Below are 45,914 nucleotides of genomic sequence, written 5' to 3'. Positions count from 1 at the left end.
CGCGGTGAGTCCTCGTGGCCCAGGGACGTCTTCTGCTGCGGTCGCGGTGAGTCCTCGTGGCCCAGGGACGTCTTCTGCTGCGGTCGCGGTGAGTCCTCGTGGCCCAGGGACGTCTTCTGCTGCGGTCGCGGTGAGTCCTCCTGACCCAGGGGACGTCTTCTGCTACGGTCGCGCGGAGTCCTCCTGACCCAGGGGACGTCTTCTGCTGCGGTCGCGCGGAGTCCTCCTGACCCAGGGGACGTCTTCCGCTCCGGTCACGTGGCGTCCCCCTGGCCCAGGGGACCCCTCCCGCTCCGGTCTGGCCCAGCTCACCGCTCCCGCCCCGACCGCGGTGGGAACTGTGTCGCGATCACCGCGGCCTGGATACGTCGCTCCACCCCCAGCTTGGCCAGCAGCCGCGAGATCCCGTTCTTCACCGTCTTCTCGGAGAGGTACAGCCGCTCGCCGATCTGCCGGTTGGTGAGCCCCTCGCCGATGAGGCCGAGGATGTCCCGCTCGCGCTCGGAGAGCCCGGCCAGTCGTGCGTCCTCCTCCTGGTGGGCGGCCCCCTCGCCCTGAGGGCCCCGCAGGGTGCTCATCAGCCGTGCGGTCGTCGCCGGATCGAGCATCGACTGGCCGGAGGCGACCGTGCGGACCGCCGAGATCAGATCCGAGCCCCTGATCTGCTTGAGCACATAGCCGGACGCCCCCGCCATGATCGCATCCAGCAAGGCATCGTCGTCGTCGAACGACGTGAGCATCAGACATGCCAACCCCGGTATCCGCGACCGCAGTTCACGACAGACGGTGATCCCGTCGCTGTCCGGGAGCCGGACGTCGAGGACTGCCACGTCCGGCCGCAACGCCGGTCCACGGACCAGCGCCTGCTCGCTCGTTCCGGCCTCCCCGACGACCTCCATGTCCGGTTCGGCGTCGATGAGGTCGTGCAGTCCCCGGCGGACCACCTCGTGGTCGTCGAGGAGGAACACCCTGACGGGCGGCGTGTGCGGCGCGTGCGCTGCTTCGTCCATGTCCACAGTTCCCCGGACGGTGGGCCCCGGAGGCAGGGGGCCCACGATCGATCGTCGCGTACGACGGCATACGTCGACAGGGCCGAACGGTCCCTTCATTGGGTTGCACCGCTGCCATAGGGGGAGTGCGCCGCGCGTGTCACGCCGTGCGTCGCCTCCACTCCGGTTCGGCGCGCGCCCAGTCGCGCCCCCGGCCGGAGGCGTGCGGCGACCCGGCGGCCCGTTCGCCCGTGATGTGGGCCGAACGGCCCCCGCAAGAGGCCGGTTCGCCTCTCCCGGCGTACCGCGTACGGCTGTCAGCGTCCACAGGGACCCGCACCGATTCCAGCGCCGTACGACTGAACCGCGACCGCCGTGGAACCTGAACCGCGACCGCCTTGGAACCCAAGCGCCACTCCGCGCAGCGAACGGCAGCCCTGGACCGGCTGACCGCCGAACTCCCGGAAGGCAGGAGCCATGACCCCCGGCACCCGGACCATCACCGTAGGAATCGACGGCTCGCGCGCCAGTCTGGACGCCGCCGACTGGGCCGCCCGCGAGGCCCGACGCCGCCGTCTCCCGCTGCGGCTGCTGCACGCGGGGCCGAGCCCCGTCGTGCCCGCACGGATCCCGGACGTCGACGTGCCCGCCGGGCGTACCCGCTCCGCACTCGACCGTGCCGCGATCCAACTGTCGTACGCCTACCCGGCCTTGGACATCATCGCCCGCAGCACCGACGCGCCCGCCGTCCCGACGCTGCTCGCGGCGGCCGCCGAGGCCGAGACCCTGGTGCTCGGCTCACGCGGTTTCACCGGGTTCGCCGGCTTCCCGGTCGGCTCGGTCGCCCTCGCCGTCGCGGCCCGCGCCGAACGCCCGGTCGTCGTCGTGCGCGCGGGCGAACTCCCCGAGGACGAGCGGATGCCCGCCGTCGACGGCACACCACCGAGCGCCGCCCCCTACCTACCAGTGGTCCTCGGCCTCGACCTTGACCACCCGGCCGACGACCTCATCCACTACGCCTTCGACACGGCCGCCGTCCGCTCGGCGCCGCTGCACGTGGTGCACACCTGGACGCTGCCCCCGCTGCCCGGCTACGCGCCCGGCGCGCCCGTGCCCGGCGACACGGCCGAGCGGGAGGACGGCAAGCGGCAGGTGATGACCAGCACGTTGCAGCCGTGGCGCCACAAGTTCCCCGAGACACCCGTCTCCGAGCAGGTCGTCTACGGCCACCCCGGACACCATTTGCAGAAGGCGTCCACGGGCGCCGGTCTCCTGGTCATCGGGCGCCGGGCGGGCGAGGGCCTGGGCCGCGCCGCGCGCTCGCTCGTCCACCACGCCACGTGTCCCGTGGCGGTGGTGCCGCACAACTGACGGCGGGTCCCGGGCCCGCGGAATCGCCTCAGCCGAAGCGCTCGATACGAATTCGGTCCACTGGCTGCCCTGCCTCCACCAGCAATCGCGAGGCGTGCTCCGCGAACCCGTTGGAGCCGCACACATATGCCTCCCAGCCACCGGGAGGCTGCTCGGCCAGGAGCGGTGCCACATGTGCGGCCGCCATACGTCCTACCGGCACACCGTCCGGCGCGCTGCGCGTGAAGACGGGCGTGGTCTCCGCGCCGTACTCCCGCGCGTAGATGAGCTCTTCGGGGCCGCGCGCCGAGACGAGCAGCCGCAGCGGCACGTCCAGACCCCGCGCACGGTGGTGCCGCACCATCGACATCAGCGGTACGACGCCGGAGCCGGCGCCGATGAGCAGCGCGGGCCGGTCGCCGGGCCAGGCGAAGAAGCCGCTGAGCGGGCCGCGCACCTCGACCGAGTCGCCGGGTCTGGCCACGGTGTGGAACCAGCCGGAGACCTCGCCGCCCTCGACATGGTCAAGGGTCAGCTCGATATGACCGGCGTCGTCGGGCGGTGACGCGAGGGAGTAGTGGCGCTGCGCCACATACCCGTCCTCGGCGGTCAGCCGCAGCATCAGATGCTGCCCGGGCAGATGCCCCATCCACTGCGGAACCGTGAACCGGAAGGTGGCCGCGTGCGGCGTCTCCCGGCGGATCTCGGTGAGCGTGGCCGTCTGCCACGTCCCCGCGGCGCGGTTGTTCACGGCGATCCGGCCGGGCACCGCGAAGCGCGTCGGCGGCACGAAAGCCTCGGTCGTCGTCTCTGTCACCGGAGTTGTCCCTGTCACGCGAGGTGTCACTGCCACCGGAGTCGTCGCAGTAACCGGAGTCGTCTCAGTCACCGGAGTAGCGCTGCTCTTCCCAGGGGTTGCCGCGCGCGTGATAGCCGTTCTGCTCCCAGAAGCCCGGCTCGTCGTGGTCGAGGACGGTGAGGCCCGCGATCCACTTGGCGCTCTTCCAGAAGTACAGGTGCGGCACGATCAGCCGCGCCGGGCCACCGTGTTCGGCGGGCAGTGGCTTCCCGTCGTACTCCCACACGATCCAGGCACGGCCGCCGGTGAGGTCGGCGAGCGGAAGGTTCGTGGTGTAGCCGGTGTGCGCGTACGCCACCGCGTGGGTGGCGCTCGCGTCGGGACGCACGACGTCCAGGAACGCGTCCAGGGACACGCCCCCGAAGCGCACTCCGAACTTCGACCAGCTCGTCACGCAGTGGATGTCGCCCTCGTACGCCGAAGCGGGCAGCGCGTGTGCCTCGTCCCAGTCCCAGGCGCGCGGCTCGGCCACCAGACCGTCGATCCGGAAGGTCCAGTCGGCGGGCGCCAGGTCGGGGGTGACCTCGGCGGACAGCACGGGCCAGTCGTCGCCCGCGTCGTACTGGCCCGGCGGGAGCCCGGCGTTCCGGACGCGTGGGCGTCCGGTGAAGCCTCGCGTGACGTTCATGGGGTGGTGCCTCCAGGCCGTCCGGGACGGCGGCCCGCGGATCGAGCGTGATCAGTGTTTACGCATTCAACCGTACGCGGCCGCGGACGGTGCTCCGGGCCGGGGCACCGGTCACTGCGGACGGCGGGGCCCCGATCATTGCGGACATATGAACTCTGCCTGGGCCGGGGAATAGCCGCGCCGTGATCTTCCTTGCCGCTAGTGCCGGATCCGGTGGCCCCTACAACCGGAAACGCTGGCCCTTGCGACCGGTGACAGCGAAGGAGAGTGAGGGAGCAGATGCCCAAGGCGTACGTCTTCACGCGGTACGGCGGCCCGGAGACCGAGGCCCTGGTGGAGCAGGACCGGCCGAGCCCCGGCCCCGGCCAACTCCTCGTCGCGGTGCGCGCGGCCGGCGTGAACCCCGTCGACTGGAAGCAACGCACGGGCTACCGCCGCCCCGGCGGCCCCGCGCGCGAGCTGCCCGCGGTGTTCGGCAACGAGGTCGCGGGAGTCGTCGAGGAGGTCGGCACCGACGTGACCGGCTTCGCGGCGGGGGACGAGGTCTTCGGCAACCCGGTGGCCGGCGGATATGCCGAGTACGCGCTCCTGCCCGTCACTGTCACCGCGCACAAGCCCGCCCAGCTGTCGTTCACGGATGCCGCGACCCTGCCCGTCGCGGCGGCGACCGCGTACGACGGAATCCGCCAGCTCGACCTGCCCTCCGGCACGACCGTGCTGATCAGCGGCGCGGGCGGCGGGGTGGGTGTGGCCGCCACGCAGATCGCGCGCGCCTTCGGGCAGCGCGTCGTAGGGGTCGCGAGCGACGGCAAGAAGGACTTCGTCGAGTCGCTCGGAGCCGTGCACGTCCCCTCGGGTCCCGACCTCGCGGAGCGCGTGCGCGCGGCGGCGCCGGACGGGGTGGACGCCGTGTTCGACCTCGTCGGGGGCGAGGTCCTGGAAGCCGCGGCGACGCTGCTGACCGACCGCACGAAGCTGATCACCGGCGCCGACCGGGACACTGTCGCGCGGCTCGGAGGCGTGCCCGTCGCCCGGGCCCGCACCGCCGCCGTACTCGACGAGGTGGCGAAGCTCGCGGTCGACGGAACGCTGCGACCGTTCGTGACGCGGACCTTCCCGCTCGACCGAGCCGCCGAAGCACTGCGCACCGTCGAGGACGGTCACGCACGCGGCAAGATCGTGATCGAGGTGCCCGCGTGAGCGCGCACCCGCTGGACAACCTGGGGTTGGGGGCGTCGGCCGGCTCGCGCCCGGTGGATGCTTCGGAGTTGGGTGCGTCGGCCGGCCTGCCCGCGGTGGATGCTCCGGGGCTCGGTTTGCCGCCCGGCCCGCGCCCGCTGGACCCTCCGGGGCTCGGTTTGCCGCCCGACCCCCGCCCGCTGGACCCACCGAGGCTCGGCGCACCCGTCGGCCCGCACCCGCTGGACAACCCTGCCCTCGGCTCCCTGACGGGCCCGCACGCTCGCTTCGCCGAGCGGCGCGGGCGCGTCCTGCGCTACCCCGTGGACGTATCGCCGTGGCTGGCGCTGCCGGACGAGCCGGAGGCAGACGACTGGGCGGACCTGGCAGCCCTGGTGGGCCCCGGCGGCGAGGCCCCGCTGGCCGGTTTCACCGGGCAGACTCCGGACGGCTGGGAGGTGACCTTCAGTGTGGAGGGCGTCCAGCTGGTCGACGACGGGATCGGCGCGGTCCCGGACGCGGAGGCCGTGCGGCTGGGCGCCGCCGACGTTCCCGAGATGCTTGACCTGGTCGAACGGACCAGACCCGGCCCCTTCCTGCCGCGCACCGTCGAGCTCGGCACCTATCTCGGGATACGCCGCAACGGCGCCCTGATCGCCATGGCGGGGGAGCGGCTGCACCCGCCGGGCTGGACCGAGATCAGCGCGGTCTGCACCGACCCCGGCTTCCGCGGCGAGGGCCTGGCCACCCGGCTGATCCTGGCCGTCGCCCACGGCATCCGCGAGCGCGGCGAGACCCTCTTCCTGCACACCGCGGCGGGCAACACCAACGCCATTCGCCTCTACGAATCCCTGGGCTTCCGACTGCGCCGCACCACCCGGTTCATGGCGGCGCGGGTGCCCGAACACCTGGCGGACGGGCAGACCGTGGGCGCCAGATGACGACGATGACGGCGGGCCTCGCGGGTGGAGCTCCTCAGCCCGCGGCCGCCTTTCTGACGGGCGGTTCCGATGCCGCGTTGTAGTGCACGAGATACGCGGCGAACCGTTCCAGATCCTCCTCCGGCCAGCCCTCCAGCCGCTCACGGAACGCGATACGGCGACTCTCGGTGACCTGGGCGAGGATGCGGGCGCCCGCCTCCGTCAGATGCAGCACCTGCACCCGGTGGTCCTCGGGGTCGAGCCGTCGCTCGATGAGCCCGGCCCGCTCCAGCGCGGCCACCTGACGGCTCACGGTGGACTTGTCCAGCGCGTAGTGCGAGGCCAGGTCGGTGGCGCGGCAGCCGCCGCTCTCCTCCAGATGACCGAGCAGGGTGTACGAGACCAGGGACAGCTCGGGATGCATGCGTCCCGCCGAGGCCCGGGCCCGCCGGGCGAAGGCGGTCATCTCGCGCTGAATGGTCTCGACGGCCGCCTCGACGGCCGATGCGCCGGTGACGACGGCTGACGTGCCGGTCGTGACACCGGTCTCATCGAACTCTTCGGATGCCTTCACGGGACCTCCCTCCGCTCTTTTGTTGCATAGTGCAACTTGAATTTTTGAGTTGTGTTTGCCAACCGTCTGGGTGCAGCGGAGGACAAGCTCGACGTCCGCACCGTCCCGAGCCGCACCGAGGCGGTCGACCTGCTCAAGTCCCGTGACATCACGGGCGCTTACGTGCTGAGCGCGAAGACGCCGGAGCTGGTCGTCGCCACCGCCGCGTCCGACATGGGCGCCACGGCCGTCGAGAAGGTCTTCACACCGGTCGCCGCCCAGCAGGGCGCGGCACTGAAGGTCACCGTCGTCGACCCTCCGGTCGACGACGACCCCACAGGCCAGGGCCTGTTCTTCCTGCTGATCGCGCTGAGTATCGGCTCGTACGCCTCCGTCGCATTTCGACCGCGACGGCCTGTCCGGCAACGTGGGGACGCTGGCCGCCTGGCTGGTGATCGGCCTGCTGGTCACGGCCGTCGCCGGTGCCGTCGAGCGGGCGCGCGTCCGTGGCGCCGTACGGGAAGAGCCCGTTCCCGAAGCCGAGAAGGTCCAGGAGAGGCAAGAGGAGCTGGAGGAGTCGGTCGCCGTCTGACGGTTCCTGTAGGGTGATCGTCCCGGCTGTGGACCGTCCCGGCCGAGGAGTTGGCGAGGAGGTGAGACCCATTACCGCTGTGTCAGGTCGGGTGCTCTCACCTCAAGGCAACCGGCTCACCGCCTGTAGGTGACCGCGAGAGCGCCCTTCGGATCGTCGAAAGGCTCTCGGCTTCCATGCCCCCTCTTTCTCCTGATTCCCTTTCCCTCGACTCCGTCGTCGCCGCGCTCCGCTCCGCGGGCTGTGTCTTCGCCGAGGACGAGGCGGAGTTGATCCTCTCCACCGCTCGCACGCTGGACGAGGCCGCCGCCATGGTGGACCGGCGCGTGGCGGGACTGCCCCTCGAACACGTCCTCGGCTGGGCCGAGTTCCACGGACTGCGCATCAGGGTGGAACCCGGCGTCTTCGTGCCGCGCCGCCGCACCGAGTTCCTCGTCGAACAGGCCGTCGCCCTGGCGCGGGACGCGTCCCTCGTCGTGGACCTGTGCTGCGGCTCGGGCGCGGTGGGCGCCGCCCTGGCCGCGTCCCTCGGCGGACCCGAGCTGCACGCTGCCGACATCGACCCGGCCGCGGTGCGCTGCGCCCGCCGCAACGTCGCGCCGTTCGCCGGTCGCGTCCACCAGGGCGACCTCTTCGCGGCCCTGCCCGACACCCTGTGCGGCCGCGTCGACGTCCTGGCCGCCAATGTGCCGTACGTCCCGACCGAGGAGGTGGGCCTGCTGCCCCCGGAGGCCCGCGACCACGAACCCCTGGTCGCCCTCGACGGCGGCGCGGACGGCCTCGACATCCTGCGCCGGGTCGCCGCCGAGGCCCCTCGGTGGCTGGCCCCCGGCGGCTGCCTCCTCGTCGAGACGAGCGGACACCAGGCGCCCCTGGCCGTCGAGGCCTTCGCCCGCGGCGGTCTGGTCGCCCGGCTGGCCGTCTGTGCGGAGAGGTACGCCAACGTCGTGATCGGCGTCAGGCCGTAGCCGCGCGGCCCGGCACATCCGACATGCCGCGTTCGGTCCCGGATCGTCGGGTCGCCCTGGTTCGCCAGCCACACTGTGGCTGATCGTGACGGGTGACGGAGGTGCGAACGTGAGCAGTCCCGAGGAGTTCCGTGCGTGGGACATCCGCGAGTCCGGGCCCGCCGATGCGCACAAGAAGGTGCTGCTGCTTCCCGGCGGAATGTGCGGCACGGCGTTCTACGACGACCTCATGGCCGCACCGGCGGTCGCCTCCGCGCCGGTGCGGCTGGTGGCCGCGACGGTGCCGGGCCATGCGGGCACTGCGCCCCCACGGGATCTGAGCATGGAGAACTACGCGGCGCTGGCCGGCGCGCTTGCCGCGGAGCACGGCTGCGAGGTCGTGGTCGGCCACAGCCTCGGTGCCAATGTCGCCCTGGAGATGGCGGCCGGCGGGCACTTCGCCGGCCCGCTCGTCCTGCTGTCCCCGACCTTCTCGGCGCCCGACGAGCCCAAGGCGCTCGCCGTCGCCGACCGCCTCGGACGGCTGCCCGGCATCGGGGCCCTGATCTGGTCCGCCCTGTCGAAGGTGGCGCCCCGCGCCATGGCGAGCGGCCTTCCCCCGGCCCGCCGGGCCGCGCTGGTCGCCGAGTTCAAGAAGAACGACCCGGCGTTCTGCCGCCAGGCGACCCGGCACTACTTCGACTACCTCGACCGGCATGGATCACTGGTCGCCCGGCTCCACGACTCGGGCGTACCGGCCTGGGTCGTACGCGGCGACCACGACGAGATCGGGCTGACCCACATGGAGCGCACCGCACTCGACGCGAGCCCGAACGTCACGATGGTCACCGTTCCCGACGCGGGCCACCTGGTGATGGTCGACCAGCCCGGCCCGGTCGCCGAACTCATCGCCCGGGTGGCACTCGGCTGAGTGGGCCGAGTGTGCGCTCCGTCATTGTGCAACTAGTTGCATAAAGCGTGGCCCGTCGTCTACAACAGACACACGACACCGCGCACGGAGGGCCCGATGAGCCGTTACCCGCACCTGCTGAACCCGCTCGACCTCGGCTTCACCACCCTGCCCAACCGCGTACTCATGGGCTCCATGCACGTGGGCCTGGAGGAGGCCGAGCGCGGCTTCGAGCGCATGGCGGAGTTCTACGCCACCCGCGCGCGCGGCGGCGTCGGCCTCATCGTCACCGGCGGCATCGCACCCAACGAGGCGGGACGGCCGTACGAGGGCGGTGCCAAGCTCACCACCGAGGCGGAGGCCGACCAGCACGCGGAGATCACCGCCGCGGTGCACCGCGAGGGCGGGAAGATCGCGATGCAGATCCTGCACTTCGGGCGGTATGCCTACCACCCTGACCTGGTCGCTCCGAGCGCCCTGCAGGCACCGATCAGCCCCTTCCCGCCGCACGCGCTCACCGACGCCGAGGTCGAGCAGACCATCGACGACTACGCGCGCGCCGCCCGCCTGGCGAAGCGTGCCGGGTACGACGGCGTCGAGATCATGGGCTCCGAGGGCTATCTCATCAACGAGTTCATCGCCGCCCAGACCAACCGGCGCGAGGACCGCTGGGGCGGCTCGTACGAGAACCGGATGCGTTTCCCCGTCGAGATCGTCCGGCGCGTACGTGAGGCGGTCGGCGAGGACTTCATCATCATCTACCGTCTGTCGATGCTCGACCTGGTGCCCGGCGGCTCCTCCCTCACCGAGGTCATCACGCTCGCGAAGGCCGTCGAGGCCGCCGGAGCGACGATCATCAACACCGGCATCGGCTGGCACGAGGCCCGTATCCCCACCATCGCGACCTCGGTGCCGCGCGGGGCGTACGCGTGGGTGACCAAGAAGGTCATGGGCGCCGTCTCCATCCCGCTGGTGACGACCAACCGCATCAACACCCCCGAGATCGCAGAGCAGTTGCTCGCCGAGGGCCACGCCGACATGGTGTCGCTGGCCCGCCCGATGCTCGCCGACCCCGACTTCGTCGCCAAGGCGCAAGCCGGGCGGCCCGAGGCCATCAACACCTGCATCGGCTGCAACCAGGCCTGCCTCGACCACACCTTCAGCGGCAAGATCACCTCCTGCCTGGTCAACCCGCGCGCCTGCCACGAGACGGAGCTCGTCCTCTCACCGACCCGGCTGCGCAAGCGCGTCGCCGTCGTCGGCGCCGGTCCCGCCGGACTCGCCTGCGCGGTCAACGCGGCCGAGCGCGGCCACGACGTCACCCTCTACGACGCCGCGCACGAGATCGGCGGCCAGCTCAACGTGGCCCGCAAGGTCCCCGGCAAGCAGGAGTTCGACGAGACCATCCGCTACTTCCGTACGCAGCTCGAACAGCACGGCGTGGACGTGCGGTTGAACACCCGCGTCACCGCCGGCGGACTGGACGACTACGACGAGGTGGTCGTCGCGACGGGCGTCAGCCCCCGCACCCCGGAGATCCCCGGCGTCGACCACCCCAGCGTCGTCGGCTACCTCGACGTCCTGCGCGACGGCGCCGCCGTCGGTGACCGCGTCGCGATCCTCGGCGCCGGCGGCATCGGCTTCGACGTCGCCGAGTACCTCACCGACAGCGGCGACAAAGCGAGCGAGGACCCGGCGACGTACTTCCGGAACTGGGGCGTCGACATGGACTACCGGGCGCCCGGCGGCCTCGCCGCGCCCGAGCGGCCCGCCCCGCCGCGCACCGTCCACCTCCTGCAGCGCAAGACCTCCAAGGTCGGCGCCGGACTCGGCAAGACCACCGGCTGGATCCACCGCACCGAGCTCAAACACCGGGGCGTCACCATGGTCCCCGGTGTCCAGTACGACCGGATCGACGACGCCGGGTTGCACGTCACCGTCGAGGGGCACAGCCAGGTCCTGGAGGTCGACACGATCGTGCTGTGCACCGGGCAGGAGCCGCGCCGCGACCTGTACGAGGAGCTGCTCGCCGCCGGTCGCAGCGTGCACCTCATCGGCGGCGCGGACGTGGCCGCCGAGCTGGACGCCAAGCGCGCCATCAAGCAGGGCACGGAGCTGGCGGCGGCGCTGTAGCCGGCCGATCGTCCCCCGGGACCGGGTCCCGGGGGCGTCCCTAGGATGACCCCATGTCACTCCCGCACGCGATCCTCACCGCTTTGCTCGAGAAGCCGTCGTCGGGCCTCGAACTGACCCGGCGGTTCGACAAGTCGATCGGCTACTTCTGGTCGGCGACGCATCAGCAGATCTATCGCGAGCTGGGAAAACTGGAGGCCGAGGGCTATATCCGCGCCCTGCCCTCCGAGCAGCCGGCCCGGGGGCAGAAGAAGAGCTACGAAGTCCTGCCCGCCGGTCGCGCCGAACTCGCCCGCTGGACCGCCGCCTCCCAGGACCCAAAGCCCCTGCGCGACACGATGCTGCTGCGGCTGCGCGCCTCGGCCGTCGTCGGCACCGCGGGCGTCGAGGCCGACCTGCGCCGCCATCTCGTCCTGCACCAGCGGCAGTTGGCGGAGTACGAGGAGATCCAGGAGCGCGACTTCCCGCCGGGCAAGGACACCCCCCAGGACCGCCTGCGGCACCTCGTGCTGCGCGCAGGAATCGACCTGGAGACCTTCTGGACCCAGTGGCTGACCCACGCGCTGGAGGAGTTCCAGCACGTCGGGGACGGGGACCAGGCGGCCGCACACGAATAGGCGGCCGTCCCTCCGACCGGAGTCGGGTGGACGGCCGCCGGTGTGACGAACCCCTGCATCAGAGCCGGTGGGGCTTGGACCGACGGCGCAGGAACCAGGCCGCCGCCACGGTGCCGGTGGCGACCAGCACCGCGCCGCCCACGAGGGTGACCGTGCCGTAATCCTTGACTGCTCCGCCGACACCGCCCAGGACACCGCGCGTTGGTGAGGCCGTCGCGGAGATCGTGGGGGTCGAGACGATGACGGACTGGGTGCCCGCCGTCGACCCGTTCGCGCAGACCACGATGACGGTATAGGTGCCCGGACTCACGCCCGACCAGGACGCGGACTGACTAGTGCTCGTCCCTGTCAACGAGGCTTGGCGCCCTTGGGAGAAGTTCGCCTGTCCACTGGAGAGCAACGAGGCGTTTCCAAAACTGCTGCCGTTGCTCGGACACGCGCCGGTGGTGACCGAAACGGTGGAACCGGTGGTGCTCACCGAGATTCCGGAACCGACCGCGACGGCCGATGGAGCAGCCAGGGTGAGCGGCAGCGCAGCGGCGGCGGCCACCGTCAGGCCGGAGCGGAGAAGTATCTGAGTAGTACGCATAAGACTGCCCTCCAGCGGCACGGTTGGCGGTACTTCCCATGCGCCGCCGAGGATTGGAAAGGCCCGTGCTGCCTCAGGGCGAGCCAACGTGCCCCGGGCCCGGCCCGCATGCGGACGGGGACCGGGCAGGTGACGAATTCCTTCGTCCGGCGGACTGCTGAGGGCTTGTTACGGCAGGGGGCCGTCCGTCACCAGGTGCGGCCCGCCTGCAGCAGCCGCTCCCGGACGAGTGTCACATGGGGGTTGTCCGAGGCGCCGGGTCGCTGGGTGAGATACCCGGTGTTGATCGGCGGGTCCTCGGGCGTCAGCAGGGGTACCAGGGCACCGGAGGCCAGCTCGTCGAGGCACAGATAGCGGGGGAGCACCGTGATCCCGGCGCCGGCGACGACCGCCGCGAGGACACCCCGCAGATCGGGCACCGTGATCGCGGCCTGACCGGTCAGTCGTATCCCGAAGACATGCCGCCAGTAGCGGCGGGCGATGGGCAGATCCTCGGCGTACGTCACCAGGGGCACCCCGTGCAGCGCGGCCGGCCCCTCGGCGGCCACCTTGTCCGGACCGATGCGCTCGGCCCACTCCCGGGAGGCGACGAGCACGAACTCCTCGTCCGAGAGCGGCACCGAGGTCAGCGTGCGGCCGCGCGGCCGGGTCGTGGCGATCACCAGGTCGAATCGGCCGCCGCGCAGCCCCTCCAGGAGGTCGTCGGTCAGCCCGGTGCTGATCCGCAGCCGTACGCCCTGCCGGGTCAGCGGCGCCAGCGCGGGCAGCGCCTTCGTGCACAGCAGCTCGGCCGGTCCCGCCACGTGGACGGGGTCCGGCGGCTGGTCGGCGCCGAAGCCGCCGCGGTCCGCGACCGCCGCCAGCGCGTCCAGCGGCACCGCGACCTGCGCGGCCAGCTCGTCCGCCACCGTCGTGGGCACCACACCCCGCGGCCCCCGCTCGAACAGCTCCCGCCCCAACTGCTCCTCCAGCGACCGCATCTGCGTCGTCACCGTCGGCTGGGAGAGGCCCAGCAGCCGTGCGGCCGCCGTGAACGAACCGGCCCGGTGCACCGCGAGGAAGGTGCGCAGCAGGGAGAGATCGAGAGATGCGGCGGCGGCATTGGGTTCCCTATGGGCCATACGAGTCACTCTATGGCGTGACTATCGCTGGTTGCCCGTCGTCCCCGTCGTCCCCGTCGTCACCGTGCGCTCCGCGGAGAACCCGCCCCACGTGCCGTCCGGCAGCTTCGCCCTGATCCGCACCCGGTGCGTGACCCCGGCGTCCCGGCCCACGTAGAAGCTGTACCGGGACGTGCCGCGCGGCGGGGTGCCGCCCCACACGAGCGAGGTCACCGCACGCCCGTCGAGATGGATCCGATACTCCGTGATCACCCCGTCCACCTCCGGCGCGACCCACGACAGATCGATGTAGTACGCCCTGTCCGCGCGGTGGGTCCTCGCGCGAAAGCCGGTCGGCGCCGTGCCCTGGCCGTCGTCCGCACCCGGTGCGGTGGTGAGCCGGACGGCGTCACTCCCGGGCGAGAGGTTGTCCGCCGCGTCGCGCGCCCGCACGGTGAAGGAGTAGCGGGTCCCGGGCCGCAGTCCGGTGACCACTGTCGCCGTCTGCGCGCCGCCGACGCTGTGGATCTTCGAGGCGCCCTGATAGATGTCGTACGAGGCCACGGCACGGTCGTCCGTCGACTTCTCCCAGGACAGCTGGGCCGCCCGGCTCCCCACCGCCTTGCCGTGCGGCCGGCCGGGGCGGGTGGGGGCCGTGCGATCGGCCGCGACCGCCGCCGGCGTGGTGGCGCGCACCTGCTTACTGGGCGGTCCCAGGTCCCCGGCGGCGCTCCGGGCCCGGACGGTGAAGACGTACGTGGTGGACGGTGTGAGCCTGGTGATGTCCACCATGTGCTCCGCACCGGGCACGTCCTTGACCTTTGTGGTGCCGCGAAATACCTCGTAGCGGGTGACCTGCGGATCCCCGGAAGCCAGGTTCCACATGACGTGCACGCTGGTCGCGCTGCCCGCCGCGGCGGTGACGCCAAGCGGCGCCGAGGGCAGTCGTTCACCCCGGCCGTCGTCGTGCGCGCCCCACCCGCAGGCCGCCAGCACGAGCAGAGCGGCGCCCGTCGACGCACGCGTCACGACGCGCATCGACGCGCGCATCACAGCAGGGGGAACACGTCGCACGGGCCTGCCCTCCCTCGACGGGATTGGTCTGTACCTATAAGACACGGCTGACGCGGTCACATCAAGGGGATGGGCGGCCATTGGTCGGACTGTCGTACGGGTACGTATGCTGATCCTGACGCGGCGTGAACTCGCCCTTGTCTCAGGGAAGTTCATGCCGACGGCGCGGACCGCTGTCGTCGCTGATCCCGCGCCGGCGAGGGCGGTCGAGTGGCCGGAGCCGACTGCGGCTCGAGCCACTCGACCGCACGGCGCCCACCGGAGCGCCTGCGCGCCGTCCGGCCCCCTCTCAGTGGACGCTCCGTCAGATGCGCACCAGATTTAGCCAAATGACCCTCAATATCACCCAGGAGAGGGTCACTTATCGTGCGTGTCCAGTCGCTGACGCTGGTCGCGGCCGGCGCCGCCCTGCTCGCTGCCGCACCGCTGGCGCCCGCCACCGTCGCACTGCCGAGCCGACCCGTGGCGGCGGTGAGTGAGGGAAGGGTCCGGGCCGCCGACCTGCTCGCGAAGGTGCGCGGCTGTGACCCCGTCTCGCACGGGCGCTACCGCAGCGACGAAGACGCCCGCGCCGACACCCCCGTCTGCGGCACGCGGGGCACCGTGTTCTGGAAGGCCGACAGGTTGGTCACGTACGACGCCGACGCCTTCGGGTCGTGCTTGACGAACAGGTGCACATGGTCCGGCATCACCTCCAGCGCCACGATCTCCCACCCCCGCTCGTCGGCCCTGGCGCCAATCAGTTCCGTTCCTCCAGGCGTGCCGCGACCCGGCCGCCGAGGACGCGGTACTTCGGGCACCACACCACGTGCAGCCCGAGGTCATACACGCCGCCGGAGAACCGGCGAACCTTCCTGGTCACAGCCACATACCCACCCTCCGCGCGGCGTGTGACTAACAGAGCACGGACTGTGGTCGATGTTCACAACGAGCTGCTGCGCCGCTCCGCAGCGCCGGATTCGATTCCCCCACCGGCCAAAGCCGGTGGTCCCCTCGAAAGGAATCTGATCGAGCGTGCGATGGGGAGTTCGCGCCTCAGACCTTTCGGTACGTGTACGCCTCCACGGCTGCCGCCTCCACCGCCGCGAGGTCGGCTCCCGTCGACGCCGTGACCACCGCGGCCAGCGCGCCCTCGACGAACGGCGCGTCCACCAGGCGGGTGTTGTCCGGGAGTTCGTCGCCCTCGGCGAGCAGTGCCTTCACGGTGAGGACCGCGCTGCCGAGGTCGGCGAGGACGGCGACCCCGGCCCCTCGGTCCACGGCGGCGGCCGCGGCGGCGACCAGCTCCGAGCTCGTGCCGAGTCCGCCGTCCACGGTGCCGCCCGCCGGGGCGACGGGAGCGGTCGTGCCGCCGCCCGCGAGGCCCTTCGCCAGTTCGGCCACGGAGGCGGCGACGGCCGCACTGTGCGACACGAGCACGATGCCTACAAGTTTGCCCGTGGAGTCACTCACCGGCCGCCTCCATGAGCGTCGCGATCAGGAGCGCTGAAGACGTGGCGCCAGGGTCCTGGTGCCCGATGCTGCGCTCACCCAGATAGCTCGCCCGTCCCTTGCGGGCCTGCAACGGCGTCGTCGCGACGGCGCCCTCATCCGCGGCGTCCTTCGCCGCGGCGAAGGAGTCGGAGAGCGCGTCGACCGCGGGCACCAGCGCGTCGATCATGGTCTTGTCGCCGGGCGCGGCTCCGCCCAGCGCCATCACCGCGTCGACGCCCTCGCGCAGGGCGTCCGTGAACTGCTCCTCGGACACCTCGGCGGCGTCCCCGAGCGCCTTGCCGGTGCGGCGCAGCAGGGTTCCGTACAACGGTCCCGACGCGCCGCCGACCGTCGAGATCAGCTGCCGCCCGGAGAGCATGAGGACGGCGCCGGGCGTGTCCGGCGCCTCCTTCTCCAGCGAGGCCACCACGGCGGTGAACCCGCGCTGCATGTTCTTGCCGTGGTCGGCGTCGCCGATCGGCGAGTCCAGGTCGGTGAGCCGCTGCGCCTCGCGGTCCATGGACGCGGCGGTCGCCGTCATCCAACGGCGGAAGAAATCGGCGTCGAGCACGGAATCTCCTTGCGTGTGCGGGCGTGGACTGCGTGTCGGGCGTAGCCCGTGTGTATCAGGCGGGCGAGCGGTGACTGCGTGGGTGAGCGGTGACTGCGTGAACGAGTGTTGACGGTGCGAGCAAGTGTCGACTGTGCGAGCAAGTGTTGACTGTGCGGGACGAGCTCGGCCGGTTGCCGGACCGCGGCAGTCGGTCGCCTGTTGACCGGGTTCACACGCCCCAGCGCAGGCCCGGTGTCTTCACCGGTGCGTCCCACAGCCGCAGCAGCTCCTCGTCCACCTGGCACAGCGTCACCGAGGCGCCGGCCATGTCCAGCGACGTGACGTAGTTGCCGACCAGCGTGCGCGCCACGGCGACTCCGCGTTCGACCAGCACCCGCTGCACCTCCGCGTTGAAGCCGTACAGCTCGAGGAGCGGGGTCGCGCCCATGCCGTTGACCAGGACCAGCACGGGATTGCGTGGAGCGAGGTCCTCCAGGATCGCGTGCACGGAGAAGTCGGCGATCTCCCGCGAGGTCATCATCGCGCGCCGCTCCCGGCCCGGCTCGCCGTGGATGCCGACACCCAGCTCCAGTTCCCCGGGTGGCAGGTCGAAGGTCGGGCTCCCCTTGGCCGGAGTCGTGCAGGCGCTGAGCGCGACGCCGAAACTGCGGGAGTTCTCGTTGACCTGCCGGGCCAGCGCTTGGACCCGCTCCAGTGGCGCGCCCTCCTCGGCGGCGGCGCCGGCGATCTTCTCCACGAAGAGTGTCGCGCCCGTGCCACGCCGTCCGGCCGTGTACAGGCTGTCGGTGACGGCGACGTCGTCGTTCACGAGGACCTTGGCGATCTGGATGCCCTCGTCCTCGGCGAGCTCGGCCGCCATGTCGAAGTTGAGCACGTCACCCGTGTAGTTCTTCACGATGAACAGCACGCCCGCGCCGCTGTCCACGGCGGCCGCGGCCCGCACCATCTGGTCCGGCACCGGAGACGTGAACACCTCTCCAGGACAGGCCGCCGACAGCATTCCGGGACCCACGAAACCGCCGTGCAGCGGCTCGTGTCCCGACCCGCCGCCGGAGACGAGGCCCACCTTTCCGGCCACCGGGGCGTCCCGCCGTACGATCACCCGGTTCTCGACATCCACCGTCAGCTCCGGATGCGCGGCCGCCAAGCCCCGCAGCGCGTCCGCGACCACCGTTTCCGCCACGTTGATGAGCATCTTCATGGAAACCTCCCGGTGAGATAAACAGGTAGGGCTCTTGTTTGACCTGGTCAGACGGGCTGCGGCCAGTTATGGATCTTGGCGCTTCTTCGTGGTCCGAGGCGGGGTCCGGTGGGGCTGACGCTGACTTATCGGCGACCTTCCTGATGGTGTGTCAGGTGCTGGTTGGCTGTAGCGGGCGGGGCTTTGGGGCTTTGGGCTCTGGGCTCAGTATCAACGGAAGCCAGTTCAGGGTCACGAACCTCGGCACGGTCGATCGGCTGGGGTCGACCCCAGCTGCTGCTGCGCTCGCCGGAATGTGCACGTGTGCTGCGGTCGCCTGTACGCGCCGGAGTCCACCATGGCCAAGGGCCCTGCGGTGTGCCACCGCTGTCAATATTGGCATGCGGTCTGTGAGGATGGCGGATCATGTGGTAGGCGCCTTCAGGTGCGGTCCGCCCGGCTTGACCGCTGGGTTTGACCGCTGGGACCAGCGGCTGAAGGGTCTTTCATTCCGGATCGGCCAGGCCCGGCGAGGCGCACGCAGCCTGCTCAGCCCGGCCTCCGAAGGTGCGCAGTCGCCTGTGTCCCACCAGCCGCTGCCCGCGATCACTCCGGCGCCGGCGATGGCGTACACCAGAGCGGTGTACCAGGCGAGTGCCAGTGCCGCGGCCCTGGCCGGTGCGGCCGAGACGTGAGCGGCTGTCAGTGCCCACGAGTGTCCGGGGTCGAACGGGGCCGGCTCGCCGGACTGCTGCGGCGCCGTCCAGACGCCGGGGTGCAGCAGCCCGTGCACGATCAGGAACGCTGCCACCAGCACGACGGTCATGACGGCTGCTCCGGACCGGTCGGTTCGATGCCGCCCATGTCCAGCCGGAACGGCGGGTACGTGTCCATCGTCAGAGCGGTGTAGGCGGCGACCCGCAGCACCCAGCGGTCGAGGATCAGGTCGAACAGGCTCTTCGGGTACTTCTCGGTGAACGCCATGATCACGGCTGCGATGACCACCAGCACCAGGCCGCGGGAGAGTCGTTCGGGGTAGGCGATGTCCAGCCGCGTCGGGTTCCTCACTCAGGCTGAACGGCGGATAACGGTCAGTGCCGAGGGTGCCGTACGAGTACTAGGCGACCCGCCCAACTCCAGCGCAGGACACCAAGATTGAAGTCGAACAGGCGGCGTGGACAGCGCTCGGTGAACAGGGATGGCGAAGAACACGATCACGCTCACCACGGTGAAGGCGATCCAGGGGAAGAACAGCACCACGTAGTGGGGAATGACCAGGATCCACTTCACCAGCCACAGCCAATCTCCAGGGTGGTCATGGAGCGGGCTCCGCCACATGGGCCGTGCGGGTCCGTCCGGGAGGTGATCCGGCCCAGCTGCGCACCGGTCTGCATGCAGCGGACCAGTACGTGCTCGCCGGAGCGCGGGACGACCGCGGACCACCCGAGAGTCCGGTCGGTGCGGTCCCGCAGGGGCCTCGGCCGCGTCGGGTTCGCCATGGGCGAGAGTCGGGGTCGCCATGGACGAGATACGTGGTGTGCGGCGCGGGGGCCCCGCGTAGCCACTGGAGAATCTGTGCGGCGTCGGCATGGGCGGAGACGTGCGGCGCGTCGGCGATCTTCGCGCGGACCGGCACGTACTCGCTGAACATCTTGAGTGCCCGGGCGCCGTCGACCCGGTCCCGGGCGCGCGTGCCCTGCGCCCGGCTCCGTCGAGCTCAGGAGCCAGATCCCCATCATCGAGCGGCTCTGCCGGAGCGCTGACGGCGTGGTCTCGGTCTCCGAGCACGTCGCATACCGGGTCGACGACGCCCGGCCCACCGGCACGTGAAACATCCGGGACCCCCGTTTGGGCAGTCCCGACGGCATTGGTGGGGGCGGGTTCGGGGGGCTCCGGGCACCCGCGAATTCCAGGCTGCTTCCGCCCCGTCGTTCACGTGGGCCAGCCGACGACCGGGTGAGGGCTCGGCCCGGACGCGCCCATGCCCTCGATGTCGCGCTTCGCGGTGTTGACCAACTGCTGGGCGAGGTCGTTCATGGCCCTGCCCGCAGCCAGTTCGTCACCGATCTCCGGCACGTCCCTGTCCGCCGGATTACAGTGCGCGACCCCGTGACCGGTGAGCTGCGTGGTTCCGGTATCCAGTACCACACGTGCCTTCGTCGTTCCCTCGTCCTCGAACAGGTAGAGGCGAATGTTCCATTCCACGGTGTGCGGCATCGCCTTTCTCCTCACCTTGCTGCGGACCTGTGTGATCCGGATGTGGTGCGTTCTGGGCTCCAGGGCCGGGTGATCGTGGCCTGCGTCTGCTCCTCGATGCGGCGTCGGACCCGGTGGGCGGGCGCGCTCAGCTGCTCGGAGGGCCCTGCACGAGGCGTGACGGGCGACCGGATCCGGCGGGCTGCCTGCGGCAACCCGGCGAGGTCGGCCGCGAATCTCTTCCGGCACTCGCCGAGCGTCGGCTTCTTGCCGGTGCGCTGCCCGTTTCGCATCACCATCTCCAGCAACGGCCTGCCACCGTCGGGTGGCTGTTCGTCGGCAAGACCGATGACGTCGGCGTAGTCGGGCCGGCGGAACACCTGCTTGGGCCGGGTGCCGTCCCCTTCGCCGCCGACAGCTTCATCACCGGTCGGCCGTCGTATTCCACCATCTTGCAGGCCGAGTCCAAGTATGGTTCGTCGGCCGAGACTCCGACGCGGGTGCCGACCGCGTGGATGCGGATCGGCGCTCCGGAGCGGACCAGTTCGTCCACGGCGTACTTGTCCAGACTGCCGCTGGCGGCTCACGGATGCCGCTCTGCGGGGTCGCTCAGAGCGTCGTCGGTTACGACACTTCCGGGCGGACGATCACGACGGGGCAGCTCGCGTGCAGCGCGACATGCTGACTGACGGAGCCCAACAAGGCACGGGCGAAACCGCCCCGTCCTCGGCTGCCGACCACCAGTGCCTCAGCCCCCTCGGCCGCCCTGAGAAGCACGTCGACGGGGTTGCCGCGCACCAGAAGTGCTGTGACCGACGCCGCTCGCTCGACGCCGAGGACATCCCTCAGTTCTTGAGTCATCCCTTGCCGGGCGTTCTCCTCGTCGAAGTCGGTGTCCACGGCCGGACCCGACCAACCGAGGGCCCCCGGCAGTTCCCACGAGGCCACGGCCTCCACGCTGCCACCGATGAGGTCGGCGTACCGGACGGCCCAGCGCAGTGCCGCGTGGGAGTCCGGCGACCCGTCGACGCCCACTACGACCCGCGACCCCGAGGCTTCCCTGTCCATCTGTCTCACCTCTCCTGTGGCACTGTCGGCGGCCAGGCACATCCGCCGCGTCTCCATCCACGCTGCGCGACTCGTTGGCGCCCCGCCAGACGAGGGCGGCCGAGGGCATGGCTCGGATGGTGTCTGGTGGCTGTCCAAGGCGCTGCGGAACAGGTCGCGGCCGTGGCCATTACCGGCTCGGCGTTCCACTCGCCCGGCATGTACCGCCACGCAGTACGCCCACCCAAGGCCGCCGGGATACGGACGGGCCTGCGGCGTTCATGGCCGACGGGCTCCGGCGGGCGGTAGCCGACGCGACCGTGGCGAGCGATGATGCCGCTGTCGGATGAGGCCGCACGCCGCGCCCCGTGGGCCGATAGCCCCTTGGCGCTCGGCAACGAACCGGAAGACCGGAGAAGGCGAGCCTCCTGACCGGCGTCTGGAGGCAGCCGCGAGTGGGCACCGCATGAGCCCCGCAGCGTCACAAGGGCACTCATGCGCCGCTGCTGGAGCGGCCCCGCACCGAACGTCGTCGGCCGTCGCCCCGCACTTCCGACGAACAGGCGCCCCCTGCTCCATTAGCGGACTCGCCCTCGCGTCGATCATGAGAGGGGGCACCACGCGAACGGGACGCGTGGCCCCGGAAGGCCCCGCACGTCGACCGTCATGTGGCCGAGGGCGCCCCGGAGTGGAGCCGGACGACGACTTCCGCCGTGAGCTATCGCCTTCTCCCGCCACAAAGTGGGGCCCTCGGTTGCTCCCCGGGAAATCGCCTTCGACCGGAATCTGCCGCACACCAGGAGCGGCAAGGTTATGCGGCGACGGTTGTGGGCGCGCGAACTCGGCCTGCCCGAAGGCGACATCTCGACCCTCGACACACCGGGGCCCCGGCGCCGTCGTTCCCGCCCGGTGCGGCGGACGCCACCGCGCACCACGTGACCTCGGCGCACCCGTCATGAGCACCACCCACAGGAAACCGGCCAAGGCATCCCGCCCCGGCACGCACCAGGACGCCGGGGCCAAGCATCATCGTGACCTCATGGCCTTCCGGGTGGACGGCGCACAGGCCCGGGCGCGCAAGTTCCGTACGCCGTCTGGCGCTTCAGGCACGTGCCGCGGCTCAGGCGCCTTCGGCGAGTGAGGAGAGGGCCGCGTCCAGCCGGCGTGTGGCCTCCTCGGCGACCGGGCGCAGTGCGTCCAGCTCGGTGAGCGTGACCTTAGCGCCGGGGGCGAGGGCCTGTACGGCGGTACGGTCGCCGGCCGTGGGTACGACGACGTTGCACGGCAGCGGCAGGCCGAGGTTGCGGTCGCGCGGTGGGCCAGCGACGGGTTGCAGGCGCCGAGGATCACGTAGTCCTCCATGTCCGACTAGCGCAGCGGAACAGCGAACGCCTCGGTATCGGTGATCCGCGTCGGTGCACCCCCGTCGGTCACCGCGGAGAGGGCTTCGAGCAGGCCCGGGTGCACGTCGAAGGCCTGGCCGAGATGCGTGCGGCGCAGCAAGCACAGGATGCGCGGGCTGCTGGTCACCAGCCGCAGTCGGCCTCCCTGGTTCAGGGCGCGGGTCCGGGCCCGGCACAGGAGGGCCAGGCCGCGGCAGTCGATGAAGGTCACGCCGCGCAGGTCCAGTACCAGTTCGGGCTGCGGAGCGGTGGTCAGGACGTCCAGGCGCGCGGAGATGGGCGCCGCGGTCAGGATGTCGATCTCGCCGTACAGCTCCACGACGACGGCCCTGCCGACGGCACGTTCGCGCAGGAGGGGCGCGGACTGGATCTGGGTCTTGGACATGTGCCACAGCGAAGCCGGACGGCGGGATGAGCGGAAGGGCCGATTGGTCCCTTTGAGGCGCCGTATGGGCACTGCCGACTGCCGTGGCGCAGCTGACGCGGATGACGAGCCGGTTTTCCGCGGCGTGGCCACCATGGCCGTGTCCGTCTGAGGTCGCCCGGCCCCGCCCGGCGGGGCGATAGGGGCCAAGCGGCCCATGCGAGTGGCTTCTGTCCCGGTCAGGATGGAAATGCGGAACCGTTCCGGTCGGAAGGAAGAGGGATCGTCATGAAAGGACTCGTCTTTCACGGCCCCGGACACTCGGCGTGGGAGGACGTCCCGGACCCCGATGTGGAGGACACCACCGACGTGATCGTCCGCGTCGACACCGTCACGATCTGCGGTACGGACCTGCACATCCTCAAGGGCGACGTGCCGGAGGTACGCCCCGGCACGATCCTCGGTCACGAGGCCGTCGGCGAGGTCGTCGAGATCGGGAGCGATGTGCGTACCGTCAGTCCCGGTGACCGGGTGCTGGTCTCGTGCATCACGGCGTGCGGCCGCTGCCGCTTCTGCCGCGAGGGCGCGTACGGTCAGTGCCGCGGCGGCGGAGGCTGGATCCTGGGCCACCTGATCGACGGCACGCAGGCCGAATTCGTGCGCGTGCCCCACGCTGACCTGTCCGTGCACCCACTATCGGGCTCGTTGGACAGCAAGGACGCCGTCCTGCTCGCCGACATCTTCCCCACCGCCTACGAGGTGGGCGTGCTCAACGGTCGGGTACGGCCCGGGGACACCGTCGCCGTCGTCGGAGCCGGCCCCATCGGGCTCGCAACGATCGCCACGGCGCAGCTCTACTCGCCCGAGAGGATCATCGCCGTGGACCTCGCCCCGGCCCGGCTGGACGCGGCCAAGGGCCTCGGAGCCGACGCCGTGGCCATCGCGGGCGAAGAGGCCGAGACGCTGGTCGCGGACCTCACCGGCGGACTCGGAGCCGACGTGGTCGTCGAAGCGGTAGGGGTCCCGGAGAGCTTCGAGACGTGCACGCGGATGGTGCGGCCCGGCGGGCACGTGGCCAACGTCGGCGTGCACGGCAAGCCCGCCGCGCTGCACCTCGAGGACCTGTGGATCAAGAACGTGACGATCACGACCGGACTGGTCGACACCTCCTCCACCCCCACCCTGCTGCGCATGATGGCCGCCGGCCGCCTGCCCGCGTCGTCCCTGGTCACCCACGCCTTCCCGATGAACCTGATGGAGGAGGCGTACGACGTCTTCTCCCGGGCCGCCGACACCGGCGCGCTCAAGGTCGTACTCGGCGGGCAGCCGCACGACACCGTGGCCATCAAGGCGGCCGACCAAGGGAAGTGAACGACCATGTCCGAGCAGACACCGTCAACCGGGGCGGCCGCACCGCTGTCCCCGCACAGCGACATCGGCAGGCGCATCAGGCGGCGACGCGAGGAACTGGGCCTCACCATGAAGGAAACGGCCGCGCGGGCGGGCACCGCACCCGGATACATCCAGTACCTGGAGGAACAGCCCACCGCCGCGCCGGGCATCGGCCTTCTCATCAGGCTGGCCGATGCCTTGGAGACCACGGTCGCGGCCCTGCGCGGAGGCGACGCCGACCTGCCGCCCGGCATCGGCCGGGCGGCCCTCCACCCCCAGTGGGAGGAGCTGAGCACCGAGGAATGCCGGGCGAGGCTGTCGACACACGGTGTGGGACGGCTCGCGCTGTCCACGGCCGAGGGGCCGGTCGTCGTCCCGGTCAACTACAGCGTCATCGACGACGCGGTCGTCTTCCGCACCACACCCGACACGACGCCCGCGGCAGCCGTCGGAACCCAGGTCGCCTTCGAGGTCGACCACATCGACGACGCGCTCAGCCAGGGCTGGAGCGTTCTCCTGCGCGGCCACGCACACGAGGTGACGGACCCCGATGCGGTTCGTCGGCTGGAGGAGCGGGCGTACAGCGGCCCTTGGGTGGGCGGCGAGCGCAACCTCTGGGTGCGCATCGATCTCGACAGCATCACCGGGCGCGAGATCACCGTGAGTTGATCCCACACCGGGTGGACCCGCCGCACCACAGCGGACACCAGTGACCAGTGATCGCGTGCGTCGCGTTCCGGCACTGGCGGCGCTTCAGGTCGCGCCTATGGTGCGTCGGTCGGGAGCGGCACCGTCCATTCCAGGAGGGTGCCGGTGGGCTCGTTCGATGTCAGCGTGAAGGTGCCGCCGAGATTCTCGGCGCGGGCGCCGATGTTGGCCAGACCGCTGCGGCGGGTGGTCGCGGGGTCGATGCCGCGGCCGTTGTCGGCCACCCGCAGCCGCAGGGTCGTACCGGTGGCTTCGACCCCGACCTCCATGGCGCTGGCGCCGGCGTGCCGGGCGGCGTTGGAAAGAGACTCGCGCAGCACCGCGAGCAGCTGTTCACGGTGGTCGTCGGGGACGTCGGTGTCCAACAGGCCGCTCATGCGCAGCGCGGGGGTGAAGCCGAGCGTCTCCGCCGCCTGGCCCACCTCGGCCACCAGCCGGGCACGCAGACCGGTGGCGCCGGAGCGGTCGCTCTCCCGCAGGGCATAGATGGTGGAGCGGACGACCTTGATCGTGTCGTCCAGGTCCTCCACCACCCGCTGGACGCGCTCGGCCACGTCAGGCCGGTCGGAGAGGCGGTTGAGGACCGACTGCAGACTGAGCCCACTGGCGAACAGGCGCTGGATGGCCAGATCGTGCAGGTCGCGGGCGATGCGGTCGCGGTCGTTCAGGACGAGCAACTGCTCGGCGTCGCGGCGGTGTTCGGCGATTTCCAGGGCGAGCGCGGCGTGGCCGGCGAACCCGGCGATCATCTCGACGGTGGCATCGGGGAACGCGGGGCCGCCCTGCTGGTTGGCGACCTGCAGGACGCCGCGGACGCGCTCGGGAGTGCCGAGCGGAATCAGGAACGCCGGACCCAGGTCCAGCACAGAGGCGCTCTCGGCCTCCGCGCGCGGATCCTGGGCGAGGGACGCGCTGACGATCGTCTCACCGGAGCCGAACACCTTGGCGGCCAGGCTGGTGCCGTCGGGCAGGGCCAGGCCCCGCAGCCGGTCGGCGTCGGTTCCGTCCGCCGCCTCGATGACCAGGTTTCCCGCGTCACCCACCGGCACCGCCAGGGTGGCCAGGTCCGCGCCGGCCAACTCCCGCACCGTGGCGGTGAAGGAGTGCAGGACCTCGGCGGGATCGGCGCCCGACAGCAGGGTGCGGGTCAGCTCACTGCTCGCCGCCAGCCAGCGCTCACGGCGGCGGGCGTCGTCGTAGAGCCGGGCGTTGTCGATCGCCACGCCGGCCGCCGCGCCGAGGGTGCGCAGCACTGCCTCGTCCTCCGCGTCGAACTGCGCCCCGCCGTTCTTCTCGGTCAGGTACAGGTTGCCGAAGATCCTGTCGCGGACCTGGACCGGGGTCCCGAGGAACGTGGTCATCGGGGGGTGTCCGGGCGGGAAGCCGACGGAGTCGGGGTGATCGCTCAGCACGGCGAGCCGCAGCGGCTGGGGCTTGCGGATGAGCAGGCCGAGGATGCCCTCGCCCAGCGGATAGTGGCCGATACGAGCGATGGTCTCCTCGTCCACTCCCACCGTGACGAACTGCTTGATGCCGCCCTCGTCGCCGAGGACCCCGAGCGCCCCGTAGCGGCAGTCGACCAGCTGCACCGCGGACTCCACGATCTGATGCAGCACCACGTCCAGGTCCAGGTCGCTGCCGATGGCCAGGACCGCGTCCAGCAGGGTGTGCACCCGGTTCTGGGTGCCGCGCACGCGCTTCACCTGGTCCTGCAGCTCCTCCAGCAGCGCGTCCAGGCGCAGCTGCGGCGTCGAGGAAACAGAGGCCGACGGAGCCTGCGGATCGGGTGCGCTCTGATCCATCCCTGTTCCCCTCACTCACTGCATCGCCGATCCCATCATGCCCGAGTGGCCCCTTACACAGTCGAGTGCATGTACTGAACAGGGCGGCCGTCCGCCCACCGGGGGGCACCGGCCCGGCCGATGAACAGGCCGGCCTATATCGGTGCCGCGGAGGCGGACACGACCACCGAGGGCATCCCCGCATACGCCTTCGGCCCCCGCAAGCGGGACGGCAAGGCACCGGTGCGCGACTTCGCCGGCCGCCGGGCGGTGGCCAGCCGCGGCGCGACCGCCTTCGAGCACAACCCGCACCTGGCCCTGCTCGGGACGCGGGAGGACCGGCCGAGGGACTGGCTGTGCGCCGGACAGGCGATGGAGCACGTCCTTCTCCTCGCGACCCACCACGGCCTGGCCACCTCCCTCACCTCGCACGCCCTGGAGTGGCCGGATCTGCGGGACCTGGCCCGCGACCCGCTGTCGGCCATGGGCCACGTCCAGATGGTCCTGCGCCTCGGCTACGGCCCGCAGGGCCCGGCCACGCCACGCCGGCCGGTGCGGGACGTACTGGACGTCGAATAGGTCGCTTCGGAGTCCGGTGCGCCCTTGTGCACCGCCGACGTTCGGCGGTGCGCAGGGGCAGGCCCGGTCAGGCGGGGCAGCCGGAGTCGGCGATCACGTAGTAGCCGGTGGAGGTCTCTTCGAGGGTGTGGGTGGTGAAGGTGTTGTACAGACCCATGTTCTGCTGGGAGCCGTTGGCGTAGGTGTAGCCGCCGCTCTGGTGGGCGCGGCCCGCGGCGACCTGGTCGTAGTTGTTCGCGGTGAAGCACTGAGGCTGGAAGCCGGTGGTGGTCGCCGACACGGCGGCGGAGGCGGCTCCGGCCTTGCCCGAGGAGTCGACGGCGGCGACGGTGTAGCTGTATCCGCTGCCGGAGGCGAGTCCGCTGTCCGTGTACGACGTGGAGGTCGTCGAGCCCGTCTTCGTACCGCCGCGGTAGACGTGGTACGACGCGGCGCCGCTGACGGCGTTCCACGACAGCGAGACGCTGGTGTCCGTGGTGCCGGTGACCTTCAGGCCGCCGGGTGCGGGCAGACTGCCGGTGCTACCGCCGGGGGTGCCGTCCAGGCCCCAGAACTTCGCCGTGTAGTAGCTGGAGCAGATGTAGTTGAGGTAGTACGTGCCGGCCGTGCCGCACTGGTCGGCCCCGGAGCCCGGGTTCACGGCGAGGCCGTGTGCCATGCCGGAGACGGTGAAGGTCTCGACGGCGGGGTGTCCGTCGGCGTCGTTGTACACGGCCTGGGTGGTACCGCCGGTGAGCGTGGTGGTCGACGACGGGGTCTGGCCGATGCCCCAGACGTTCGTCCACTGGTCGCGGGACTCGGTGGCGTTGGCCGGGTGGACGGTGGTGTCGCCGGAACCCTGCCAGACGGCCACCCGCGGCCAGGGCCCGCTCCAGCCGCCTGACGCGCTGCGGACCAGGTCGCCCCACTGCTGCGGGGTCTTGCTGACCGGGTTGTACTCGCAGGTGAGTCCGCTGGTGAGATCGGTGGCGCAGCCGGCCGGGATACCGGAGTCGATGGATCCGCCCGCGAAGACGTCGGGGTAGTCGGCGAGCATCACGGAGGTCATGGCGCCGCCGGCGGACAGCCCGGTGACATACACGCGGCCGGGGTCGCTGCCGTACTGAGCCTTGGCGTAGTCGACCATCTGCTTGATGGACAGGGCCTCGCCCTGGCCACGTGTGTAGTCCCCGGACTGGTACCAGTTGAAGCACGAGTTGGCGTTGTTGGCGCTGGAAGTCTGAGGGAAGACCAGTGCGAAGCCGTAGGAGTCGGCGTACTTGGGCCAGCCGGAATGGCTGTAGTAGTCGCTCGCGCTCTGGGTGCAACCGTGCAGGGCCACGACCACCGGAGCGCCGGAGGGCAGGTTGTCGGGGACGTACGTGTACATCGACAGGTTGCCGGGGTTGGAGCCGAAGCCGGTCACCTGGGTGAGCGACGCCGCCGATGCGCTCTGCGGCACGGCGAACAGGGCGAGGAGCAGGGCCAGCAGCCCGGCCCAGCAGGGGATGCGGGCGCGGTCACGAACCGACATGCGGTCCTCCCGTGGTGAGGGGTTGAGGGGCGGCCGCCGCCCCGGTCGTCCCTCCGGAGCGGGCGGTCCGCTGCACCGTAGAACCGCGACGGCCGCCCGCCATTGGGAGCGGACCACACTTCTCGATCACCTCGGGTGTTGGCCGTCTCCACTGCGCATCGCGTCAACCTCAATGCAGAACGCAGGAGTTGACCAGGTCGCCGGACGCGGGCCTGGGCACGACGCCGCTCGCCGGCGGGGCCGCCCGGTGTTCGACCCAGTCGGTCAGGGCGCCGAAAGCGGAGCGGTAGCAGGGCAGGATCGGGCGAAGCCGGTCTGGAAAGGTGTCGTACAGGCCGTCGACGTGGGTGCCGTCCTCGATCGTGTAAGAGCGGTGCAGACGGCCGCGGTGGCTGTCGTCGATCATACGTGTGTAGACGTCCGAATCCGTCGCGATCGGCAGCAAAGCGTCGAGCGAGCCGTGCAGGGTGATCATGGGTTTGCCGATCCTGCCGGTGAGCGAGATCCGCTCGACCGCCCCGTGCACGGAGCGCGGCCGCGACGCGTAGGCGTACGAGGCGTCCGACGCGCAGGGCGCGAGGATCTCGGCCGTGGTCGAACCGGCTGACGCCCCGGGGCACTTGGGGTCGTAGGAGGGGTCGACCTCGGCGCGGTACACCTTCTGCGTCAGGCCCCAGTAGACCGCCTCGTGGTACGGCCACAGGAACTCACTACCGGGGGCGAACCCGGCGGCGATCATGTCGTCGTGGGTGGCCCGGCCCGCCTGGTAGGCGACCGCGGTCGGCAGATAGGTGAGCAGGTTCGGTCCGTCGGGCGTCCAGAGCGCGCCCTCCCAGTCGACCCCGCCGTCGTACAGCTCGGGGTGGTTCTCCAGCTGCCAGCGGGTCAGATAGCCGCCGTTGGAGATGCCGGTCATGTACGTGCGGCGCGGGTGGTGCCCGTACGTCTGCCGGACGACGGTCTTCGCGGCACGCGTCAGCTCGGTGGTGCGCCGGTGCCATTCCGCGATCGCGTCACCCGGTCGCTTGCCGTCGGTGTAGAAATCGGGGCCGCTGTTGCCCTTGTCGATGGAGGCGAAGGCGTAGCCCTGGGCGATGACCCAGTCGGAGATCAGGATGTCGAGCGAGTACTGCTTGCGCGTCCCGGGCGCGCCGGTCACCACGAGGCCGCCGTTCCAGTGCTCGGGCAGCCGGATGACGAACTGGGAGTCGTGGTTCCAGCCGTGGGTCTTGTTCAGGTGCGAGGAGTCGGGGAAGTAGCCGTCGACCTGGATTCCGGGGACGCCGGTGGGGTTCTTGGTCCCCTTCGCGGCGAGTGAGGCCCAGTCCGCGGGGTCGGTGTAGGCGGTACCGGCGGTCGCTGCCGTGGTCATGTCGGGCAGACAGGCCGTGGTCTGGAACTCCGCACCGGGTACGGCGATGCGGCCTTGGCCCGTACAGGGGTGCGCCGATTCCGCCGTGGCGCTCGCGGACACGCCTGCCGTCGACAGGAGCACGGCGGACAACAAGGTGAGGGTGCGTCTCAGGTGCATGGTTCGGCCTCCGGGGCTCGATCGGGGTACGGATCAGGAGTCGAAGCGGGCGCGCAACGCCTTCTTGTCGAACTTGCCGACTCCGGTACGCGGGATGGCCTCGACGACCTCGATACGGTCCGGCAGCTGCCAGCGCGCGAAGCCTGCGGCCTCGAGGTGCGCCCGCACGCGCTCGAGGGTCACGGTGGCGCCCGGGCGCACGGCGACGCAGATCAGCGGACGCTCCTGCCACTTGGCGTCGGGAACGGCGATGACCGCGGCCTCGGCGACCTCGGGCAGGGCCATGACGGCGGACTCCATGTCCACCGAGGAGATCCACTCGCCGCCCGACTTGATGAGATCCTTCGCGCGGTCGGCGATGACGACATAGCCGTCCGGTGAGCCGACGGCGATGTCCCCGGTACGGAACCAGCCGTCCTCGGTGAACTGGGCGGCGCCCTCGCCGCCGAGGTAGGAATCGGCGATCCACGGCCCGCGCACCAGGAGATCACCCATCGAAGTGCCGTCCCAGACAAGGGAGTTGCCCGCCTCGTCACGGATGTCCATCTGCACACCGGGCAGCGGAAGACCGGCCCGGGTGCGCACCGCGTCGGTGATCCGCTCCTCGTCCCAGTCGCGCATCCGCTCCTTCGGCCACGCCAGACTGGCCAGTGGCGAGGTCTCGGTCATGCCCCACACCTGCACCAGAGGGATGCCGAAGTCGCGCCGATAGCGCTCGATCAGAGCTCGCGGCGGACGGGCGCCGCCGCACAGCAGATGCCGTAGCTCGGGGAGCCCGCCGTGGGCGGTGATCTCGTCGGCGACCGCCATCCAGATGGTGGGCACGCCCGCGGCGACCGTGACCCGCTCGGCGGCCATCAGCTCGACCAGCGCCGCAGGGTCCAGCGAGCCGCTGAGGAACACCTGCTTGGCGCCGTACGGAGTGGCGGTGTAGGGGACGCCCCAGGCGTTGGCGTGGAACATGGGCACGACCGGCAGCACACAGTCACCGGGGCCGATGGCCATGGCGGCCTGCGAGGACGCGGCGATGGCGTGCAGCACGGTCGAACGGTGGGTGTAGAGCACGCCCTTGGGACGTCCGGTGGTGCCGGAGGTGTAGCACAGGCCCAGCGGCGACCGCTCGTCGATGTCCCGGGGGCCATACGCGTCCGGCAGGCCGGCGATCAACTCCTCGTACGCCACCACCCCCGGCAGCGCGGTGTCCGACACCGCGTCGCCGAGCACGACGACATGCCGCACGCCGGCGAGGCCGCCCCGCGCGTGCACCTTCTCCAGCAGTGGCAGCAGATCGGGATCGGCCAGGATCGCGCGGTCGTCCGCGTGGCCGATGACGTACGCCAGGTCCTCGGGGGACAGCCTCAGGTTCAGGGTGTGCAGGACGCGCCCGGTGCAGGGCACAGCCCAGTAGGCCTCCAGATGCCGGTAGCCGTTCCAGGCGAGGGTGGCCACCCGATCGCCCGGCTCCAGACCGAGGGCGTCCAGAGCGTGCATCAACTGCTGGGCGCGGCGGGCGAATTCGGCGTACGTGTAACGGTGCACACGGCCGTCGGGCAGTCGCGTGACCACCTCGGTGTCGGGAAAGTAGCGCGGGGCATGGCCGAACAGCAGCCACGTGTTGAGCGGGGTCTCCATCATCGCCATGGCGCACATCGTCATCGTGGCGCGGGAACCGAGCGACGGAGGAAGACTCCAGACCGTCCCGCAGCGCAGTGGAGCAAGTCCCCACACCGGCGACGGGTGGCGCGACGCGGGGACGGAGAAAACCCACACCCACGCGAGGGCGGCTTGTGGAGATTCTCTCCGTAGCCGCTGCTCATGGCCGAACTTAACGTCTGCCCCACATCGGCATCCGTCGGTGCATCCCCCGCGTATCCGAGGCGTCATGAGACAACCGCGCGCCATCCTGGTCACGCAAGGCCTGTCCAAGGAGTTCCAGGGATTCCGCGCAGTGGACGCGGTGGACCTGAGCGTCGCCGAGGGCACGGTCCACGCGCTCGTCGGCCCCAACGGGGCCGGAAAGACCACCCTGTTCAACCTTCTGACCGGATTTCTCAGGCCGTCCGGCGGGCGCATCACCTTCGCCGGACACGACATCACCGGACGGCCGCCGGAGCGCATCGCCGGCCTCGGCGTCGCCCGCTCCTTCCAGGTCACCAGCCTCTTTGCGCAGATGACGGCACGGCAGCACGTCGAGCTCGCACTCCAGGCGGGCACCGGTCTCGGCCACCGGTTCTGGCGCACCGAGAAGCTGATGCGCCGCTTCTCCGGCCGCGCCCTCGAACTCCTGGACGACGTCGGACTCGCGCACCTCGCCGACCGGCCCGCCGGAAACCTTCCGTACGGACAAAAGCGCGCCCTGGAGCTGGCACTGGCCCTCGCCCTGGACCCCGCGCTGCTGCTGCTCGACGAGCCCACGGCCGGCATGGGCCTGGAGGACGTCGACCGCACCGTGGCCCTCGTCGACAGGATCCGCGAGGGACGCACCGTGGTGATGGTCGAGCACAACATGAGCGTCGTCGGCTCGCTCGCCGACACCGTCACGGTCCTGCAGCGCGGCGAAGTGCTCGTGGAGGGCCCCTACGACCGGGTCAAGACCGATCCACGGGTCGTCGAAGCGTACTTGGGGGCCGACGGTGCTTGAGATCAAGGGCCTCAGCGCCCGGTACGGCGAGGCCACGGCACTGGACGAGGTGTCCCTGCGGGTCGGCGAGGGCGAGGTCGTCACGCTCGTCGGCCGCAACGGCGCGGGCAAGACCACCCTGCTGCGCTGCGCCATGGGGCTGCACCGTGAGACGACCGGCAGGGTGACACTGGGCGACAAGGACATCACGGCAGCGCCCCCGCACCGCAGGGCGCGGCTCGGCCTCGGATACGTCCCCGACGACCGCGGCATCTACGCGGGCCTGTCCGTCGAGGAGAACCTGACCCTGCCGCCGGCCGCCCCGCGCTCCGCGTGGCCACTGACCCGGATCTACGACGCCTTCCCGGTGCTCGCCGCGCGCCGCCGCTTCCCCGGCGGCAAGCTCTCCGGCGGTGAACAGCAGATGCTCGCCCTCGCCCGGGTCCTGCGCGCCGGGGCGCGCGTGCTGCTGTGCGACGAGCCGACCGAGGGACTGGCCCCGGTCATCGTGCAGCAGATCGGCGAGATCCTGCGCGGGGCCAAGGACCACGGAGTGTCGGTACTGCTCGTGGAGCAGAACCTGCGCTTCGCCGCGACCGTCGCCGACCGCCACTACCTCCTTGCGCAGGGCCGGATCGTCGAGTCGCTCGACAACGCCGACGTGCGCCGACGCGAGGGCGAACTCCTCGCCTATCTCGGACTGTGACACCCCGTCACCTCCGCTCATTCGGGACGTACGCATCAGGAGGATGCAATGAAGCACAGGCTGTCGACGGTCGTGGCCACGGCCGCGGTGGGGGCACTGCTCGCGGGCTGCGGGGGCGGCGGACCGAGTTCCGGCGGCGGGAAGGTCAGCGACGACAAGATCGTGCTCGGTGTGCTCACCGACCTGTCCGGCGTGTACGCGGACATCGCGGGACCGAACTCGGTGCATGCCGTGCAGATGGCCGTCGACGACTTCAAGAAGAAGTACGGAGACAAGGCGGTCACCCAGAACATCGAGGTCATCAAGGCCGACCACCAGAACAAACCGGAGATCGCCAACACCCAGGCCCGGGAGATGTACGACCGCAAGAAGGCCGACGCGCTCTTCGACGTGCCGACCTCGTCGGCCGCGCTCGCGGTGCAGACCGTCGCAGGCCAGGCCAGGAAGCTGTACTTCAACACCGGCGCCGCCACCACGGAACTCGCCGGCAAGACCTGCAATCCGTACACCTACGAATGGGCCTACGACACCTACATGCTGGCGCACGGCACCGGCTCGGCGGTCACCGAACAGGGCGGCAAGAACTGGTACACGATCTACCCGGACTACGCGTTCGGGCAGGACATGCAGAAGAAGTTCGAGACGGCCATCGCGGGCGCGGGCGGCAAGGTCGTCGCCAAGGACCCCACGCCGTTCCCCAGCGACAACTACTCCACCTTCCTGCTCAAGGCGCCGGGCCTGAAGCCGAAGCCGGACGTGCTCGGGGCCCTGCAGGCGGGCGGTGACCTGGCCAACGTCGTGAAGCAGTACCAGCAGTTCAAGCTGAAGGACAAGGGCATCGAGCTGGCCATCGGCCTGCTCTTCGACAGCGACATCAAGGCCATCGGCGCGGACAAGCTGACCGGGACGATGTTCACCACGGCCTGGTTCTGGAACGTCGACGCCAAGGCCCAGGCCTGGGCCGACCGGTTCAAGGAGCGCACAGGGCGGCGGCCGACCTTCGTCCAGGCGGCCGACTACTCCGCGGCGACGCACTATCTGGAGGCCGCGCAGAAGGCGGGCAGCGACAAGGCGGCCGATGTCTCGAAGGAGCTGGACGGCACCAGCTTCAGCGACTTCTTCGCCCACAACGCCACCATCCGCGCCGAGGACCACCGGGTCGTCCACGACGCGTACCTGGCCAAGGTCAAGGACCCGGCCAAGGCGAGTGAGACCGGTGACTACACCGAGCCGGTCAAGACCATCCCCGCCGCCGAGGCATTCGACAAGCCCTCCCCGGACTGCCACCTCAGCTGATCACCAGGCCCGCCCGGCGCACCACGGGCGGGCCGCCGGTCGAAGACGGGACCCACCCATGACCTCGTTTCTCCAACAGGCCTTCAACGGGCTGGTCAGCGGCAGCTTCTACGCCCTGCTCGCACTCGGCCTCGCCGTCATCTTCGGCATGCTGCGCGTGGTGAACTTCGCCCATGGCGCGCTCTACATGCTCGGCGCGTTCGGCGCGGTCGCCCTCGCCGACAGCGCGGGGCTCGGCTTCTGGTGGGCGCTGCTGCTCGTGCCCCTCGCGCTCGCTGTCGTCGGCACCCTCCTCGAACGGTTGCTGATCCGCCGCCTGACGGCACTCGACCCGCTCTACAACTTCCTGCTCACCTTCGGCATCGCGCTGGTCTGCCAGGACCTGCTGCGCATGAAGTACGGCGCGCACTCCCAGCCGTACGAGCGCGGGCCCTTCACCGGCTCGATGGACCTGGGCCTGTTCGACTTCCCCCGCTACCAGGTGTTCGTGCTCGCCGTCTCGGTCACCCTCTGCCTGGCCGTGTGGCTGCTGCTCACTCGCACCCGGATCGGGACCATCGTGCGCGCCGCCACCGAACGCCCGGAGCTCACCAGGGCGTTCGGCATCGACACCGGGCGCTGGGTCACCCCGGTCTTCGGCTTCGGAGTCGGGCTCGCCGCCCTGGCCGGGGTGCTCGCCGCACCCATGCGGGCCGTCAACTCCGGTATGGGCAGTGACCTGATCATCACGGTGTTCGCGGTCGTCGTCATCGGCGGCCTCGGCTCCGTCTTCGGCTCTGTGCTCGCCGGCTTCACGATCGGCATGCTCCAGGCCCTCGGCAATCTGTATGTCCCCGTCCTGTCCCAGACCTCGGTCTATCTGCTGATGGCCGTCGTGCTGCTGATCCGGCCCGCCGGACTGTTCGGCAAGGAGGAACACGCGTGATCCTCGGCCTCCTCGAGAAGCTGCACGGCCGCCCCGCCTGGATCCGGTGGGGTGTGCTGACCACCGGGCTGCTCGTCGCCCTCGGCCTGCCCTGGGGTCTGTATCCGCCGGTCGCCACGGACATCCTCTGCTGGGGCCTGTTCGCGGTCGCCTTCGATCTGGTGCTCGGTCACACGGGCCTGCTGTCCTTCGGGCACGCGGCGTTCTGGGGCAGCTCCGCGTACGTCACCGGGCTGATCGCCCTCCACAGCGGACTGCCGTTCTACGCCGCCGTGTTGGGCGGCGCTGTGGCCGCCGCGCTGCTCGCCCTGCCCATCGGGTTCCTCGCGGTCCGGCGCAGCGGTATCTACTTCGCCATGGTCACCCTGGCCTTCGCGCAGATGGTGTACTTCATCGCCAACCAGTGGGGCGAGGTGACGGGGGGCGAGAACGGGCTGCAGGGCATTCCCCGTGATCTGCCGGGCTTCGACCTGTCGGACTCGTTCGTCTTCTACTACGCGGCCCTGCCGGTCGTGCTGCTCGGCCTCGGCGCGGCCTGGCGGATCGTGCACTCCCCGTTCGGCCGGGTGATCGCCGCCGTGCGCGACAACTCCGATCGCGTCCGGGCCCTGGGCTATCCCGCCGACCGTTACAAGCTCGTCGTCTTCACCGTCTCCGCGTTCCTGTCCGGCCTCGCGGGCGGGCTGTACGCGGTCAACCACGGTTTCGCCTCGCTGCAGGAGGTGTACTGGACGACCTCCGGCAAGGTCGTCGTGATGACGGTCCTCGGCGGCATCGGCACGCTGTGGGGCAGCCTGCTCGGTGCCGGCGCCATCGTCCGCCTGGAGGACTGGCTGTCCACCTCCGGTTTCGAGGAGACCGGCCTGGTCACCGGCGGCGTCTTCATCGTCGTCGTCCTGCTCTTCCGCCGGGGAGTGTGGGGCACGCTCGCGCACGCCCTGCGCTCCCGTACCGGGTCCCCGGGCCCCGACCTGGAACCACACCTGGAACACGACCACGACGACTCGTCGCAGCGGGTGCCGTCCTAGACCTGGGCAAGACAGTGCCGCGGCGGCGAACATCGCAGGCGGGCAGGCGTACCGGAACACTCAGGAGGCATCCCGTGGACTCGACGACCACGCACAGTCGGGCCGATCTGGAGCCTGCGGGGCGCCTGCTGCGCCTGTTGCGCGAAGGGGCCGCGCAGAGTGAGTACGAAGCCCTCCTCGACCGATGCCCCGCACAGGACCGGGCCCGGCTCGCCCTGCTCGTCGACGATGCCCTGCAGGTACGCGCACGCCTGGAGGAGCGCCGCCGCCGGGAGGCCGAGCTCGGTGCGCTCTACGAGACCGCGGGTGACCTGTCCTCCCTGCGTGATCTGGAGGCCGTGCTCCAGGCCATCGTCCGGCGGGCGCACGGCCTGCTCGGTACCGACGTGGCGTACCTGATGCTCAACGACGCCCAGCGCGGTGACACCTACATGCGGGTCACCGACGGGATACGCACGGACGCGTTCAAGCAGACCCGGCTGGCCATGGGCGCGGGCCTCGGCGGGCTCGTGGCCAAGACGGCGGTTCCTTACAACACCCCCGACTACTTCGCCGACCTGCGCTTCGAGCACAGCATCGACGACGTCGTACGCGCCGAAGGGCTGATCTCCATCCAGGGAGTGCCCCTCAAACTCGGCGAGAACGTGATCGGCGTCCTGTTCGCCGCCAACCGCCGGGTCCGCCCCTTCTCCGAGCACGAAGTGGCCCTGCTCGTCTCGCTCGCCAACCACGCCGCCATCGCCATCGAGAACGCCACGCTCTTCCAGGATGTGCGCAGAGCCGTCGACGAACTCACCGAGGCCAATACCGTCATCCGGGCCCACAGCGAGTCGATCGAACGCGCCGCCGCCCTGCACGAGCGGCTCACCACCATCGTTCTCGACGGCGGAGGGATGGCCGACGTGGCGCAGACCCTGGCCGAAGTCCTGGGCGGCGGCATCCTCGTCCTGGATCCCCGCGGCCGCACCATGGCCGCCGCCGGCGACGACCCTCTGGTGGGACAGGCCCGCGCCGAAGGGGTACTTCCGGAAGCGTGCCCCGCCGCCCACGCGGTCCGCGACGCCCGCGTACTGAGCACCGACGCCCGTCGTACCCGCCGCATCCCGGCCGGCGCCGACGGATCCGCCGCCTGTGCCACTCCCATCGTCGCCGGCAGCGAACTCCTGGGCGTTCTGCTGCTCGTGCGCGACCACCTGGACGCCTCGGGCGTGCGTTCCCTCGAGCGTGCCGCGCTCGTCACGGCACTGATGCTGCTGAGCGAACGCACCGTCGCCGAGGCCGAGCACCGGCTGCGCGGCGAGATCCTCGAGGATCTGCTCGGCTCCCCGCACCGGGACCCGGAAGGACTGCGGCGCCGGGCCGTCCTGGTGGGCCTCGACCTGCATCGCCCGCACACCGTGTTCGCCGCCCGCTGTCGTGACAGCACCCAGCGCCGACGCATCGCCGATGCGGCGGCCTCCTACGCCGCCCATGCCCGGGGTTTCGCGGGGGAATACCGGGGTGACACCGTCGTCCTCCTGGCGCAGGACCCGCATCCGGACGAGGCCGCCCGCATCCTGGCCGACCACTTGTCGCGTGCCGTGGACCACCCGGTCACGGTCGGTGCCGCGACAGCCGCGCCCGGCGTGGACGCCATCGTCGAAGCACACCACGACGCTGCCCGCTGCCTGGATGTCCTGCTCGCGCTCGACCGTGACGGAGAAGGTGCCTCTCCCGGCGAACTCGGCGTCTACGGGCTGCTGTTCCACCAAGCGGGCCGCGAGGAGTTGCACCGCTTCGTGCGCCGTACGATCGGCCCCGTCCTCGACTACGACAGTCGGCGCGGCGGCGAGCTCGCCCGCACTCTGCTCACCTACTTCGCCTGCGACACCGGCCTGGGCCGCACGGCCACCGAGCTCTACATCCACGTCAACACGCTCTACCAGCGCATCGACCGGATCACCTCGTTGCTCGGCCCGCACTGGCGCCATGGCGACCAGGCGCTGCAGGTGCATCTCGCCCTCAAGATCCATACGGTCCTGTCCGCTGCGTGATCAGCGGCCGGCGCCCTTTCACAGGGATTCCTCCTGCGCAACGTCAGGGCGTCCTTCGTGGTTCAGGCGGACGGGCCGGCCAGCCACAGGTCGGGGCCGAAGACCTCGTACCGGATGCGCCGTGCCGGAACTCCGGTGCGCAGCAACTGGCCGCGCACGTCACGCATGAACGGCAGCGGGCCGCACAGGAACACCGTGGCGCCGTCGGGCAGTTCGACTCCGTCGAGGTCCATCAGGCCGACGCGGGCGGCGGGTTCCTCCGGTCCGGGGTGCTCGTACCAGAAGACGGCGCGGGCGGCGGGCAGTCGCTCGCCGAGGTCCCGTGTCTCGGTGCGCAGGGCGTGTTCGGCAGGGGAGCGGTCGGCGTGCAGGACGAGGACCGGGCGGGTAGACCCGAGGGCGGCGAGATGGGCCAGCATGCCCGTCATGGGGGTGCAGCCGATGCCCGCCGAGACCAGCACGAGCGGGACGGTGGCGTCGGCCGGGTCGTCGAGGACGACATCGCCGAAGGGCGGGGAGAGCGTGAGCTCGTCGCCCGTGCGCACCGTGTCGTGCAGCAGGTTGGAGACCTCGCCGTCCGGCCCGTCGGCCGTCCCGGCGACCCGCTTCACCGTGATCCGTCGCAGGTCCCCGCCCGGGTCCGAGGACAGGGTGTACTGGCGCAGCTGGTGGACGCCGTCCGGCAGCTGGACGCGCACGCTCACGTACTGGCCGGCCCGGGCCTCCGGAGCGGGTTCGCCGTCGGCCGGACGCACCACGAAGGACACCACGTCCGGGGTCTCGTCGCGGCGCTCGGCGACCGTCCACTGCCGCCAGATCCGGCCGGGTGCGACGCCCGCGTCCTGATACAGACGGGCCTCCTGGCCGATCAGGGCGCCGGCCATCAGCCAGTACACCTCGTCCCAGGCGGCGGCCACCTCCGGGGTGACCGCCTCGCCGAGGACCTCGGCTATCGCGCCGAACAGGTATTTGTGCACGATCGTGTACTGATCGTCGGTGACCCCGACAGCGGCGTGCTTGTGGGCGATACGGCTCAGCAGGGCGTCGGGCCGGACGTCCGGCTCCTCCAGCAGCGCGGTCGCGAACGCGGCGATCGAGCCGGCCAGGGCGCGGCGCTGGGCTCCGCTGGCCTGGTTGCCGCGGTTGAACATCCCGTCGAGCAGCTCCGGCCGGTCGCGGAACATGGCGCCGTAGAAACGGCTGGTGATCTCGTCGAGCGACTCGGCCACGACGGGCAGGGTGGCCCGCACCAAGGCGGCGGACTCTGCGGACAGCATGAAACCTCCCGGGGAAGGGGGATGAGGGGGAAGCCGGCCGCGTCGAAGGGGGCGGCGGTCTTCTGTGTAGCAGGCACCGGCCCGTGTTTCGGCCTCGTTTCGCGCCGCCGGGCGAAGAGGGGCCGAACGGCCCCATCGACTCGGGCACATCGGCCCCAGGGGCCATCTCGTGACGGGGCCGGACGGCGCCGCACCGGGCTCCCGACGGCCCTGTCCGCCCCGTCCGCCGCGGGGACGAGCATCGGAACCGGAGGCGGCCGGGACCGGCACGGGGTGGCGGCGTCGGCGCTGTCGGTCGTCAAGCTGCCGTACGAGCAGGCCCGCGACGGCATCTCACTGACCACGACGATCACCCGGAGGGGTTGGGGCACGACCCGGCCGAGCGGGCGGGCAACCTGGTCGGCATCCTCGACGCGTACCCACGGATGGGGTCGTCCGGGGGCCCGGGCGGGGGCCGACCGGCCCTGTCCCCCGGCGTGGCGGGGGGCTCAGGGTGGAAGCAGTACGGACCGGCACGTGACTTCGATCCGGAAGGAAATCCCACCATGTCCGACGTCCTACCGCTACAGACGCCCGCCCCGATCACGGACGGGGAACTGCAGGCCCTGGACGCCCACTGGCGTGCCGCGAACTATCTGGCCGTCGGTCAGATCTACCTGATGTCCAATCCGTTGCTGACCGAGCCGTTGCGTCCGGAGCACGTCAAGCCGCGGCTGCTCGGCCACTGGGGCACGTCCCCGGGCCTGAACCTGGTCCACACCCACCTCAACCGTGTCATCAAGGCACGCGGCCAGGACGCCCTGTGCATCTGGGGTCCCGGGCACGGCGGCCCCGCGGTGCTGGCCAACTCCTGGCTGGAGGGCAGCTACAGCGAGACCTATCCGGACGTGAGCCGCGACCGGGCGGGCATGGAGCGGCTGTTCAGGCAGTTCTCGTTCCCGGGCGGCGTGCCGAGCCACGTCGCACCCGAGACGCCGGGCTCCATCCACGAGGGAGGCGAACTCGGCTACTCCCTGTCGCACGCGTACGGTGCCGCCGTCGACAACCCTGATCTGCTGGTGGCCTGCGTGATCGGCGACGGTGAGGCGGAGACGGGCCCGCTCGCGGCCTCCTGGCACTCGAACAAGTTCCTCGACCCGGTGCACGACGGTGCGGTCCTGCCGATCCTTCACCTCAACGGGTACAAGATCGCCAATCCGACCGTGCTGGCCCGGATTCCCGAGCCCGAACTCGACGAGCTGCTGCGCGGATACGGTCACGTGCCGATCCACGTCACCGGCGACGACCCGATGACGGTGCACCGCGCCATGGCCGCCGCCCTCGACGACGCCCTGGACCGCATCGCGCTCATCCAAAGCACCGCGCGCGAGGAGGGCATCGGCGAGCGGCCCCACTGGCCGGTGATCGTGCTGCGCACCCCCAAGGGCTGGACCGGGCCGGCCGAGGTCGACGGCCTTCCCGTGGAGGGAACGTGGCGCGCCCACCAGGTCCCGCTGGCGGCCGTGCGCGACAACCCCGAGCACCTGCGGCAGCTGGAGACCTGGCTCCGGTCGTACAAGCCCGAGGAGCTCTTCGACGCGCACGGCCGTCCCCGCGAGCAGGTGCTGGCCTGCGTTCCCGAGGGTGCCCGGCGCCTGGGCGCCACCCCGCACGCCAACGGCGGACTGCTGCTGCGCGAGCTGCCGCTTCCGCCGCTGGAGCGTTACGCCGTCCCGGTGGACAAGCCCGGCGCGACCCTGCATGAGCCCACCCGGGTCCTCGGCGACCTGCTGGAGCACGTCATGGAGTCCACCGGTACGCGCCGTGACTTCCGGCTCGTCGGCCCGGACGAGACCGCGTCCAACCGGCTCCAGGCCGTCTTCGACGCGAGCGGCAAGGCCTGGCAGGCCCAGACCCTGGAAGTGGACGAACACCTGGACCGGCACGGCCGGGTCATGGAGATCCTCTCCGAACACACCTGCCAGGGCTGGCTGGAGGGCTATCTCCTGACCGGCCGGCACGGACTGTTCTCCTGCTACGAGGCCTTCGCGCACATCGTGGACTCGATGGTCAACCAGCACATCAAGTGGCTGCGCGTCACCCGTCGGCTGCCCTGGCGCGCGCCCATCGCCTCCCTCAACTACCTGCTCACCTCGCACGTGTGGCGCCAGGACCACAACGGCTTCTCGCACCAGGACCCCGGTTTCGTCGACCACGTCCTGAACAAGAGTCCCGAGGTCGTACGGGTCTATCTGCCGCCGGACGCCAACACACTGCTGTCGGTCGCCGACCATGTGCTGCGCAGCCGCGACTACGTCAACGTCGTCGTCGCCGGCAAGCAGCCCTGCTTCGACTGGCTCACCATGGACCAGGCCCGGGCCCACTGCGCCCGGGGCGCCGGGATCTGGGAGTGGGCCGGCACGGAGAACGGCGAACGGGAGCCGGACGTGGTGCTCGCCGCCGCCGGCGACGTCCCCACCCAGGAGGTGCTGGCCGCCGCGCAGCTGCTCCGCACCCATCTGCCGGAACTGGTCGTGCGGGTCGTCAACGTCGTCGACCTGGCCCGGCTGCTGCCCGCCGAGGAGCACCCGCACGGGATGCCCGACGCGGAGTACGACGCGCTGTTCACCCGCGACAAGCCGGTGATCTTCGCCTATCACGGCTACCCGTGGCTGATCCACCGTCTGGCCTACCGCCGGGTCGGTCACGCGAATCTCCATGTGCGCGGCTACAAGGAGATCGGCACCACGACCACGCCGTTCGACATGGTGATCCGCAACGACCTGGACCGCTACCGCCTGGTGATGGACGTCATCGACCGCGTCCCGGGCCTGGCCGTACGGGCCGCCCCCGTACGGCAGTTGATGGAGGACACCCGGCTGCGCCATCACGACTGGATCCGCGAGCACGGCACCGACCTGCCCGAGGTCGCGGACTGGACCTGGGGCAGCTGACCGGCCCTTCGCCGGCCGCACCCCCTGGCTGCTCCGCAACAGCCGGCCCGGACCGGGCGCCACCGCAGCGACGCGATGGCGCCCCGATCGCATGACCGCGGGCTCCCGCCGCTGCCCCGCGCGGCCGGCGTCCCTCGGCGCATGGGCCGGTCGGCCCCGGCCGGGGACCAGCGACCTCTCCTGTCGCACGGTCCCCGGCGAGAGACTGAAAGTGCATCCTCTGAAGGAGGTCCTCCCCATGCCCCGCAATGTCACCGCAGGCCTGGACGGCACGCCCGAGAGCCTTGCCGCGGCCGACTGGGCCGCCCGCGAAGCGCTGCTTCGTGACCTACCCCTGCGCCTCGTACACGCCTGGAAGTGGCAGCCCTACACGTACGCCCCGCTGGGCGGGGTCTCTTTGCCACCGGAAGCGATGGACACTGAGCGGACCTGGGTCAAGCGCCTGCTGGACGAGGCCGAGGCCGAGCTCTCGGGCCGCTATGCCGACCTGCGGATCAGCACCGGCGAGGTTGCGGAGCAGCCGGTCCCCGCGCTGCTGGCCGCCGCCGAGGAGGCCGAGGTGCTGGTGCTCGGGTCGCGTGGGCTGAGCGGAGTCACCGGGTTCCTGGTCGGCTCCGTCGCACTGGCCGTCGTAGCCCGCGCCGAGCGGCCGGTCGTCCTCGTTCGCGCCGGTGAGTGCGCCGAGGACGAGCATCGGCCGGACGCCGTCGGGATCGTGTCCGCTGCCACCCCGTACCGCGACATCGTGCTCGGACTGGACCTGGAGAATCCCGACGACAGCTTGATCGAGTACGCGTTCGACGCTGCCGCGCGCCGCGCGGCGAACCTGCGCGTCATCCACGCCTGGACCCTGCCGCCCTACTACGCCGGCTACGGAGGGGCTCTCGACCCCGAGCTCACCGCCGAACTGGCCGCGCGGGTGCGGCGCAGGCTGACCGACGCGCTGCGGCCCTGGCACGAGAAGTTCCCCGGAGTGGAGGTGAACGAACACGCGCTGATCGGCGGTGCGGGCTCCCACCTGGTGGACGCCTCTCGCGACGCGGCGCTGGTCGTCGTCGGACGCAGGAACCGGCACACGCCGGTCGGCAGCCATGTCGGCCCGGTGGCCCAGGCGGTGCTGCACCATGCCGCCGTACCGGTCGCGGTGGTGCCGCACGACTGACCCACTCTCTGTACGCGTACGGGCCCCGGGAGCGACATTCCCGGGGCCCGTACGCGTCTGCGCCATCGATCGGGGCAAGGCCGTGGCGTGGGCGGCGACCCGCGGACCGCAGGGCTCAGGCGTCGCGGACCGAGCAGCGTTCAGGCGTTGGCGGATTGGTCCGCGTCGGTGAGCAGGATGCCGGTGACGAGGTCGGGGTGGATGCGGACGGCATAGTCCATCGTCTGCTGCACCCAGGGGTGCAGCATGGCCTGGTAGCGGGCCAGCTCCTGCGGGTCGGTCACCAGGTGGGCGTAGCCGGTGGCCACGACGCTCCAGCCGAGGTGCGTGTCGGGGTCGATGGTGTCGGCTTCGTAGGCGACGACGACGCCGGGCGGGCCGTTCTGCCGGGTGTGCGACGTCAGCGCCGCTCCCTCGTGGGTGCGGATGATGATGTCGCCGTCGTCCAGTACGTGATTGACCGGGCGGACGGTCGGCAGCGCGTGCCGGGTGAAGACGATCCTGCCCAGCGACACGCTGCCGAGCAGCCGCAGGGCTTCGGCGCTGTCGAGCTCGACGCTCTGACGAGGCCCTGGGGAGGCCGCCTGTCCCTTGTGGATTCCCATGATCAACTTCCCGATGGACTCGTCGCTCACTCCATGCCTCCGACTACGGCATCCCTGCCTTCCCTTCGGTGGGCCGGGGACCTGACACGGCATACGGACGGGGAGGGGCGGCGGAGCCCTGGGCAGGCCCCGAGCGTCGATCAAACGCCGGTTCGATCTCGCCTCGCTAGGGCCGTTCGGCCCACACCGCCGTCCCACCGGTCCTGGGCGCCGGGCGTGGCGGCCGGCCCCCCGATGTCCCTTCAGCCTCCCCCGGGGCAGGCTGCCGGGACAGGGGCCGACCGTCCTGTGGCGCGGGGCCGAACTGCCCCCTGCCCGACGGGCCATGCGGGGACGTGGGTCGGCCCCGGTGCGGAGGCAGTGGTCCGCACACCGGGGCCGACGACGTGGCCAGTCCGGCTCAGGCGAGAGGCCGGACCACCGGTCACCTGCTGTCGCCGGACTCCGTCTCGGGGAGCGCGGCCCGCCCGGCCTCCAGGCGGGCGACCGGGACGCGGAACGGCGAGCATTGGACGTAGTCGAGTCCCGCGGTGTGGAAGAAGTGCACCGAGTCCGGGTCGGCCCTCGAACAGCGCGGAAACCGGCCCTCGTCCCGAGCCTCACGACAGAGCGGCCGCGGCTCCAGGGGCCGATGGTCCCCATCCCGCACCGCCCGGCCCTGTCGCCCGGGGATAGGGCCGACCGGCCCTGGCCGTTCGACCCGGAATCGCGCAAGATCTCCGAGAGGGAAGGACCGGTCCCGCCCACCAGGCGGATCCCGGTGCAGGAGACACACGAGGCAGGACAGGAGCCGTCGATGACGGACAGCGAGCAGACCGCCCCCAAGACCCCGATCCGGGTCTTTCTGCTGGACGACCACGAGGTCGTACGGCGAGGGGTGCACGACCTGCTGGACGACCAGCCGGACATCACCGTGGTCGGCGAGGCCGCCACCGTCGAACAGGCACTGGTACGCGTCCCCGCCCTGCGCCCGCACGTCGCGGTGCTCGATGTCCGCCTGCCCGACGGCGACGGCGTGACCGTCTGCCGGGAACTGCGCTCGCAGATGCCCGACCTCGCCTGCCTGATGCTCACCTCCTTCGACGACGAGGAGGCGCTGCTCGACTCGATCATGGCCGGCGCGTCCGGCTACGTCCTGAAGCAGATCC

The 45,914-nt window shown here is 71.1% G+C and carries 43 protein-coding genes and 8 pseudogenes (1 of these 51 only partly in view); 23 read left to right on the top strand and 28 right to left on the bottom strand.

Annotation, left to right across the window (positions count from 1 at the left end):
• Positions 1-308 precede the first annotated feature (308 nt).
• Positions 309-1,010: a response regulator gene (locus tag ACFY0T_RS29370; RefSeq protein WP_388876769.1), complete on the bottom strand. Its 702-nt coding sequence runs from the start codon at positions 1,008-1,010 to the stop codon at positions 309-311.
• A gap of 456 nt (positions 1,011-1,466) precedes the next feature.
• Between ACFY0T_RS29370 and ACFY0T_RS29365 the strand changes: the two genes are divergently transcribed.
• Positions 1,467-2,360, top strand: coding sequence for a universal stress protein (locus ACFY0T_RS29365; RefSeq protein ID WP_388876766.1), 894 nt, complete (start codon positions 1,467-1,469; stop codon positions 2,358-2,360).
• A gap of 28 nt (positions 2,361-2,388) precedes the next feature.
• Here ACFY0T_RS29365 and ACFY0T_RS29360 read toward each other — a convergent pair whose 3' ends face one another.
• Positions 2,389-3,156: a ferredoxin reductase gene (locus ACFY0T_RS29360; RefSeq protein ID WP_388876763.1), complete on the bottom strand. Its 768-nt coding sequence runs from the start codon at positions 3,154-3,156 to the stop codon at positions 2,389-2,391.
• A gap of 64 nt (positions 3,157-3,220) precedes the next feature.
• Positions 3,221-3,826 (bottom strand): sulfite oxidase-like oxidoreductase, encoded by a 606-nt coding sequence (locus ACFY0T_RS29355; protein WP_388876761.1) that lies wholly within the window; start codon positions 3,824-3,826, stop codon positions 3,221-3,223.
• A 279-nt stretch (positions 3,827-4,105) separates the two neighbouring features.
• On the opposite strand from ACFY0T_RS29355, the gene ACFY0T_RS29350 reads away from it, so the two are divergent.
• Both ACFY0T_RS29350 and ACFY0T_RS29345 read left to right on the top strand, forming a co-directional pair.
• Positions 4,106-5,026, top strand: a complete 921-nt coding sequence (locus ACFY0T_RS29350) for an NADP-dependent oxidoreductase (protein WP_388876758.1) — start codon at positions 4,106-4,108, stop codon at positions 5,024-5,026.
• Positions 5,027-5,205: 179 nt separating this feature from the next.
• The gene (locus ACFY0T_RS29345) at positions 5,206-5,946 is read left to right on the top strand and encodes a GNAT family N-acetyltransferase (protein ID WP_388876850.1); all 741 of its coding nucleotides are present in this window, start codon (positions 5,206-5,208) and stop codon (positions 5,944-5,946) included.
• A gap of 34 nt (positions 5,947-5,980) precedes the next feature.
• On the opposite strand, the gene ACFY0T_RS29340 is transcribed toward ACFY0T_RS29345, so the two are convergent.
• Complete coding sequence (locus ACFY0T_RS29340) at positions 5,981-6,391, bottom strand: MarR family winged helix-turn-helix transcriptional regulator (RefSeq protein ID WP_388876847.1); 411 nt, start codon at positions 6,389-6,391, stop codon at positions 5,981-5,983.
• A gap of 183 nt (positions 6,392-6,574) precedes the next feature.
• On the opposite strand from ACFY0T_RS29340, the pseudogene ACFY0T_RS29335 reads away from it, so the two are divergent.
• The 6 genes and pseudogenes from ACFY0T_RS29335 to ACFY0T_RS29310 all read left to right on the top strand — a co-directional run.
• A pseudogene (locus tag ACFY0T_RS29335) lies at positions 6,575-6,877 on the top strand (hypothetical protein); the annotation flags it as partial.
• Positions 6,878-6,905: 28 nt separating this feature from the next.
• The gene (locus tag ACFY0T_RS29330) at positions 6,906-7,070 is read left to right on the top strand and encodes a hypothetical protein (protein ID WP_388876866.1); all 165 of its coding nucleotides are present in this window, start codon (positions 6,906-6,908) and stop codon (positions 7,068-7,070) included.
• 176 nt (positions 7,071-7,246) lie between these two features.
• A complete protein-coding gene (locus ACFY0T_RS29325; protein ID WP_388876755.1) occupies positions 7,247-8,038 on the top strand; it encodes a putative protein N(5)-glutamine methyltransferase in 792 nt (263 codons plus the stop codon).
• A 109-nt stretch (positions 8,039-8,147) separates the two neighbouring features.
• Positions 8,148-8,948, top strand: a complete 801-nt coding sequence (locus tag ACFY0T_RS29320; RefSeq protein ID WP_388876752.1) for an alpha/beta fold hydrolase — start codon at positions 8,148-8,150, stop codon at positions 8,946-8,948.
• Between the two features lie 96 nt (positions 8,949-9,044).
• Positions 9,045-11,060 (top strand): FAD-dependent oxidoreductase, encoded by a 2,016-nt coding sequence (locus tag ACFY0T_RS29315; protein ID WP_388876749.1) that lies wholly within the window; start codon positions 9,045-9,047, stop codon positions 11,058-11,060.
• A 53-nt stretch (positions 11,061-11,113) separates the two neighbouring features.
• Positions 11,114-11,677 carry a PadR family transcriptional regulator gene (locus ACFY0T_RS29310; RefSeq protein WP_388876746.1) on the top strand — a complete coding sequence of 188 codons (564 nt, stop codon included), beginning with the start codon at positions 11,114-11,116 and terminating at the stop codon, positions 11,675-11,677.
• A 58-nt stretch (positions 11,678-11,735) separates the two neighbouring features.
• Here the strand turns inward: ACFY0T_RS29310 and ACFY0T_RS29305 are convergent, their stop codons facing one another.
• From ACFY0T_RS29305 to ACFY0T_RS29250, 12 genes and pseudogenes are all read right to left on the bottom strand, one after another.
• Positions 11,736-12,266, bottom strand: a complete 531-nt coding sequence (locus ACFY0T_RS29305) for a hypothetical protein (protein ID WP_388876744.1) — start codon at positions 12,264-12,266, stop codon at positions 11,736-11,738.
• Between the two features lie 188 nt (positions 12,267-12,454).
• On the bottom strand, positions 12,455-13,387 hold the full coding sequence (locus tag ACFY0T_RS29300; RefSeq protein WP_388876742.1) for a LysR family transcriptional regulator: 933 nt from the start codon (positions 13,385-13,387) through the stop codon (positions 12,455-12,457).
• Positions 13,388-13,408: 21 nt separating this feature from the next.
• On the bottom strand, positions 13,409-14,440 hold the full coding sequence (locus ACFY0T_RS29295) for a fibronectin type III domain-containing protein (RefSeq protein WP_388876739.1): 1,032 nt from the start codon (positions 14,438-14,440) through the stop codon (positions 13,409-13,411).
• Between the two features lie 545 nt (positions 14,441-14,985).
• Positions 14,986-15,144 carry a hypothetical protein gene (locus tag ACFY0T_RS29290; protein WP_388876736.1) on the bottom strand — a complete coding sequence of 53 codons (159 nt, stop codon included), beginning with the start codon at positions 15,142-15,144 and terminating at the stop codon, positions 14,986-14,988.
• A 35-nt stretch (positions 15,145-15,179) separates the two neighbouring features.
• Complete coding sequence (locus ACFY0T_RS29285; protein ID WP_388876733.1) at positions 15,180-15,302, bottom strand: hypothetical protein; 123 nt, start codon at positions 15,300-15,302, stop codon at positions 15,180-15,182.
• A 173-nt stretch (positions 15,303-15,475) separates the two neighbouring features.
• Positions 15,476-15,892: a PTS-dependent dihydroxyacetone kinase phosphotransferase subunit DhaM gene (locus ACFY0T_RS29280; RefSeq protein WP_388876730.1), complete on the bottom strand. Its 417-nt coding sequence runs from the start codon at positions 15,890-15,892 to the stop codon at positions 15,476-15,478.
• The gene (gene dhaL, locus ACFY0T_RS29275; protein WP_388876727.1) at positions 15,885-16,484 is read right to left on the bottom strand and encodes a dihydroxyacetone kinase subunit DhaL; all 600 of its coding nucleotides are present in this window, start codon (positions 16,482-16,484) and stop codon (positions 15,885-15,887) included. The genes ACFY0T_RS29280 and dhaL overlap by 8 nt, the downstream gene beginning before the upstream one ends.
• Before the next feature lie 211 nt (positions 16,485-16,695).
• On the bottom strand, positions 16,696-17,688 hold the full coding sequence (gene dhaK / locus ACFY0T_RS29270; RefSeq protein ID WP_388876724.1) for a dihydroxyacetone kinase subunit DhaK: 993 nt from the start codon (positions 17,686-17,688) through the stop codon (positions 16,696-16,698).
• 403 nt (positions 17,689-18,091) lie between these two features.
• Positions 18,092-18,493 (bottom strand): hypothetical protein, encoded by a 402-nt coding sequence (locus ACFY0T_RS29265; RefSeq protein ID WP_388876721.1) that lies wholly within the window; start codon positions 18,491-18,493, stop codon positions 18,092-18,094.
• Positions 18,490-19,005: pseudogene (locus ACFY0T_RS29260) on the bottom strand (DUF4389 domain-containing protein). The gene ACFY0T_RS29265 and the pseudogene ACFY0T_RS29260 overlap by 4 nt, the downstream one beginning before the upstream one ends.
• Positions 18,954-19,166 (bottom strand): hypothetical protein, encoded by a 213-nt coding sequence (locus ACFY0T_RS29255; RefSeq protein WP_388876863.1) that lies wholly within the window; start codon positions 19,164-19,166, stop codon positions 18,954-18,956. Before ACFY0T_RS29255 ends, ACFY0T_RS29260 begins: the two are co-directional and overlap by 52 nt.
• Positions 19,167-19,231: 65 nt before the next feature.
• Positions 19,232-19,318 (bottom strand): annotated as a pseudogene (locus tag ACFY0T_RS29250) (MBL fold metallo-hydrolase RNA specificity domain-containing protein); the annotation flags it as partial.
• 53 nt (positions 19,319-19,371) lie between these two features.
• Between ACFY0T_RS29250 and ACFY0T_RS29245 the strand changes: the two are divergent.
• Positions 19,372-19,497: pseudogene (locus ACFY0T_RS29245) on the top strand (inosine-5'-monophosphate dehydrogenase); the annotation flags it as partial.
• 102 nt (positions 19,498-19,599) lie between these two features.
• Here the strand turns inward: ACFY0T_RS29245 and ACFY0T_RS29240 are convergent.
• The 5 genes and pseudogenes from ACFY0T_RS29240 to ACFY0T_RS29220 form a co-directional block, all read right to left on the bottom strand.
• The gene (locus tag ACFY0T_RS29240; protein ID WP_388876719.1) at positions 19,600-19,884 is read right to left on the bottom strand and encodes a DUF1876 domain-containing protein; all 285 of its coding nucleotides are present in this window, start codon (positions 19,882-19,884) and stop codon (positions 19,600-19,602) included.
• Positions 19,885-19,895: 11 nt separating this feature from the next.
• A pseudogene (locus tag ACFY0T_RS29235) lies at positions 19,896-20,443 on the bottom strand (nicotinate phosphoribosyltransferase); the annotation flags it as partial.
• Between the two features lie 44 nt (positions 20,444-20,487).
• Complete coding sequence (locus ACFY0T_RS29230; RefSeq protein ID WP_388876716.1) at positions 20,488-20,931, bottom strand: universal stress protein; 444 nt, start codon at positions 20,929-20,931, stop codon at positions 20,488-20,490.
• 1,099 nt (positions 20,932-22,030) lie between these two features.
• Positions 22,031-22,275: pseudogene (locus ACFY0T_RS29225) on the bottom strand (DUF302 domain-containing protein); the annotation flags it as partial.
• Between the two features lie 3 nt (positions 22,276-22,278).
• Positions 22,279-22,698, bottom strand: coding sequence for an STAS domain-containing protein (locus tag ACFY0T_RS29220; RefSeq protein ID WP_388876714.1), 420 nt, complete (start codon positions 22,696-22,698; stop codon positions 22,279-22,281).
• A 267-nt stretch (positions 22,699-22,965) separates the two neighbouring features.
• Between ACFY0T_RS29220 and ACFY0T_RS29215 the strand changes: the two genes are divergently transcribed.
• Both ACFY0T_RS29215 and ACFY0T_RS29210 read left to right on the top strand, forming a co-directional pair.
• On the top strand, positions 22,966-24,048 hold the full coding sequence (locus ACFY0T_RS29215; protein ID WP_388876712.1) for a zinc-dependent alcohol dehydrogenase family protein: 1,083 nt from the start codon (positions 22,966-22,968) through the stop codon (positions 24,046-24,048).
• A 6-nt stretch (positions 24,049-24,054) separates the two neighbouring features.
• The gene (locus ACFY0T_RS29210) at positions 24,055-24,738 is read left to right on the top strand and encodes a helix-turn-helix domain-containing protein (RefSeq protein ID WP_388876709.1); all 684 of its coding nucleotides are present in this window, start codon (positions 24,055-24,057) and stop codon (positions 24,736-24,738) included.
• 95 nt (positions 24,739-24,833) lie between these two features.
• Here ACFY0T_RS29210 and ACFY0T_RS29205 read toward each other — a convergent pair whose 3' ends face one another.
• The gene (locus ACFY0T_RS29205; protein WP_388876706.1) at positions 24,834-26,579 is read right to left on the bottom strand and encodes a GAF domain-containing protein; all 1,746 of its coding nucleotides are present in this window, start codon (positions 26,577-26,579) and stop codon (positions 24,834-24,836) included.
• Between the two features lie 150 nt (positions 26,580-26,729).
• On the opposite strand from ACFY0T_RS29205, the pseudogene ACFY0T_RS29200 reads away from it, so the two are divergent.
• Positions 26,730-27,137, top strand: a pseudogene (locus ACFY0T_RS29200) (nitroreductase); the annotation flags it as partial.
• 67 nt (positions 27,138-27,204) lie between these two features.
• Here the strand turns inward: ACFY0T_RS29200 and ACFY0T_RS29195 are convergent.
• From ACFY0T_RS29195 to ACFY0T_RS29185, 3 genes are all read right to left on the bottom strand, one after another.
• Positions 27,205-28,650 (bottom strand): PHB depolymerase family esterase, encoded by a 1,446-nt coding sequence (locus tag ACFY0T_RS29195; protein ID WP_388876702.1) that lies wholly within the window; start codon positions 28,648-28,650, stop codon positions 27,205-27,207.
• 169 nt (positions 28,651-28,819) lie between these two features.
• Positions 28,820-30,181 (bottom strand): tannase/feruloyl esterase family alpha/beta hydrolase, encoded by a 1,362-nt coding sequence (locus tag ACFY0T_RS29190; protein ID WP_388876699.1) that lies wholly within the window; start codon positions 30,179-30,181, stop codon positions 28,820-28,822.
• 33 nt (positions 30,182-30,214) lie between these two features.
• A complete protein-coding gene (locus ACFY0T_RS29185) occupies positions 30,215-31,822 on the bottom strand; it encodes a long-chain fatty acid--CoA ligase (RefSeq protein WP_388876696.1) in 1,608 nt (535 codons plus the stop codon).
• A 241-nt stretch (positions 31,823-32,063) separates the two neighbouring features.
• Here ACFY0T_RS29185 and ACFY0T_RS29180 point away from each other — a divergent pair, with 241 nt between their 5' ends.
• The 6 genes from ACFY0T_RS29180 (at position 32,064) to ACFY0T_RS29155 (ending at position 38,789) form a co-directional block, all read left to right on the top strand.
• Entirely contained in the window at positions 32,064-32,822 is a 759-nt protein-coding gene (locus ACFY0T_RS29180) for an ABC transporter ATP-binding protein (protein ID WP_388876693.1), read from the top strand.
• Entirely contained in the window at positions 32,815-33,507 is a 693-nt protein-coding gene (locus ACFY0T_RS29175; RefSeq protein ID WP_388876690.1) for an ABC transporter ATP-binding protein, read from the top strand. The genes ACFY0T_RS29180 and ACFY0T_RS29175 overlap by 8 nt, the downstream gene beginning before the upstream one ends.
• A gap of 48 nt (positions 33,508-33,555) precedes the next feature.
• Positions 33,556-34,803 carry an ABC transporter substrate-binding protein gene (locus ACFY0T_RS29170; protein ID WP_388876687.1) on the top strand — a complete coding sequence of 416 codons (1,248 nt, stop codon included), beginning with the start codon at positions 33,556-33,558 and terminating at the stop codon, positions 34,801-34,803.
• 58 nt (positions 34,804-34,861) lie between these two features.
• Positions 34,862-35,728 carry a branched-chain amino acid ABC transporter permease gene (locus ACFY0T_RS29165; protein WP_388876684.1) on the top strand — a complete coding sequence of 289 codons (867 nt, stop codon included), beginning with the start codon at positions 34,862-34,864 and terminating at the stop codon, positions 35,726-35,728.
• Positions 35,725-36,756, top strand: coding sequence for a branched-chain amino acid ABC transporter permease (locus ACFY0T_RS29160; RefSeq protein WP_388876680.1), 1,032 nt, complete (start codon positions 35,725-35,727; stop codon positions 36,754-36,756). The genes ACFY0T_RS29165 and ACFY0T_RS29160 overlap by 4 nt, the downstream gene beginning before the upstream one ends.
• A 74-nt stretch (positions 36,757-36,830) precedes the next feature.
• On the top strand, positions 36,831-38,789 hold the full coding sequence (locus ACFY0T_RS29155; protein ID WP_388876677.1) for a helix-turn-helix domain-containing protein: 1,959 nt from the start codon (positions 36,831-36,833) through the stop codon (positions 38,787-38,789).
• Positions 38,790-38,851: 62 nt separating this feature from the next.
• Here ACFY0T_RS29155 and ACFY0T_RS29150 read toward each other — a convergent pair whose 3' ends face one another.
• A complete protein-coding gene (locus ACFY0T_RS29150; protein WP_388876673.1) occupies positions 38,852-40,066 on the bottom strand; it encodes a globin domain-containing protein in 1,215 nt (404 codons plus the stop codon).
• Between the two features lie 159 nt (positions 40,067-40,225).
• Between ACFY0T_RS29150 and ACFY0T_RS29145 the strand changes: the two are divergent.
• From ACFY0T_RS29145 to ACFY0T_RS29135, 3 genes and pseudogenes are all read left to right on the top strand, one after another.
• Positions 40,226-40,497, top strand: a pseudogene (locus tag ACFY0T_RS29145) (glycine radical domain-containing protein); the annotation flags it as partial.
• A gap of 114 nt (positions 40,498-40,611) precedes the next feature.
• Positions 40,612-42,999: a phosphoketolase gene (locus ACFY0T_RS29140; RefSeq protein WP_388876845.1), complete on the top strand. Its 2,388-nt coding sequence runs from the start codon at positions 40,612-40,614 to the stop codon at positions 42,997-42,999.
• A 238-nt stretch (positions 43,000-43,237) separates the two neighbouring features.
• Positions 43,238-44,161, top strand: a complete 924-nt coding sequence (locus tag ACFY0T_RS29135) for a universal stress protein (protein WP_388876670.1) — start codon at positions 43,238-43,240, stop codon at positions 44,159-44,161.
• 140 nt (positions 44,162-44,301) lie between these two features.
• On the opposite strand, the gene ACFY0T_RS29130 is transcribed toward ACFY0T_RS29135, so the two are convergent.
• Positions 44,302-44,766, bottom strand: coding sequence for a pyridoxamine 5'-phosphate oxidase family protein (locus ACFY0T_RS29130; RefSeq protein WP_388876842.1), 465 nt, complete (start codon positions 44,764-44,766; stop codon positions 44,302-44,304).
• 424 nt (positions 44,767-45,190) lie between these two features.
• On the bottom strand, positions 45,191-45,313 hold the full coding sequence (locus ACFY0T_RS29125) for a hypothetical protein (protein ID WP_388876861.1): 123 nt from the start codon (positions 45,311-45,313) through the stop codon (positions 45,191-45,193).
• Positions 45,314-45,562: 249 nt separating this feature from the next.
• Here ACFY0T_RS29125 and ACFY0T_RS29120 point away from each other — a divergent pair, with 249 nt between their 5' ends.
• Positions 45,563-45,914 carry the 5' portion of a response regulator gene (locus ACFY0T_RS29120; RefSeq protein ID WP_388876668.1) on the top strand. 341 nt of this gene lie beyond the right edge of the window, so the window shows 352 of its 693 coding nt (coding positions 1-352); it begins with the start codon at positions 45,563-45,565; the stop codon falls past the right edge of the window.

Source organism: Streptomyces sp. NPDC001530 (assembly GCF_042894545.1).
Lineage (GTDB): Bacteria > Actinomycetota > Actinomycetes > Streptomycetales > Streptomycetaceae > Streptomyces.
The sequence above is the reverse complement of the archived record's forward strand: the minus strand, read 5'-3'. Positions and strand labels throughout refer to the sequence as shown.

Coding starts and splice junctions, on each gene's coding strand:
- ACFY0T_RS29370 (WP_388876769.1), bottom strand. CDS start 1,010: ATGGACGAAGCAGCGCACGCGCCGCACACGCCGCCCGTCAGGGTGTTC.
- ACFY0T_RS29365 (WP_388876766.1), top strand. CDS start 1,467: ATGACCCCCGGCACCCGGACCATCACCGTAGGAATCGACGGCTCGCGC.
- ACFY0T_RS29355 (WP_388876761.1), bottom strand. CDS start 3,826: ATGAACGTCACGCGAGGCTTCACCGGACGCCCACGCGTCCGGAACGCC.
- ACFY0T_RS29350 (WP_388876758.1), top strand. CDS start 4,106: ATGCCCAAGGCGTACGTCTTCACGCGGTACGGCGGCCCGGAGACCGAG.
- ACFY0T_RS29340 (WP_388876847.1), bottom strand. CDS start 6,391: ATGACCGCCTTCGCCCGGCGGGCCCGGGCCTCGGCGGGACGCATGCAT.
- ACFY0T_RS29325 (WP_388876755.1), top strand. CDS start 7,247: ATGCCCCCTCTTTCTCCTGATTCCCTTTCCCTCGACTCCGTCGTCGCC.
- ACFY0T_RS29315 (WP_388876749.1), top strand. CDS start 9,045: ATGAGCCGTTACCCGCACCTGCTGAACCCGCTCGACCTCGGCTTCACC.
- ACFY0T_RS29310 (WP_388876746.1), top strand. CDS start 11,114: ATGTCACTCCCGCACGCGATCCTCACCGCTTTGCTCGAGAAGCCGTCG.
- ACFY0T_RS29305 (WP_388876744.1), bottom strand. CDS start 12,266: ATGCGTACTACTCAGATACTTCTCCGCTCCGGCCTGACGGTGGCCGCC.
- ACFY0T_RS29300 (WP_388876742.1), bottom strand. CDS start 13,387: ATGGCCCATAGGGAACCCAATGCCGCCGCCGCATCTCTCGATCTCTCC.
- dhaK (WP_388876724.1), bottom strand. CDS start 17,688: ATGAAGATGCTCATCAACGTGGCGGAAACGGTGGTCGCGGACGCGCTG.
- ACFY0T_RS29265 (WP_388876721.1), bottom strand. CDS start 18,493: ATGACCGTCGTGCTGGTGGCAGCGTTCCTGATCGTGCACGGGCTGCTG.
- ACFY0T_RS29255 (WP_388876863.1), bottom strand. CDS start 19,166: ATGGCGAACCCGACGCGGCCGAGGCCCCTGCGGGACCGCACCGACCGG.
- ACFY0T_RS29240 (WP_388876719.1), bottom strand. CDS start 19,884: ATGCCGCACACCGTGGAATGGAACATTCGCCTCTACCTGTTCGAGGAC.
- ACFY0T_RS29230 (WP_388876716.1), bottom strand. CDS start 20,931: ATGGACAGGGAAGCCTCGGGGTCGCGGGTCGTAGTGGGCGTCGACGGG.
- ACFY0T_RS29220 (WP_388876714.1), bottom strand. CDS start 22,698: ATGTCCAAGACCCAGATCCAGTCCGCGCCCCTCCTGCGCGAACGTGCC.
- ACFY0T_RS29215 (WP_388876712.1), top strand. CDS start 22,966: ATGAAAGGACTCGTCTTTCACGGCCCCGGACACTCGGCGTGGGAGGAC.
- ACFY0T_RS29210 (WP_388876709.1), top strand. CDS start 24,055: ATGTCCGAGCAGACACCGTCAACCGGGGCGGCCGCACCGCTGTCCCCG.
- ACFY0T_RS29205 (WP_388876706.1), bottom strand. CDS start 26,579: ATGGATCAGAGCGCACCCGATCCGCAGGCTCCGTCGGCCTCTGTTTCC.
- ACFY0T_RS29195 (WP_388876702.1), bottom strand. CDS start 28,650: ATGTCGGTTCGTGACCGCGCCCGCATCCCCTGCTGGGCCGGGCTGCTG.
- ACFY0T_RS29190 (WP_388876699.1), bottom strand. CDS start 30,181: ATGCACCTGAGACGCACCCTCACCTTGTTGTCCGCCGTGCTCCTGTCG.
- ACFY0T_RS29185 (WP_388876696.1), bottom strand. CDS start 31,822: ATGGCGATGATGGAGACCCCGCTCAACACGTGGCTGCTGTTCGGCCAT.
- ACFY0T_RS29180 (WP_388876693.1), top strand. CDS start 32,064: ATGAGACAACCGCGCGCCATCCTGGTCACGCAAGGCCTGTCCAAGGAG.
- ACFY0T_RS29170 (WP_388876687.1), top strand. CDS start 33,556: ATGAAGCACAGGCTGTCGACGGTCGTGGCCACGGCCGCGGTGGGGGCA.
- ACFY0T_RS29165 (WP_388876684.1), top strand. CDS start 34,862: ATGACCTCGTTTCTCCAACAGGCCTTCAACGGGCTGGTCAGCGGCAGC.
- ACFY0T_RS29150 (WP_388876673.1), bottom strand. CDS start 40,066: ATGCTGTCCGCAGAGTCCGCCGCCTTGGTGCGGGCCACCCTGCCCGTC.
- ACFY0T_RS29140 (WP_388876845.1), top strand. CDS start 40,612: ATGTCCGACGTCCTACCGCTACAGACGCCCGCCCCGATCACGGACGGG.
- ACFY0T_RS29135 (WP_388876670.1), top strand. CDS start 43,238: ATGCCCCGCAATGTCACCGCAGGCCTGGACGGCACGCCCGAGAGCCTT.
- ACFY0T_RS29130 (WP_388876842.1), bottom strand. CDS start 44,766: ATGGGAATCCACAAGGGACAGGCGGCCTCCCCAGGGCCTCGTCAGAGC.